The sequence below is a fragment of the Microbacterium sp. 10M-3C3 genome (assembly GCF_003931875.1).
In the GTDB taxonomy this organism is placed as follows: Bacteria; Actinomycetota; Actinomycetes; order Actinomycetales; family Microbacteriaceae; genus Microbacterium.
In genome coordinates, this window is sequence record NZ_CP034245.1 from 2,043,860 (window position 1) to 2,099,295 (window position 55,436).

A 55,436-nucleotide genomic window follows, 5' to 3' on the forward strand; every position below is an offset into this window, starting at 1 on the left:
CGACGGCGCCGTCTCGGCGCCGTACCCGGGGTCGCGCGACGGCTGGATCACCGTGCGCGTCCCGTCCGATGCGCTCACGGCGGCGATGGACGCGCTCGCCGACCTCGGCGAGGTGACGAGCACGTCGGTGTCGCGCCAGGACGTCACCGATCAGGCGGTCGACCTGCGCGCGCGCATCGCGGCCTCCGAGGCCTCCGTCGCGCGCCTCACGGAGCTCATGGCGCAGGCGGGAAGCGTCGCCGACCTGATCGCCGCCGAGAGCGCCCTGTCGGAGCGGCAGGCGAGCCTCGACGCCGACCGGCAGCAGCTGGCGCTGCTCGAGGGTCAGATCGACCTGTCCGCGCTGTCGGTGCAGCTGACACCGCGCACCGAGACCGTCGCCGCCGACCCGGCGGGCTTCGGCGACGGGGTCGTCGCGGGGTGGAACGGACTCGTCGCGGCTGTCAACGGGATCGTCGTCGCGATCGGGTTCCTGCTGCCGTGGGTCGCCGTCGTGGCGGCGGCCGCCGCCGTGGTGTGGAGCATCGTACGGCTGGTCCGCGTGGTGGGGATGCGGCGCCGGCGACGCGCGAGCGGCACGGAGTGAGTCAGGCGACCTGACGGCCGCACATGCCGCACGTGCCCGTCGCGGAGACCTCCACGAAGCAGTCCGGGCACATCGCCCGGACGACGTCGCTCGGCGCCGGCCGCCGCGGGGCGGCCTCGCGGCGCTCGACGGGAGCCCGGCGCGCGGGCCGCGACGCGGCGGCGCGTGTCGGGGCGGCGGGGGCTGCCACGGCGGGCGCCGGGCGATGGGCGGCGCAGGAGAAGCGCACGTACCCGCCGTGCTGCGTCGGGTGGCGGTGCTTGACCGCCCACAGCTCCGTGCGCTCGAGCGGCTCGGAGGCCGGGCCGCACGAGAAGCAGCGCGTCGGTTCACCGGGCGCGACCTCCGCGGCGAGCGTGGGGGTCTCGAACGGGATCCTGTCCCGCCAATCGGATGACTGCACGATGCGCATGGGATCTCCTCAGGTCCCTCCCACGGTACGCGACCTCGGCACCGACACGCCCGCCGGGGCGGCCCGCGCGCGGAAACGGAGAACGCCCCGACCATTCGGTCGAGGCGTTCTCCGTGTTGGTGACCCCAGCGGGATTCGAACCCGCGTTACCGCCGTGAGAGGGCGGCGTACTAGGCCGCTATACGATGGGGCCGTCAGGCAACCGTTCGATTATGCCATGGCCCGACGAGCCCCGCCAAATCGAGGCGGGCAGGCGCGTCGCCGTTGCTCGAGGCGCCGGTCGCGGAGTTGACTCACGGCTATGCGAGTCACGAAATTCGAGCATGCGGCGCTGCGCGTCGACATCGCCGGGTCGACCCTCCTCATCGATCCCGGCAGCTTCACGAGGCCCCTCGAAGACCTCGGGTCGGTCGTCGGCGTCGTCCTCACCCATGAGCACCCCGACCATTGGACGCCCGACCACCTCGACCGGATCCTGAAGGCGACCGGCGGCGTCCCGATCCTCGCCCCCGAGGGTGTCGCGCGCGCCGCCGCCGGCTACGACATCACGGTCGTCTCCCCCGGCGACACGGTCGAGCTCGAGCCGTTCCACTTGGAGTTCTTCGGGGGCCGTCACGAGGTCATCCACTCCTCGATCCCCGTCGTGGACAACGTCGGCGTGCTCGTGAACGACACGCTGTACTACCCCGGCGACTCCTACGCGGTGCCCAAGGGCTCCGACGTCCCGCTCCTGGCCGCCCCCGTCGGCGCCCCGTGGCTCAAGATCGGCGAGGCGATGGACTTCGTGCTCGCCGTGAAGCCCCGGCGCGTGTTCGGCACGCACGACATGACGCTGTCGGTCGCGGGCCGCGACATGGGGCGGGCGCGTCTGCAGTGGGCGGCCGAGCAGAACGGCGGCGAGCTGGTCGTCCTGGATCCGGGCGACGCGGTCGACCTGTGAGACGACGGATGCCGCGGACCTCTCGGGTCCGCGGCATCCGCGTGTCCGGCGCCGCCCGACGAGGGGGGCGCCGGGTCGATCACTGTGCGTCGAGGTCGGTCTCCAAGAGGGCCACGAGCTCGTCGAGCGCCTGCTCGGCGCCCTCGCCCTCCGCCTTGAGCGTGACGACCGTGCCGTGCCCTGCGCCGAGGCCCATGAGCGACAGGATGCTGCCGGCGTTCAGGTCCGGCCCTCCCGCGACGGCGATCGTGACGGGCACCTTCTTCTCCTGGACCGCCTGCACGAAGAGCTTCGCGGGACGGGCGTGCAGCCCGGAGGAGCTGGCGATGGTGGCCTGGCGTTCAGCCATGGGATTCCTTCCGTAGGTGACGGTCACGCCGGCACGGCGGCGACCGTGGCGGGCGCGGCTTCGGCGACCACCGGCTCACGCCGACGCGCGAAGCGCTTGAGGGCGATGACGAGCAGCGCCGTCACGACGGTACCCGCGACGATCGCGAGGACGAAACCCCACACCGGCGTGATCGCGAAGAAGACGAAGATGCCGCCGTGCGGCGCAAGCGACTGCACCTGGAACAGCATGCTCAGCGCGCCGGTGACCGCGCCCCCCACCATCGAGGCGGGGATGACGCGCAGCGGGTCGGCCGCGGCGAACGGGATCGCGCCCTCGCTGATGAACGATGCGCCCAGCAGCCACGCGGCCGCGCCGTTCTCCCGCTCCACCGGGGTGAAGGAGCGGCGGGCGAGGACCGTGGAGGCCAGCGCCATCGCGAGCGGCGGCACCATGCCCGCGGCCATCACGGCGGCCATGATGAGGTACGGCGCGGTGTTCGTCTGCGATGCGGCGGCGAGGCCGGTCGTGGCGAAGACGTAGGCGACCTTGTTCACGGGTCCGCCGAGGTCGAAGCACATCATGAGGCCGAGGATCACGCCGAGCAGGATGGCGCCGGCGCCGCTGGCCGCGAGACCCGTGAGCCAGTCGGTGAGGGCGGTCATGAGCGCGGCGATCGGCCGGCCGAGGAACAGGATCATGAGGCCCGACGCGATGATCGATCCGACGAACGGCACGATCACGACCGGCATGAGGCCGCGCAGCCAGCGCGGCGCGTTCAGGCGGCCGAGCCACCACGCGATGAAGCCGGCGAGCAGACCGCCGATGATGCCGCCGATGAAGCCGGCGTTCATGAGCACGGCGACCGCGCCGGCGACGAAGCCGGGGGCGATGCCGGGACGGTCGGCGATCGCGAAGGCGATGAAGCCGGCGAGCACGGCGACGATGAAGCCCATCGAGGTCGCGCCGATCATGAACGCCACCGAGCCCAGGTACTGACCGATCGGGCCGAGCGGCGACGTGATGTTCTCGGTGGGCAGGTTCCACAGCGAGTTGTCGACGATCACCTTCGAGGCGTCGGCGGTCACCTGGTACCCGCCGAGGAGGAACCCGAGGGCGATGAGCAGTCCGCCTCCTGCGACGAAGGGGATCATGTAGCTGACGCCGGTGAGGAGCCACCGCTGGATGCGGGCACCCACCGACTGCGTCGCGGCGGGGGCGGCGGCGCCCGCCGCGCCGTCGCCGGGCACGCGCGGTGCCGACGGGTTGTGGGAGGCCGCGACGGCCTCGGCGATGAGCTCGCGGGGGTGCTCGATGCCGCGCTTGACGCCCGAGCGCACGACGGGCTTGCCCGCGAAGCGCTGCGGCTCGCGCACGTCGACGTCCACCGCGAAGATGACGGCGTCGGCGCCGGCGATGACGTCCTGCGGGAGGGCCTGGTAGCCGCTCGAGCCCTGCGGCTCGACGACGAGGTCGACGCCGGCGTCCTTGCCCGCCGCCGTGAGCGCGTCGGCGGCCATGAAGGTGTGCGCGATACCCGTGGCACAGGCCGTGACGGCCACGATACGCGGCCGGGGGCCCTCGTCGGCGGTCGGCCCCGCGGCCACCGCCGGTGCGGCGGCGGGTGCTTCGGCCGGTGCCGGCTCGATCGCGTCCCCGATGATGCGGACCGCGTCCTGCGGGTCGGCCGCGGCGCGCAGATCGGCCGTGAACTCGGGCTTCATGAGGCTTCGGGCCAGCTGCGACAGGACCGCGAGGTGGGCCTCGTCGGCACCCTCGGGTGCGGCGATGAGGAACACGATGTCGGCGGGCCCGTCGGGCGCGCCGAAGTCGACGCCCGGGGAGAGCCGCGCGAAGGCGAGCGTCGGCTCTGTGACCGACGCGCTGCGGGCGTGCGGGATCGCGATGCCGCCGGGCAGGCCCGTCTCGTCCTTCTGCTCGCGCGCCCACGCGTCGGCGGAGAGGGCGTCGGCGTCGCGCGCGCGGCCCTGCGCGACGACGCGCGCCGCGAGCGAGCGGATGACCGCCTGCTTGTCGTCGCCGAGCGGCTGATCGAGCGAGACCAGCTCGGGAGTGATGATGCGTGTCATGGTGACCTCCGTGGTCAGGTGGTTCCGGACGGGATGAAGACGGATGCGGTCTCGACGACGCCGCTCGGCAGGTCGTCGGGGCCGGGGGCCTGGGTGCCGGGGAGCGACGCGGCGGCGGCGCCGTAGGCGACGCTGTGGGCGAGGCGATGCGCCGCATCCGCCCCTCGGATGGCGGCGAGGAGATAGCCGGCGAGGGAGCTGTCGCCGGCGCCGACCGTGCTGGCGACGCGGATGCGCGGCGGCCGCGCGCTCACGGCGCCGTCGGCGTCGACGAGCACCGCGCCGTCGCCCCCGAGCGTCACGAGCGCCGCCGCCGCCCCGCTCGGCACGACGGAACGCGCCTGGGCGACGGCCGAGGCGAGCGCGTCGCCCGACACCGGCGGCGCGCCGACGAGCGCGGCGAGCTCGGTCTCGTTGGGCTTGATGAGGTCGGGGCGCGCCTCGAGCGCGCCCCGCAGCGCCGGCCCGGCGGCGTCGACGGCGATGCGCGGCGCGCGCTCGGTCCATCGGGCGCGCACGGCGGTGATGACATCGGCGTAGAAGTCGTCGGGGATGCCGGGCGGCAGCGACCCGGCGAGCACGAGCCACTGCGCGCCCCCCGCGGCCTCGACGACCGCGTGCCGCAGCGCCGCGACCAGCTCGGGGGCGACGCGCGTCCCCGGGTGATTGAGCTTCGTCGTCACACCGGCGGGGTCGGTGATCGTGAGGTTCTCGCGTACCCGGGGCGCGTCCGGGACGGCGCGCACCGCGATGCCCGTCGCATCCAGGAGCGATCGGTAGGGGTCGTGGGCCGAGATGGGCACGATCGCGAGGGTGGCGACACCGGCGGCCGCGACGACGCGGGAGACGTTGACGCCCTTGCCGCCGGCGTCTTCGCGCACGCCCACGACGGGTTGCACGGCACCCGGCTCCAAGGGCCCCTCGAGGTCGATCGTGCGGTCGAGGGACGGATTCGCGGTGAGGGTGACGATCACGGCAGGACCACCTCGACGTCGGCGTCGGCGAGCGCCGCCGACAGGTCGGCCGCCGGCGCGTCGTCGGTGACGACGACATCGATCTCGTCGAGGCCCGCGAAGCGGACGAGCAGCTCCTCGCCGAACTTCGTGGCGTCGGCGACGACGACGACGCGCCGGGCGGCCCGCACGATCGCGCTCTTGACCGCGGCCTCTTCGGGATCGGGGGTGCTGAGCCCGAAGCCCGCGCTCACACCGTTGGTGCCGACGAAGGCGATGTCGGGGCGGAGGCCCTCGATCGTGCGGATCGCCTGCGCGCCGACCGCGGCGGCGGTGACGCCGCGCACACGGCCGCCCACGACCGACAGCGCGACGTCGGGCGCGCCGGCGAGGTCGGCGGCGATCGCCATGGAGTGGGTGACGAGCTCCGCTGCGCCGCCGGTGGCGGCCAGGTGTCCGGGGACGAGCGCCGCGACGGCGGCCGTGGTGGTGCCAGCGTCGAAGTAGACCGATCCGCGGAAGTCCGCGCCCAGCGCGCGCACCGCCCGGCCGGCGATCGCGAGCTTCGCGTCGCTGTGGCGCTGGAGGCGCTCGCCGAGGGTGGGCTCGGCGGTGCTCCCGCGCTCGAGCGCGACGGCTCCGCCGTGGACGCGTCGCAGGCGCCCGACCGACTCGAGGTGGTCGAGGTCGCGCCGCACGGTCTCCGTGGTGACGTCGAAGCGGCGGGCGAGATCCACGACGCTGACGCGGCCCTCGTCGCGCAGCAGGCGCTCGACGAGCTCTTGGCGCTCCATCGCGTACATGGCACCTCCTTGGTGATTGCCACACGTTACAACACAAAGCAACACGAACGCAAGCATTCACAGATCCCGATGCATAGGCGGCTCTCATATCCGCCACAGCGGCCGGCGAAGCCGGATGCCTACCGTCGCCGCATGACGACCGCCGCCTCGCCCGCCCCCGTGACCCTCGCCAGACGACTCCCCCGCCTCTCGCCGAGGCGGGCATGGCTCGTCGGGCTGATCGCCGTCGCGCTCGCGGCCGGGATCCTCACGACGTGGGAAGTCGCGCAGGCGTCACGCTCGGACTACTACGCGGCGATCGCGGTGTCGATGAGCCGGAGCTGGTCGAACTTCTTCTTCGGCGCCCTCGACCCCGCGGGCACCGTCACGCTCGACAAGATCCCCGGATCGTTCTGGATCCCCGCGCTGTTCGTCCGGGTCTTCGGGTTCTCGACGTGGGCCGTCGTCCTGCCCAACGCCCTGGCCGCGGTGGGCGCCACGGTCCTCACGGCCCTCACCGCCCGTCGCATCGCGGGGACGACCGCGGGCCTCGTCGCGGGCGCGATCGTCGCCACCACGCCGATCCTCGTGGCCGTCTCGCGCTCCAATCAGCCCGAGAGCTTCTTCGTCCTCGGGCTGGCGGCCGCCGCCTGGGCGTCGCTGCACGCCGTGCGACGCGCGAGCCCCGGCTGGCTCGTGGCCGCGGGGCTGTTCATCGCCGTCGCGTTCCAGACGTACATGCTCGAAGCCTGGGCGCTGTGGCCCGCGCTCGCCGCGGCGTGGCTGTGCACGCGCCAGCGGTGGTGGCGCAAGCTGTGGACCCTCGCGGTCGCGGGTATCGTCAGCGCCGCCGCGTCGGTGTGGTGGATCGCGATCGTGTCGCTCATCCCCGCCTCCGACCGGCCGTACATCGGCAGCACGCTCACGAACAGCCCGTGGGAGATGGTGTTCGGATACAACGGCCTCGGACGGTTCGGGGCGACCGCCGACAGCGACGCGTACCGCTCCTTCACGCCGCCGTTCTCGGGCGAGCCGAGCGTCGTGCGGCTCTTCAACGAGCAGCTCGCGGGTCAGATCGCGTGGCTCCTGCCCGCGGCCGCGCTCGCGATCGTCGTGCTGTGGGTGCTCCGCGCCCGCCGCAGCGTCACCGTCTTCCTCGCGGTGTGGCTCGTCACCTTCGCCGCGATGTTCTCGATCGTCGACGGGATGCACCAGTTCTACACGGCCGCCCTCGCCGGGCCGATCGCGCTGTCGGTGGGCATCGCGTTCGCGTGGGCGCGGCGCCGGCGTGCGCGCTGGGCGCAGATCGCGCTCGTTGCCACGGCCGCCGCATCCGCCCTCGCCATCGCCCTCGTCTACGGCGGCTTCTCGATCCCCGTCGCGCTCGCCCAGGTCGTCGTCGCGGCGGTCGTCATCGCGCTCATCGCGCGCGAGCGCGGCCGGCGCAGCCGGCGGGGCGTCATCGCCGTGCTCGCCGCGATCGCGCTCGTGCTGACACCGCTGTCGTGGTCGATCGTCACGATCGCGCACCCGAGCTCGCTCAACCCCGTCGCCGGCGGGGTGTCGGACTTCGGCGGCGGGCTGGGCGGTGGCCGTTCCGGCGGCGGGCCCGGCGCCGGGTTCGGCGCAGACGGGCGCGACGCGGGCATGGACGCAGGCGCGTCCGGCGGGATGGCCGCGCCGCCGGCGGGCATGAGCCCTCCCGCAGGGGCCTTCGGCGGCGCTCGCGACGACGGCGGATCGGGCGCAGCCGGGTTCGGCGGCGGTCTCGGCGGCTCGAGTGTCGACCAGGACGTGCTGGCGTATCTGACGGGGCACGCCGGCGACGACCGCTACCTCGCCGCGACGTTCGGCGCCCAGGAGGCCGCCGGCTACATCCTGGCGTCCGATGGCGGGTCCTTCCTGCCCATCGGCGGCTTCGACGGCGGCGACGACGTCCCGACGCTCGCGCGATTCGAGCAGCTCGTCGCCGACGGCGACCTCACGTACGTCCTGATGTCGCAGCAGGGCGGGCCGGGCCGCACATCGAGCGAGGGCACGAGCGCCGAGGAGATCCGCGCATGGGTGCAGGCGAACTGCGCCGTCCCCTCCGATTCGCCGTCGACGTCGATGTACGCGTGCACCGGATGACCGCCGTCACCCCGGCGCCGGCGTCGCGGGCTCCCGCACCCACACGTGCACGCGCCCGTCGTCGTACTCGAAGCGCAGGACCGAGCCGGTGGGCAGGTCGCCGAACACATCCCTGCGCATGCCGCGCCAGATGCGCACGTCGACGATCGGCGCGAGATCGCCCGGCGTGCAGCTGACCCCGACGACGCCGTAGTCGTCCGCGTCGACGACGAGGCAGCGCTCGCCGCTCGCGGCGGTCGCGACCCACGACTGCAGATTCCCGTACGGCTCGAAACGCTCGAGCGTCTTCACGTCGAAGTCGCGTGTGTCCAGGAAGCTCTTGCGCGCGAACGCCTGCGCCTCGGGTCCCGCGGGAACCGGGGCGAGGGTCAGGTCGGAGTGCGGACAGGCGAGCTGCCCCACCGCCCAGACTCCCGCGAGGACCGCGCCGATCGCGACCACGGCGATGACGACCTTCGCACGCCGACACGGCGCCGCGGGCCACCCCGTCCTGGCCGGTGGGGCGACCGACGGGGACGGCTCCGGCGGCTGCGAGTTCGCGGGCATCGTCCGGGGTGAGGGCCGGCGAGGCCATGCCTCATTATGCGCCCGCGCCGCTCCTGCGAGGCGACAAACCATAAGGCATCCGCGCCGGGACGTCAGCCCGCTTGCATCGGGCCGGCCGTTCACGATGAGGTGTCGGGATGGCGACCGACACGACGACGCCGCCGGAGAGCGGCACGAAACTCCATCGCGTGGTGGGCACGTGGCTCCTGTTCGCGTTCATCGTGGGCGACACGCTCGGGGCGGGCATCTACACGCTCGTGGGCTCGATGGCCACGGATGTCGGCGGCGTGATCTGGCTGCCGCTGCTCATCGCCCTCGCGATCGCGCTGGTGACGGCCGGCACGTACGCCGAGCTCATCACGAAGTACCCGCACGCCGGCGGGGCCGCCCGCTACGTCGACCGCGCCTTCGGAATCCCGTACCTGTCGTTCCTCGTCGGCTTCCTCATGATGGCCTCCGGCATCACGACCGCCGCGGCCCTGGCCAACGCGTTCGCGGGCGACTACCTCGCGGCGCTCATCGACATCCCGCCCGCCCCCACGGCCGCGCTCTTCCTGATCCTCCTGACCCTCATCAACCTCCGCGGCGTGCGCGAGTCGCTCGGCGCGAACCTCGTGGCCTCGATGATCGAGGTGAGCGGCCTCGTCATCGTCATCGTGTGCGCGGCGATCCTGTTCGGCTCCGGTGGCGGCGATCCGTCGCGGATCTTCGAGTTCGCGCCCGACGTGCCGCCCCTCGAGGGCGCGTTCGCGGCCTCGATCATCGCGTTCTTCTCATTCCTCGGATTCGAGGCCGCCGCCAACATGGCGGAGGAGGTGCGCAACCCGTCGAAGTCGTACCCGCGCGCCCTGTTCGGCGCGCTCGCGACCGCCGGTGTCGTGTACCTCCTGATCGCGTTGGGTGCCGTGATCGTCGTGCCCCCGGCGGAGCTCGCCGAATCGACGGGGCCGCTTCTGGAGGTCGTCAGTCGCAGCGGCGTCGCGGTGCCGTCGTGGCTGTTCAGCATCATCGCGCTCGTGGCGATCGCCAATGGCGCCCTGCTGTTCATGGTCATGGCCAGCCGCGTCGCGTACGGCCTTGCCGAGTCGAGCCTTCTGCCGCGTGCGTTCGCCCGGGTGCTCCCCCGCCGGCGCACGCCGTGGGTCGCGATCGTCGCGGTCGGCGCGGTCGCCATCCTGCTCACATTCGTCGGTGACATCACGACCCTCGCCGAGACGACCGTGCTGCTGCTTCTGCTCGTCTTCCTCTCGGCGAACGTCAGCGTGCTCGTGCTGAAGAAGGACAAGGTGGAGCACAAGCACTTCCGCGTGCCGTTCGTGCTGCCGATCCTCTCGATCATCGCGTGCGTCGCGCTGCTCACTCAGCAGACCGGCGCCGTGTGGCTCGGCACGCTGCTCTACGTCGTCGTGGGCTCGGCGCTCTTCGTGGTCGCGCGCTTCACGCGCAAGCGCCAGGACCGCAAGCTCGCCGAATCCGGAGCAGACGGGGAGAGCTGAGCGCCCGCGGGCGTGCCGTCAGCCGTCCGACGGCTCGTCAGCGCCCGGCGTGGCGCTCGGGATCTCGATCGACGCAACGGATGGCCCGGTCAGGCCGAGGAGCGCGTCGGGAGCCGCGGGCGGCGCACCCTCGTCGGGCAGCACCTCCGCCCGTGTGCGCGGCTTCAGCGGCTCGTCGGGCAGACCCGCCCACGACCCCTGCTCCTCCGGAAGCTCGGCGAACAATCCCATGACGCCATCCTCCCTCCGATCGGCGCCCGCAGGGCCGCTTGACATGCAAGCGCTCACGTGCCGATGTTCGCGGCATGAGACCTCATCTCCCAGGATCTCGCCGTCCTCGAGGATGCGGGGCTCGTGGCCGACGGCATCCCCGCCGCATCCTTCGCCGTCGACGACGTCGACGCGACGTATCGCGACCTGACCGTTGCGGGGTGCGCTTCACGCAGCCGCCGGCACCGATGGGGGCGGTTGTGACGGCGGTGCTGGACGACACGTGCGGCAACCTGATCCAGCTCTCGAGCCCGGCGTCCTAGCGGCGGCACAACGCCGCAACGCAAGAGCCCCGGTGGTCCGCATCTCGCGGAGGACCGGGGCTTTTCGTCTTGCTGGGGTACCTGGACTCGAACCAAGAACAACTGAACCAGAATCAGCCGTGTTGCCAATTACACCATACCCCACCGGTCACGACCGCAGCCGTGCCGACGATCCAGTCTAGACGACGCGCGCTCCCCCGGCCAAAACGGCCGCGTCCTCCGCGCGCGTCGCGGGACCGACACACGTCAGCCGAGGTGGGCGACGAGCGCTCCGAGCCGGCGGATCGTCTCGGCCTTGCCGAGCAGCTCCATCGACTCGAACAGCGGCGGCGACACGCGCCGGCCGGTCAGGGCGACCCGCGGCGGCCCGTACGCGACGCGCGGCTTGAGCCCCAGCTCGTCGACGAGGGCGCGCGCGAGCGCCTCCTGCACGGATGCGGCGGTGAACTCCGCCTCCGGAACGTCTTCGAGCGCCCCCACCGAGGCCACGAGCACCTCGCCGGCGTTCGCCGGGAGGCCCTTGAGCGCATCCTCCTCGTACGCGACGTCAGTCGTGAAGAGGAAGCCGAGCATGCCCGGCACCTGTCCCAGCAGCTGCACGCGCTCCTGCACGAGCGGCGCGGCGGCGACGATCGTCGCGGTCTGCTCCGGCGTGGGGATCGGCTGGACCAGGCCCGCGTCGGCCAGGTACGGCACGATGCGCTCCGCGAAGTCGGCGGACTCGAGCATCCGGATGTGGTCGCCGTTGATCGACTCGGCCTTGGTCTGGTCGAAACGGGCCGGGTTCGGGTTCACGTCGGCGATGTCGAACGCGGCGACGAGCTCGTCGAGCGAGAAGACGTCGCGATCGGGCGCCAGCGACCAGCCGAGGAGGGCGAGGTAGTTGAGCAGACCCTCATGGATGAAGCCCTTCTCGCGCTGGAGGAACAGGTCGGCCTTCGGGTCACGCTTGGACAGCTTCTTGTTGCCGGTCTCCCCGAGCACCAGCGGCATGTGGCCGAAGCGCGGCACGAAGTCGGTGACCCCCGCGTCGATGAGGGCGCGGTACAGCGCGAGCTGACGCGCCGTCGACGGCATGAGGTCTTCGCCGCGGATGACGTGCGTGATGCCCATGAGCGCGTCGTCGACGGGGTTCACGAACGTGTAGAGCGGCACTCCCCCGGCGCGCACGATGACGAAGTCGGGGAAGGTGCCGGCGGGGAAGGTGACCTCGCCCCGGATGAGGTCGACGTACGTCAGATCCTCGTCCGGCACACGCAGACGCCAGGCCGGCTCGCGGCCCTCGGCGCGGAAGGCGGCCTTCTGCTCGGCTGTGAGGTCGCGGTCGTGGTTGTCGTAGCCGAGCTGCTTCGCACGGCCGTTGGCCTCGTTGCGCGCGTCGATCTCCTCGGCCGTCGAGTAGCTCTCGTACACGGCACCGGATGCGACGAGCTTCTGCAGCACGTCCGCGTAGATGTCGTGACGCTGCGACTGGCGGTAGGGCGCGTGCGGGCCTCCGACCTCGACGCCCTCGTCCCAGTCGATCCGCAGCCACCGCAGCGCGTCGAGGAGCTGCCGGTAGCTCTCCTCGCTGTCGCGCGCGGCATCGGTGTCTTCGATCCGGAAGACGAGCGTGCCGCCGTTGTGGCGCGCGTACGCCCAGTTGAACAGCGCCGTGCGGACGAGGCCGACGTGCGGGAGTCCGGTGGGCGACGGGCAGAAGCGCACGCGGATGTCGGCGCCGGAAGCGGTCGTGGTGCGGGGATCGGGGGTGGCGGGCACCCGTCGAGTTTAGTCAGCCGCGGCGGCGCGCTCCGGCGCGGAGGCGCGCGTCACGGCGAGCGGCACGAGCGCGACCGCGGCCACGACGAGCACCATCGCGACGAGGGCGAGGCCGCCGTAGCCGATCCAGCCGAGCACCAGACCGGCGAGGATCGCCCCGACCGCCCCCACGAAGCTCATCGTGAAGTCGCTGAGGCCCTGGCGGCGGGTGCGGCGGGCCTCGGCGGACGACTCCGTGAGGAGCGCCGAGCCGGCCACCGTCGTCGCGCTCCACCCGAGTCCCAGGAGGATGAGCGCGATCGTGACGGCGGGCATGCTCCCGCTGAGGGTCGCGGCCACGACGAGCGCGGCCGCCAGGAGCGCCTGACCGAGCACGATCGTCGCGACGCGGCCCCACCGGTCGCTGAGGATGCCGAAGACCGGCGACAGCGCGTACATCCCCGCCACGTGGAGGCTGATCGTGAACCCGACGATCTGCAGCGACGCCCCGTGGTGCAGGAGGTGCACGGGCGTCATCGCCATGACCGCGACCATCACCGCGTGGGCGGCCGCGACGGCGAAGATGGCGTACCGCGCCGCGCGCGGCCGGTCGGCACGCCGGACGACCCCGGATGCGGCGGCCGCCCGCGCGGCGGTGACGCGCTGTGCGACGAGGAGCGGGTCCGGGCGCAGGCCGGCGAGGTACACGGTGATCGCGAGCAGCTGCCCGACGACCGTGAACACGTACGGACCGGTGAGCTCAGGCATTCCGAGCGCCCGCCCCACGGCCTCGCCCGGGCCGACGAGGTTCGGACCGAGCACGACGCCGATCGTCGTCGCCCACACCACGAGCGACAGCGCCCGCCCGCGTGTCGCGTCGGTCGCGAGATCGGTCGCGGCGAACCGGGACTGGAGGTTGGCCGCCTGGCCGCCCCCGACGAGCGCGAAGGCGACGAGGAGGAGCGGGAAGGCGCGCAGACTCGTCGCGGCGATGACCAGCAGCACGCCGACCAGCGCGATGACCGTGCCCGAGGTCAGGCCGAGCCGGCGCCCGCGCCGACGCGCGAGAGCTGCCAGCGGGATCGCCAGCAGCGCGGTCCCGAACGTCACCGCGGCGGTCGCGAGTCCCGCGAGCGCCTCATCGCCGGAGACCTCCGCCGCCAGCAGCACGCCGATCGACAGCGTCGCGCCGAAGGCGATGCCGCCGAGCACCTGCGCGAGCGCGAGCGTGGCGACCGTGCGCCGCTGGATGCCCGCGACGTCACGGTCGGGGAGCGCTGTGTCGTCAGGCATCGCGCGCCGTGTTGCGCAGCACGCCGATGCCCGACACCTCCACCTCGAGCGTGTCGCCGGCGTCGAACGGGCCGACGCCGGCGGGGGTGCCGGTGAGGATCACATCGCCGGGCAGCAGCGTGAACGCCGCGGACGCGTAGGCGATGATCGCTGGGATCGAGTGGATCATGTCGGTGATCGGCCCCTGCTGCTTCACCTCGCCGTTAAGGCGCGTGGTGACGACCGCGGCGGGGTCGAGCTCGGTCTCGATGACCGGGCCGAGCGGGCAGAACGTGTCGAAGCCCTTCGCGCGCGCCCACTGGCCGTCGCTGGCCTGCAGGTCGCGTGCGGTGACGTCGTTCGCCGCGGTGTAGCCGAACACGTACTCGAGCGCGCGCTCTGCGGGCACGTTCTTGGCGATGCGGCCGATGACGACGGCGAGCTCGCCCTCGAAGTGCGTGTTGTGCGACTGCGGCGGCCGCACGATGACGTCGCCCGGGCCGATCACGGCCGTGTTGGGCTTGAGGAAGAGCAACGGCTCGGCGGGCGCCTCGCCGCCCATCTCCGCGGCGTGGTCGGCGTAGTTCTTGCCGACGCACACGACCTTCGAGCGCGGGATCACGGGGGCGAGCAGCGCGATGTCGCCGAGCGGCACCCGCTCCCCCGTCGTGTCGAATCCGGCGAACATCGGGTCGCCCGCGAGCACGACGAGCTCGCCGTCATCGACGATGCCGTAGCGGATGGCGTCCTGGTGGCTGAAGCGCGCGATCTTCACCCGCTCAGCCTACCCAGGGCGCCCTCCGCACCGGCGCCCCCCGAGGCGCTCAGTCGTCTAGGCGCAGCATCCAGCCGTGGCGGTCTTCGATGCGACCGTACTGGATGTCGGTGAGCTCCTGGCGCAGCTCGAGCGCGAGCGTGCCGGTGGGCTGCGCGTCGAGGAAGTCGTGCCCCTTCAGCGTGCCGATGGGCGTGACGACTGCGGCGGTGCCGCACGCGAACACCTCGGTGATGTCGCCGGATGCGACGCCCTCGCGCCACTCGTCGATCGAGACCGCGCGGCCCTCGACCTTGTGGCCGCGGTCGCGCGCGAGCTGCAGGATCGAGTCGCGCGTGATGCCCTCGAGGATGCTGTCGGACTCGGGCGTGACGAGCGTGCCGTCCTTGAAGACGAACACGACGTTCATGCCGCCGAGCTCCTCGACGTTGCGCTTCTCGTCGAGGAAGACGACCTGGTCGCACTCGTGCTCGTACGCCTCCGACTGCGGCAGCAGGCTCGCGGCGTAGTTGCCGCCGGTCTTGGCGGCGCCCGTGCCGCCCTTGCCGGCGCGGGCGTACTCCTCGCTCAGCCAGATCGACACCGGCTGCACGCCGCCCTTGAAGTACGCGCCGGCCGGGCTCGCGATCAGGTAGTACGCGACCTTGTGCGCGGGGCGCACCCCTAGGAACGCCTCCTTCGCGAACATGAAGGGCCGGAGATACAGCGACTGGTCCTCGCCCGAGGGCACCCAGTCGCCGTCCACGGCGATGAGCTCGCGCAGCGACTGGATGAAGTAGGGCGCCGGCAGCTCCGGCAGCGCGAGCCGGCGGGCGCTGCGCTGCATCCGGCGCGCGTTCTGGTCGGGACGGAACGTGTGGATGGAGCCGTCGGCGTGGCGGTACGCCTTGATGCCCTCGAAGATCTCCTGCCCGTAGTGCAGCACCGCGGCGGCCGGGTCGAGCGAGATGGGGCCGTACGGCGACACGCGGGGCCGGTGCCAGCCGCCGCGGACCGACCAGCAGATGTCGACCATGTGGTCGGTGAAGCTCGTGCCGAAGCCCGGGTTGGCGAGGATCTCGGCGCGCTGGGCCGGGCTCTTCGCGGCGAGGTTGCGGGTGACGGCGAACTCGAGGGGCTCGAATCCGGTGTCGGGGTTGCTGTCGATGAGGGTCATGTTCGTCCTGCGTTCTGGGCTGCGGCGGGATCGGTGCGCTCAGACTACGCCCGGAGCCGGGCGGCGATGGCGTCGCCGATCTGCGACGTGGTGCGGGCGGCCTCGCCCCGCTCGGCGATGTCCTGTTCGACCGCACGGGTGATGCGCTCGGCGTCCGCCGGCATCCCGAGGTGATCGAGGAGGAGCGAGACGGACAGGATCGCGGCGGTGGGATCGGCCTTCTGCTGTCCTGCGATGTCGGGCGCCGATCCGTGCACGGGCTCGAACATCGAGGGGAACGCGCCGTCGGGGTTGATGTTGCCCGATGCGGCGAGGCCGATGCCACCGGTGACGGCGCCGGCCAGGTCTGTCAGGATGTCGCCGAAGAGGTTGTCGGTGACGATCACGTCGAAGCGGCCCGGGTTCGTGACCAGGAAGATCGTCGCCGCGTCGACGTGCAGATAGTCTACGGCCACCTCCGGATGCTCCGACGCCACCTCGTCGACGATGCGCTTCCACATGCCGCCCGCGTGCACGAGCACGTTCGTCTTGTGCACGAGCGTCAGCTTCTTGCGGCGCCGCTCGGCGAGGTCGAACGCGTAGCGGACGACGCGCTCGACGCCGAAGGCCGTGTTCACCGACGTCTCGTTCGCGACCTCGTGCGACGTGCCGGTGCGGATCGAGCCGCCGTTGCCGACGTAGGGGCCCTCGGTGCCCTCGCGCACCACGACGAAGTCGATCTCGCCGGGGTCCGCGAGGGGCCCGGACGCGCCGGGGTACAGCTTCGAGGGGCGGAGGTTCACGTAGTGGTCGAGCGCGAAGCGGAGCTTCAGCAGCAGGCCCCGCTCGATGTTCGCGTCCTTCAGGCGCGGGTCGCCGGGGGTGCCGCCCACGGCGCCGAGGAGGATCGCGTCGTGCCGCGCGATCGCGGCGAGATCGTCGTCGGTGAGGGTGTCGCCGGTCGCCAGGTAGCGGGCCGCGCCGAGGGAGAACTCGGTGCGCTCGAACGTCGTGTCGCCGTCGGCGGTCGCGGCGTCGAGCACCTTCAGGGCTTCGGCGACGACCTCGGGTCCGATGCCGTCGCCGGGGATGACGGCGAGCGTGACGACGCGCGACATGGCACTCCTTCGCGGGATGGGCGCGTCACTTCGTCGACGCGCCGCGTGACCCTCCCAGGCTAGTGGCCGCGATGACGGCGGCCAGCACGATGAGGGCGGCGCCGATGAGCGCGGTGACGACGACGCCGGAGTCGAACGCGTGCGCCGCCGCGTCCCGCAGAGCCGCGCCGACCGCGGCCGGCAGCGCATCGGAGACCGCCACGGCGCCGGCGAGCGTCTCGCGCGCGGCCTCGGCCGCCGCATCCGGCACGCCCGCGGGGAGCACGAGGTTCGCGCGGTACAGCGCCGTGAGGATGCCGCCGAGGATCGCGGTGCCCAGGACCGCGCCGAGCTCGTACGCGGTCTCGGACACGGCGCTGGCGGCGCCGGCCTTCGCCGCGGGGGCGCTGGAGAGGATGAGTTCGTTCGACACGGTCTCAGCCGCGCCGATGCCGACGCCCAGCGCCACGAACGCCGCGATCAGCAGCGGCAGCTCGGCGGTGGCGAACGCGACGAGCACGTAGGCGCCGATCGAGAAGACGAGGGCGACCGGCACGATCACGCGCGCCGGGAAGCGCCGCGCGAACCACACGACGACCAGGCCTGACACGATCATCGCCACGAGCCCCGGCACGAGCACGAGCCCGGCCTGCAGGGGCGTGAGCCCCACGACCAGCTGCAGGTGCTGCGCGACGAAGTACAGGAACCCGACGAGTCCGATGACGCTGAGGAGATTCACGGCGATCGCGCCGGAGAACGTGCCGCGGCGGAACAGCGACATGTCGAGCATGGGCGCATCCAGATGCAGCTGGCGCCGCACGAAGAGCGCCCCGAAGACGGCGCCGACGACGAAGAGCACGAGCGATGCGCCGGCCGGGCCGTTCACCGCGAGCTCCTTGATGCCATAGACGATCGGCACCATCGTCGCGAGCGAGAGCAGGATGCTCGTGAGGTCCACGCGCCCCGGCGCGGGGTCGCGGCTCTCGGGCACGAGGAGGGGCGCGAGGATGAGGAGCGGCACGAGCACCGGCACGGCGAGGAGGAACACCGAGCCCCACGCGAAGTGCTCGAGGAGCAGCCCGCCGACGATCGGGCCGAGGGCGGAGCCGGCGGAGAAGCCCGCCGCCCAGATCGCGATCGCGATTCGGCGCTGGTCGCGGTCGCGGAAGATCGCGCGCAGCGACGACAGGGTGGAGGGCATGAGCATCGCCCCGAACACGCCCATGAGCGCCCGTGCGGCGATGAGGAGACCCGCGGTGGGTGCGAAGGCGGCGAGGGCCGAGACGACGCCGAAGCCCGTCGCGCCGATCAGCAGCATCCGGCGACGCCCGAAGCGGTCGCCGAGGGTGCCCATCGTCACGAGGAGGCTCGCGAGGACGAGCGGGTAGGCGTCGATGATCCACAGCTGCTCGATGCTCGACGGTTCGAGGGCGAGCGCGATCTCCGGCAGCGCGAAGCTCAGCACGGTGTTGTCGACGGACACCAGGAGCACGGGCAGCATCAGGACGGCGAGCGCCGTCCACCCGCGCCAGTCCGCGCGCACGGTGGGCAGGGTCGCCGTCGGGGCCATCGTGTTCAACATCTCTCGCCGTGCCTTCTTTACTAAACCGTCCAGCCGGTATAGTAACACGGGCGGACAGTCCCCCGCCAGTACGATCGAGCCCATGAGCCGACCCCCGCGCGCCCGAGAGAGCGTGCTCGACGCGTTCGCTCGCATCCTCATCGACGACGGCGAACGCGCGGCGACGATGGAGGCGACGGCCCGCGCCGCGGGCGTGTCGAAGGGCGGCCTGCTCTACCACTTCGCCTCGAAGGACGCCCTCGTCGCAGGCCTCATCGAGCGCATGGAGACACTCGCCGTCGACGATGTCGCGCACCTCGCGGACGCGCCCGAGGGCCGCGTCGCCGCCTTCATGCGCACGTCGATGAACACCGGCTCGCCGCTCGACAACGCGATCGTCGCCGTCTCGCGTCTCGCGCAGAACGGCAGCGCTCCCGCCGTCGCGGCGCTGCGGCGCCTCCGCGAGCTGTGGGAGGACGCGGTCCGGCCCGACACGCGCGACGAGACCGCGCTGCAGCTCGTGATGCTCGTGAGCGACGGGCTCTACTTCAACAGCGCGCTGACGATCGGCTCCGTCCCGGGGCCGGAGCCCACGCCCGAGCGCCTGGACGCGCTCATCGCGCGGGTGCGCGAGGTGAGCCAGCCGGAGTGACGGCGGGTGCTGCGCCCGGTCAGTCCTCGGTGATCTCGATCTGACGGAACAGGTCGGCGCCCACGGCGTCGCGCATCTCCGCGAGCAGCGCGTCCGGCACGCGCGAGTCCACGGTGAGCACCGACAGTGCGCGGCCGGCGTCATCCGGCGCCACCTGGAGTCCCGCGATGTTGATGTCGGCGTCGCCGAGCTTCTGGCCGTAGATCGCCACGATGCCCGGGCGGTCGGCGTAGCGCATGACGACGTGGTGCTGCTCGAGCGGCACCTCGATGTCGTAGCCGTCGATCTCGACGACCTTCGGCACCATGCGGGTGCCGGCGAGCGTGCCGGCGACGGTGAGCACCGACCCGTCGGCGAGCGTGCCGCGCAGGATCGTGATGTTGCGGTAGAGGGGGCTCTCCGCCTCGACGATGAGGCGCGTCTCGACGCCGCGCTGCTCGGCGAACAGCGGCGCGTTGACGTACGAGACCGTCTCGCTCACGATGCGGCTGAAGATGCCCTTGAGCGCGGCGAGCTTGTAGACGCTCACGTCGTACGCGGCCAGCTCGCCGCGCACCTCGATGTCGAGGCTCGTCAGGGCGCTCGGGGCCAGGCCGCTGAAGAACTGCCCGAGCTTCTCGACGAGACCGATGCCGGGGCGCACGAACGGGTCGATGACGCCGCCGGCCACGTTGACCGCATCCGGCACCAGGTCGCCCTCGAGGGCAAGCTTGACGGACCGGGCGACGGACACGCCGGCCTTCTCCTGCGCCTCCTCGGTGCTCGCGCCCAGGTGCGGGGTCACGACGACGTTCGGCAGGTCGAGGAGGCGCCGAGCCGGGCCGCCCTCTGCGGGCGGCTCGGTGCTGAAGACATCGAGTCCGGCACCGGCGATCTCGCCGGTGGTGAGCGCCTTGTACAGCGCGTCCTCGTCGATGAGACCGCCGCGGGCGACGTTCACGACGAACGCCGTGCGCTTCATCCGGCGGAGCTGGTCGATGCCGATCATGCCCGTGGTCTCGGGCGTCTTCGGCATGTGGATCGTGAGGAAGTCGACCTGCGCGAGGAGGTCGTCGAGCGACAGGAGCGTCACGCCCAGCTGTTGCGCGCGCGTGGCCGTGACGTACGGGTCGTAGGCGACGACGCGCATGTCGAAGGCCTGCAGGCGCGCGGCGATGAGGGCGCCGATGCGGCCGAGGCCGACGATGCCCACCGTCTTCTCGAACAGCTCGGTGCCGGTGAAGGCGCTGCGCTTCCACTGCCCCGCCGCGAGCGACGCGTGCGCGGCCGGGATGTGCCGCGCGAGGCTCAGGATGTGGCCGATCGTGAGCTCGGCCGCCGACACGATGTTCGAGGTCGGCGCGTTGACGACCATGACGCCCGCAGCGGTCGCTGCCTTGATGTCGACATTGTCGAGTCCGACGCCCGCACGGGCGACGACCTTCAGCGACGGGGCCGCCGCGAGGGCTTCGGCGTCGATCTTCGTCGCCGAGCGCACGAGTACGGCGTGCGCGTCGGCGAGGGCGGCCAGCAGCGCCGGACGGTCGGTGCCGTCGACGGAACGGACGTCGAAGTCGGGGCCGAGGGCCTCGATCGTCGCGGGGGAGAGTTCTTCGGCGATGAGGACGACGGGCTTCGTCACGGATGGATCCTTCGGGCGGGCGCACGGGTGGTCGGATGCCCCGCCACACACCGAGGGGGCGGGCCTCGGCCAGCCTAGCGCGGCCCGCGAGGGCGTCCTGACCGTGTGACGCCGGGGGTCAGCCGCCGTACAGCGCGTACGACGTCAGCGCGTACGACAGGATGTTCACCCAGAACACGGCCGACAGGGCGAGCCCGGTCAGCAGGATCAGCGCGAACGCGCCGGTGGGCCGGCGCCACCCGAGCGCGAAGGCGATGCCGAACGCGACGAGCGGGAACAGGATCGGCAGCGCGTGCACGAACCAGCCGAGGGCGCTGAGGCCGAGCGGTCCGGAGGCCTGGCGCACGAGCAGGTCGACGGCGCTCCACACGACGAAGGCGTAGAACAGCCCGAAGCCGCCGGCGACGGCGACGGTCACCCACACGGGGCGCGCCGGCTGCCGGGCGGCGCGGGCGGATGCGGCGGCGGTCATGCGAACGACCCCGTTCCGAGGAACGGCCACGGCACGAGCAGCACGACTCCGACGACGAGCCACGCGAACCGCACCCACGTGCGGGAGCGGCGGGTCAGGGCGTAGACCGTGCCGAACCACACCAGCGGGGCCGCCGCGGCGGCCAGGGTCAGCGTGACGAGGATCGGTGCGGCGACCGGCAGGGCGTCGGCGACCGCCTGCAGCCGGACGCTCACGATGAGCCAGCCGACGGAGAACAGGATGAAGGCCGCCGCGATCATGCCGATGCCGACGAGCGCAGCGTTGCCGAGCGGCTCGGGCGCCGGCGACGGCGGCGCGACGCGCTCGCTCCCCTTGCCCACGGCCGTGAAGCCGGTCGGCAGCGGCCTTGCCGGGGCTGCGGCGTCGCGCTGCGCGGGGCGGCGGGGCGCCGCATCCGGTCGCGGTGCGTTCTCGGCCTTGCCCGGATCGAGCGTCGGGTCGTCGTCGCCGTCCCACGACAGCGCGTCGTCGTCCCGGGGAGTGCTCACTCCCCCACCCTAAACCGGCGCTCCCCGAAGGCCCATACCGCTCCCTCCCGTCCGTTTCTCTCGGACCGCGGCTGGGGGGACGACGCGTCGACTCCCGCCCCCGCGCATCCGTTTCTCAGGAGATCCCGCGCGGCCAGCGGGATCCTGCGGGTGAGGCGGAGGCCGACCCCGGATTCCTGAGAAACGAACCTGACCGTCGTGCGCGGACGGAGACGGCGGATGCCCCGGGCCGCAGGGGTCCGGGGCATCCGCCGTTCGACGCGAAGAAGTCAGCGCGCGGCCGAGCCCTCGACGTAGTCGGAGTCGGTCTGCTTCCACGCGAACAGGGCGCGCAGCTCCTTGCCCGTGGCCTCGATCGGGTGACCCTGCTCCTTCTCGCGCAGCGCGAGGAACTCGGGCGCACCGGCGTCCTGGTCGGCGATGAAGCGCTGCGCGAAGGCGCCGGACTGGATGTCGGCGAGCACGGCCTTCATGTTCTCCTTCACCTCGGGCGAGATCACGCGCGGGCCGGAGACGTAGTCGCCGTACTCGGCGGTGTCGGAGATCGACCAGCGCTGCTTGGCGATGCCGCCCTCCCACATGAGGTCGACGATGAGCTTGAGCTCGTGCAGCACCTCGAAGTACGCGATCTCGGGCTGGTAGCCGGCCTCGGTCAGCGTCTCGAAGCCGTACTGCACGAGGTGGCTCATGCCACCGCACAGCACCGCCTGCTCGCCGAAGAGGTCGGTCTCGGTCTCCTCGGTGAACGTCGTCTTGATGACGCCGGCGCGCGTGCCGCCGATCGCCTTCGCGTACGACAGCGCGGTCGCCCAGGCCTGGCCCGACGCGTCGCGTTCGACCGCGATGATGTCGGGGATGCCGCGGCCCGCGACGAACTCGCGGCGCACGGTGTGGCCGGGGGCCTTCGGGGCGACGAGGATCACGTCGACGCCCTCGGGCGCGTCGATGTAGCCGAAGCGGATGTTGAACCCGTGCGCGAACGCGAGCGTCTTGCCCGGGGTCAGGCGCTCCTTGATCGACTCGCTGTAGATGCCGCGCTGGTGCTGGTCGGGCGCGAGGATCATGATGAGGTCGGCCCACTCGGTGGCGTCGGCGACCGACTTCACCTCGAAGCCGTCCTCCTGCGCCTTGGCGGCCGACTTCGAGCCGTCCTTCAGCGCGATCGCCACCTCGACGCCGGAGTCGCGGAGGTTCTGCGCGTGCGCGTGACCCTGCGATCCATATCCGACGATCGCGACCTTCTTGCTCTGGATGATCGAGAGGTCGGCATCGTCGTCGTAGAAGATCTCTGCCATTTGGGTGTTTCTCCTTGTCAGGGTGATGATCAGCCGCGCAGGACGCGCTCGGTGATGCTCTTGCCGCCGCGACCGATCGCGACGAGGCCGGATTGGGCGAGTTCCCGGATGCCGAAGGGCTCCACGGCCTTCAGGAAGGCGTCGACCTTGCCCTTGTCGCCGGTGATCTCGACCACCAGCGCGTCGGGGGCGTAGTCCACGACCGACGCGCGGAACAGGTTCACGACCTCGAGCACGTGCGAGCGCGACGCGTTGTCGGCGCGCACCTTGACCAGCATGTGCTCGCGCTGCACGGATGCCGCGGGGTCGAGTTCGACGATCTTGATGACGTTGATCAGCTTGTTCAGCTGCTTCGTCACCTGCTCGAGCGGGAGGCCCTCGACGTCGACGACGACCGTGATGCGCGAGAGGCCGGGGACCTCGGTCACGCCCACGGCGAGGGACTCGATGTTGAAGCCGCGGCGGGCGAAGAGCCCCGCCACGCGGGTCAGCAGACCGGGTTTGTCCTCCACGAGGAGGCTCAGCACATGCCGGGACATGTCAGTCCTCCTGTTCGGCGAAGGCGGGCGCGTGGTCGCGGGCGTACTGGACGTAGCTGTTGCTGACGCCCTGGGGCACCATCGGCCACACCATGGCGTCGGCGCTCACGACGAAGTCGATCACGACGGGGCGGTCGTTGGTGTCGAGCGCGAGCTGGATGGCCGCGTCGACCTCCTCCTCCTTCTCCACGCGGATCGCGAGGCACCCGTACGCTTCGGCGAGCTTGACGAAGTCGGGGATGCGGCGCGTGCCGTGGCCCGTGTTCAGGTCGGTGTTCGAGTGGCGGCCGTCGAAGAACAGCGTCTGCCACTGGCGCACCATGCCGAGCGAGGAGTTGTTGATGATCGCGACCTTGATCGGGATGTCGTTGATGACGCAGGTGGCGAGCTCCTGGTTGGTCATCTGGAAGCAGCCGTCGCCGTCGATCGCCCACACCGTGCGCTCGGGCTGGGCGACCTTCGCCCCCATGGCCGCGGGCACGGCGTACCCCATCGTGCCGGCGCCGCCGGAGTTCAGCCACGAATTCGGCCGCTCGTACTTGATGAACTGCGCGGCCCACATCTGGTGCTGGCCGACGCCCGCGGCGTACACCGCCTCGGGGCCGCTCAGCTCGCCGATGCGCTGGATCACGGACTGCGGCGAGAGGAGGCCGTCGCTGGTCGGCGTGTAGCCGAGCGGGAACTCCTCGCGCAGGCCGTTGAGGAACGACCACCACTCGTCGATGTCGGGCGTGGTCTGCTTCACCGCATCCGCGAACGCGTCGCGCAGGTCGACGAGCACCTCGCGGAGGTCGCCCACGATCGGCACGTCGGCGGTGCGGATCTTGGAGATCTCCGCCGGATCGATGTCGACGTGCACGACCTGCGCGTTCGGCGCGAACAGCGACGCCTTGCCGGTCACGCGGTCGTCGAAGCGCGCGCCCAGCGACACGATGAGGTCGCTCTCCTGGAGCGCCAGCACGGCGGGCACGGTGCCGTGCATGCCGGGCATGCCGAGGTGCTGCGGGTGCGAGTCGGGGAACGCGCCGCGCGCCATGAGCGTCGTCACGAGCGGGGCGCCGGTGGCCTCGGCGAGCTCCTTGAGCTCCGCGGACGCGCGCGAGCGGATGACGCCGCCGCCGACGTAGAGGACGGGCTTCTTCGCCGCCGCGATGAGCTGCGCGGCGGCCTGGATCTGCTTGCCGTGCGCCTTCGTCACCGGCCGGTAGCCGGGCAGGTCGATCTTGGGCGGCCACACGAAGGGCGCCTCGTTCTGCTGCGCGTCCTTCGTGATGTCCACGAGCACGGGGCCGGGGCGGCCGGTCGAGGCGATCTCGAACGCCGCCGCGATCGCGCCGGGGATGTCCTCGGCGTTCTTCACGAGGAACGAGTGCTTCGTGATCGGCATCGTGATGCCGACGATGTCGGCCTCCTGGAACGCGTCGGTGCCCATGAGCGTCGAGAAGACCTGACCCGTGATGCACACGAGCGGCACGGAGTCCATGTAGGCGTCGGCGATCGCGGTGACGAGGTTGGTCGCCCCCGGGCCCGACGTCGCGATCGCCACGCCGGTGCGTCCGGATGCGGCGGCGTAGCCCTCGGCCGCATGGCCGGCTCCCTGCTCGTGGCGCACCAGGATGTGGCGGACGCGCTCATCGTCCATGAGCGGGTCGTAGACGGGCATGATCGCCCCGCCGGGCAGGCCGAAGACGTCGGTGACGCCGAGCAGATCGAGCGAGCGGACGACCGCTTCCGCGCCCGTGAGCACGGGCGTCGGCGCGGTGCGAGCGGGTGGCCGGGGGACGGCCGGAGCGGTGTCGGTGGACATGGTGGGACCTCGAGACGAGAGTGCGAAAAGGAGCGGCCGTCAGCCCGTGACTGCGCCCTCAGCGGCGGAGCGCACGAGCTTGGAGTACTTGGCCAGGACGCCACGGGTATAGCGCGGAGGAAGGGGCTCCCAGCCGTCGCGGCGGGAAGCCAGCTCGGCGTCGTCGACGATCAGGTCGAGAGTGCGAGCGGCGATATCGACCCGTATCAGATCACCATCGCGCACGAAGGCGATCGGACCGGCGTCCACCGCTTCGGGAGCTATGTGGCCGATGCACAGGCCGGTTGTGCCGCCGGAGAATCGACCGTCCGTCAAGAGTAGTACATCTTTTCCGAGCCCCGCGCCCTTGATGGCGGCGGTGATGGCGAGCATCTCGCGCATGCCGGGGCCGCCCTTGGGGCCCTCGTAGCGGATGACGACGACGTCGCCGGCGGCGATCTCCCCCGCCTCGAGGGCGTCCATCGCGGCGCGCTCGCGTTCGAACACGCGCGCGGGGCCTTCGAAGACGTTGCCGTCGAAGCCGGCCGACTTGACCACGGCTCCCTCGGGCGCCATCGAGCCGTGCAGGATGGTGATGCCGCCGGTGGCGTGGATCGGGTCGTCGAACGAGTGGATGACCTTGCCGTCGACCGGGTCCGGGTCGAGGTCGGCGAGGTTCTCGGCGAGCGTCTTGCCGGTGACGGTGAGCGCGTCGCCGTGGAGGAGCCCCTCGTCGAGCATGGCCTTCATGATCACGGGGATGCCGCCGTGACGGTCGACGTCGTTCATGACGTACTGGCCGAACGGCTTCATGTCGGCCACGTGCGGCGTGCGGTCGCCGATGCGGTTGAAGTCGTGCAGGTCGAGCTCGACCTCGGCCTCGTTCGCGATCGCGAGCAGGTGCAGGACGACGTTGGTCGAGCCGCCGAGGGCCATGGCCAGCGCGATGGCGTTCTCGAACGCCTCCTTCGTGAGGATGTCGCGGGTCGTGATCCCCAGGCGCAGGAGGTTCACGACGGCCTCGCCCGATCGGTGCGCGAAGTAGTCGCGGCGGCGGTCGGCCGACGGCGGCGCGGCGGAGCCGGGGAGGCTCAGCCCGAGCGCCTCGGCGACGGAGGCCATCGTGTTGGCGGTGTACATGCCGCCGCAGGCGCCCTCACCGGGGGCGATCGCGCATTCGATGCGCTTGAGGTCGGCCTCGCTCATCTTGCCGGCCAGGCACGCGCCGACCGCCTCGAACGAGTCGATGATGGTGACGTCCTTCTCGGTGCCGTCGCTGAGCTTGACCCAGCCGGGCGCGATCGATCCGGCGTACAGGAAGACGCTCGACAGGTCGAGGCGGGCGCTGGCCATGAGCATGCCCGGGATCGACTTGTCGCATCCGGCCAGCAGCACCGAGCCGTCGAGGCGCTCGGCCATCATGACGGTCTCGACCGAGTCAGCGATGACCTCGCGCGAGACGAGCGAGAAGTGCATGCCCTCGTGTCCCATGGAGATGCCGTCGGACACCGAGATCGTGCCGAACTGCAGCGGGTATCCGCCGCCGGCGTGCACGCCCTCCTTGGCGCCCTGCGCGAGCCGGTCGAGGCTCAGGTTGCACGGGGTGATCTCGTTCCAGCTCGACGCGATGCCGATCTGGGGCTTGTCCCAGTCCTCGTCGCCCATGCCGACCGCCCGAAGCATGCCGCGGGAGGTCGTGGCCTCGATGCCGTCGGTGACGACGCGGCTGCGCGGCTTGATGTCGGGCGTGGTGGTGTCGGTGGTGCGCTCGGCCTGGGACATGCTCGAAGTCTATTCCGGGCGCGCGCCCCTCATCTGCGCGAGGAGGGCGAGGAGGTCGGCCAGCGCCGGGATGTCGGCCACGGTGACGGATGCGGCGGTCTCCCCCGGCCCGACGCGCACCCCGAGGTCGCCTGCCCCGAGCGTGCGCATCGCGTCCTCGTCGGTGACGTCGTCGCCGGCGAAGAGCACGGCGGTCGCGCCGGTGCGTTCGCGGAGCGTGCGCACCGCCGTGTCCTTGCCTTCGTGCCGGAACGAGAACTCGAGGATGCTGTGGCCGGTGCGCCGGCGCCACGTCGGCGCCTCGCTCGTGACGAGCTCGTCGACGAGGCGGTTGGCCTCGGCGGCGACCGCGTCCGGCGTCCCCCGGGTGTGGACGCCGACGCCGAACGTCTTGGGCTCGATCCACACGCCATCGAGGTGCGCGACGGCGGCTTCGGCGCGACGGCGCAGGTCGTCGCGGAGGGCGACCTCCTCCGTGTCCTCGTCGGCCTCGATCTCACCCGCACCCGGCTCCCAGAACTCCACGCCGTGCGAGCCCGCGAGCCACAGGCGCGAGTCGTCGCCGTGCTCCGCGATGAGCCGCAGGTCGACGAGGCTGCGCCCCGACACGAGGGCGACCGTCGTGTCGGGCAGGGCGGCGAGCGCGTCGACCGCGCGGCGTGCGGCCGGGAGCATCCGTGCCGCCATCGCGTCCTTCTGCAGCGGCGAGAGCGTGCCGTCGAAGTCGAGGGCGACGAGCAGGTGGGGCGTGCGGGCCAGCGGCTCGAGGACGTCCTCGGCGACGGTCGTGGTGTCCTCGGCACTCATGCGGTCACCGCAGTCGCACCGCGGTGGAACACGGCCAGGGCGTCGAGGAAGTCCTGCGACCAGTCCTCCACGTCGTGCTCGCGGACGCGTCGGCGCAGCGCCCGCATCCGCCGGCCCTGCTCGCTGCCCGGCATCTCGATCGCGCGCATGATGGCGTCCTTCAGTCCGTCGATGTCATGGGGGTTCACGAGGATCGCGCTGCCGAGCTCGTCGGCCGCGCCGGCGAACTCGCTCAGGACCAGCACGCCGCGGTTGTCGACCCGGCTCGCGACGTACTCTTTCGCGACGAGGTTCATGCCGTCGCGCAGCGCGGTGACGAGCATGACGTCGGCGGCGAGGTACAGCGCCACCATCTCCTCGCGCGGGTAGGCCTGATGGAGGTAGCGGATCGCGGTGTGCCCCATCGTGTCGTAGTCGCCGTTGATGCGGCCGACGGTGAGCTCGATCTCGTCGCGCAGCTGCACGTACGCGTCGACCCGCTCGCGGGAGGGACTGGCGACCTGCACGAGGGTGACGTCGTCGACCGACACGCGGCCGTCTTGAAGCAGCTCCCCGAAGGCCTTCATGCGATGGCGGATGCCCTTGGTGTAGTCGAGACGGTCGACCCCGAGGAGGATCTTCGACGGGTTCCCGAGGCTCTCGCGGATCTCGGCCGCGCGGGCCTGGATCTCGGGGCGCTGGGCGAGCTCGATGTACGAGTCGGCGTCGATCGAGATGGGGAAGGCCTTCGCCAGGGCCGTGCGCGTGCCGCCCTCCCCGTCGGGGACGGCGATGCCCGACGCCTTCGTCTCGTACCGCAGCTGGCGCCGCACGGCGCGGGCGAAGTTGCCCGCGTCGGCCACGCGCTGGAAGCCGATGACGTCGGCGCCCAGGAGTCCCTCGAGCACCTGCCGGCGCCACGGCAGCTGCGAGTACAGGCCGTATGCCGGGAACGGGATGTGGTGGAAATAGCCGATCGTCAGGTCGGGGCGCGCCTGGCGCAGCATTCGCGGGACGAGCTGGAGCTGGTAGTCCTGCACCCACACGATCGCGTTGTCGGCCGCCGCCTTCGCCGCTGCATCCGCGAACCGCTGGTTCACCGCGACGTACGCGTCCCACCACTGCCGCTTGAAGCGGGGAGCCGCGATCACGTCGTGGTAGAGCGGCCAGATGGTGTCGTTGGAGAAGCCCTCGTAGTAGTCCTGCACCTCGTCGGCGCTCAGCGGCACCGGGACGAGGTGCATGCCGTCGAACTCGAACGGCTCGAGCTCGAGTCCGGGGCGCCCCGCCCACCCGACCCACGCCCCGTCGGCCTTGCGCATGACCGGCTCGAGAGCGGTGACGAGACCGCCCGGCGACCGGCGCCATGCGTCGTCGCCCTCGGCGTCCGCGACGCGATCGACGGGGAGGCGATTGGCGACGACCACGAACTCGGCCTGGGACACGGGGGCTCCTCGGATGGGGGTTCGTTTCAGGCTAACAGCGGCGTCGCGGCTCGTCGGGGCCGGTGCCGTGTCAAGCCCGACCGCGCTACCCTTGGCGCCCCGCTAGCGTGGGCACATGCGCAGATACCTCTTCGGCACGGGTCTCATCACGGCGATCTCGGGCGGCGCGACGCTGCTGCGCAGTCTGCGCAACCACGAGCCCTTCACGTGGCGCACGGCCCTCGCTTGGGCGAGCTGGGCGATCTCGCTGGCCCTGGCGATCGGCGCCGTGCGCGACACGCGTCGGGCCCGCCGCGGTCACACCGTGCCGGGAGACTCCCCGGTGTCGGGCAAGGAGAAGAAGCTCGTCCGCAGCCGCGTCCGCCGCCGCTGACGGCCGAAGGCGCCCTTCCCCCGCGGCGCATCACGTGTGCGCGCCGCCGACGGCGAGGACGCCGCCCAGACCGATCATCATGGCGCCGCCGGTTGCCGACAGCGCCGACACGCGACGCGGTGACCGCGCGAACCAGGCACGTGCGGTGCCCACGGCGAGCGCCCACACGCTGTCGCTGAGCAGCGCGAGCGCCTCGAAGACCATCCCGAGCACGAGCAGCTGCAGCCACACCGGGCCGGCGTCGGTGGCGACGAACTGCGGGAGCACGGCGACGAAGAAGGCGATGGTCTTGGGGTTCGTGAGGCCCACGAGGAATCCCTGACCGAGCAGCCGCCACGTCGAGCCCGGGGCGACGTCTCCGACGGATGCGGCGGCGTGGCGATGGCGGATCGCCTGCACGCCCAGCCACACCAGGTACAGCGCTCCGGCGATCTTGACGATGGTGAGGGCCACGATCGACGACGCCACGATCGCGCCCACGCCGAGGGCGACCGCGACGACGGCCGGGATCGTGCCGAGGGCATTGCCGACGACGCTCAGCACCCCCGCCCGGCGGCCGAGCGCGATCGAGCGGCCGATGACGAAGAGGACGCTCGGGCCCGGGATCACGATGATCACGAGCGACGTCGCGAGGAACGCGGCGAGCAGTTCGGGCGAGGGCACGACCGCATCATGCCGCATCCGGGCGCTCAGCGCCTCCCGGACGGAGCGCCGCACACCCATACCTTAGCTATATATCGCTGGTATGCTTTTCTCCATGACCCGTGAAGACGACCTCCTGCGGCTCGTGGTCGCGGCGCACGCGCTCACCCGCGTGGCCGCGAACGAGACGCGGAACGAAGCGCCCTCCGCGCAGTGGCGCACGCTGCGCATCCTCCGCGAGCACGGCCCGCAGCGCCTGGGCGAGCTCGCCACGATCAGCCGTGTGAGCCAGCCGGGCATGACCCGCCTCATCGGGCAGATGGTGAGCGCGGGGCTCGTCTCGCGCGACGCCGACCCGAGCGACGCCCGCGTGCAGATCGTCGGGATCACCGACGCCGGCATCGATGCGCTGGACGTATGGCTCGACCAGCTGCGCGGTGCGCTCGCCCCGCACTTCACCGACCTCGACGACGCCGGGTGGGCGGCCATCGCGACCGCCGCCGACGCCCTCGACGCGGCGACCCGCATTCCGGAGGTCGTGCGATGAGCGGCGCACCCACCGCGAGCGTCTGGCGTCAGCCCGCCCAGGTGTGGGCCGTGGCGTTCGCGTGCGTCGTGGCGTTCATGGGCATCGGTCTGGTCGATCCGATCCTCCCCGCGATCGCCGAGTCGCTGCAGGCCTCCCCCACCGAGACCGAGCTGCTCTTCACGAGCTACCTGCTCGTCACCGGCGCCGCGATGCTCGTGACGAGCTGGGTGTCCAGCCGCATCGGCGCCAAGGCCACGCTCATGGCGGGCCTCGCACTCGTGCTCGTGTTCTCCCTGCTGTGCGCCCTCAGCGGCTCGGTCGACGCCGTCATCGGCTTCCGCGCCGGATGGGGGCTCGGCAATGCGCTGTTCATCTCCACCGCGCTCGCGACGATCGTCGGCGCAGCCTCCGGCGGCAGCGCCGCGGCGATCATGCTGTACGAAGCCGCCCTGGGCCTCGGCATCGCGATCGGCCCGCTGCTCGGCGGCATCCTCGGCGAGGTCAGCTGGCGGGGGCCGTTCTTCGGCGTCGTCGCTCTCATGGCCATCGCATTCATCGGCGTCGCGGTGCTGCTGCGCGGCCCGCGCGAGGCCCGCGCGCGCTTCGCGTTCTCCGCGCCCTTCCGCGCGCTCGGCCGGCCGGCCCTGGCCGTGCTCGCCGTCGCCGCGCTGTTCTACAACATCGGCTTCTTCGTGCTGCTGGCGTTCTCCCCCTTCCCGCTCGGCTTCGGCGCCCTCGGCATCGGATTCACGTTCTTCGGCTGGGGCATCGCCCTGGCGATCACGAGCGTGTGGGGCGCGCCGCTGCTCCTGCGGCGCGTGAACCGCACGACCGCGATGCTCATCGTCCTGCCCGTGCTCGCCGTGGACCTCGTGGTGGCCGGTTTCGTCGCGGGCTCCCCCGCCGCGCTCGTCGTGTGCATCATCGTCGGCGGCCTGCTCCTCGGCCTCATGAACACGATCCTCACCGAGTCGGTCATGGAGGCCACCGACCTCCCGCGCTCGGTCGCGAGCTCAGCGTACTCCGCGGTCCGCTTCCTCGGCGGTGCCGCCGCGCCGCCGCTGGCGGCCCTGCTGTGGCACGCCTTCGACGTCACGGTGCCCTACGTCGTGGCCGCCGCATCCGTGCTGATCGCCGCCGCCGTGATCGCACTCGGCCGCCGCGCCCTGGGCCGCATCGACGGCCGCGACGCGGATGCAGCGGAAGAGGGCGCCGCGGTCCTCGTGGGCGACGCGGCCTGACTTCAGCGCGCTCGCCAGCGCTCGGCCAGGTGGGCGCGACGCTCCGCCGGCATCTGCGTCCAACGGATGCCGGCGAGCGCGCCTTCCAGGGCGAGATACGTGTGGGCGCAATCGCGTCGGCCTGCCGCCTCCAGCCGCCGCGCCGCATCCAGCGCACCCAGGCGGCGAAGGCCCTCCAGGTCGCCGATCCCCACACCCCTGAGGTCGGCGGCGAGGGCAGGTCCGATGTTCTCGGCATCCTCCAGGGCGGTCACGGTTCCTCCTCGGTCCGCGCGAGCGCCGGCGCTCGCGTGTCATCCGTCAGGCCGATCACGTTGCCCCACGCGTCGGCGTACTCCACCGCCCAGCCCGTGCGCACGGGGAACGGCGGCGCGAGGCTCGCGAGCGGGAGGCTCTCGGCGGCGCGTCGGAGCAGCTTGTCGAAGCCGAGAATCCTCATCACGATGCCCATTCCTCGAGTCCGAACAGGACGACGGCGTCGTCGAACGCATCCGCCAGGCGACGAAGACGCTCTGGCTCATGACGCTGAGCCCGCAGTGTTCCGGGTCCGGCATGGGGCGCCTGCGAGAGGACGGCCAGACCCTCCGCTCGCAACGCGATCGTCCTGCGACGCCGATCGGAGGTGTCCACGCTCACATCGACAAGTCCGCGCTCCTCCAGTCGCGCCAGCGACTGCCCCAAGGTGGCCGGATGCATGTCGAGCCGGCTTCGCAGCTGCGCGAGCGGCCACGCGTCGCGCTCGCCGATGATGCGCAGGAGCGCCAGCTGCTCACCCGTCAGCCCGAGCTGAGATCGGATGTGCGCCCCCAGCGCCTGGGTGGCCCGCTGCAGTCGATACCACGCTCGGATGGCGTCGACGGCTTCGGGCTGGGGTTCGTTCACGAATTTATTATGTGTCACATAATATTCCCGATGCACGCACGCTGACGAACGTCAGAGCCTGAATCTATGCTCGGGTCCCGGCCGGAGAGAGGAAGCGGTCTCCGTGCGCGTGATCCACGTGGCGACGCATTCGTGGCTCGTGCTGAGCGGTGCGATGCAGCCCCGGTTCCTCATCGTCTACGGTCCGGCGGTGCACCGCCCCACCGGCGAGACGCTCATGCGGTACCGCATCGACCGGCACGCGCTCGAGCGCGCGCACCGCCGTCCGCTCGCGTGGCTGGAGACGTACGCGGAGGCCGAGGACTGGTGCCACCGTCAGCTCGAGACTCCCGAGATGACGGCGCCGCTGCGTGCGGACTACGGCTCCACGGTCACGCCCGAGGAGCAGCGACGACGGTGGGAGGCGGGGCTGGACCCCCGCACGGGTCTCCCGAGACGTGAGTCGCCCGGCCGTCCGGGGTGACCTGATCCGACCATGCGAAACGCCCCGCGGATCATGTCCGGCCGGGGCGTTTCGGTGCTGGTGCACCCCCTGGGACTCGAACCCAGAACCCACTGATTAAGAGTCAGTTGCTCTGCCGATTGAGCTAGAGGTGCAGGCTTTCGGCTGGTCGGGACAGACCCGGCGAACCGAGGGTCCACGTTACCATCCTTGACGTCGCCGCCGCGAATCGGGCCGCGACGTCCCGGTATCCTGGACCCGTGCCCCCCGCAGACCCGTCGCGCGCCGCGTCCGAGAGCCGCTACGCCGACGATCTCGCGCTGGCACTGCGACTGGCAGATGCCGCGGACGCCGTCTCCATGGCGCGTTTCGATGCCGCCGACCTCGACGTCTCGGCCAAGCCCGACGCGTCCTTCGTCACCGAGGCCGACCTCGCCACCGAGCGCGCGATCCGCGCGATCCTGGACGCGGAGCGACCCGACGACGCCGTGCTCGGCGAGGAGTACGGATCATCCGGAGGCAGTGCTCGCCGTTGGGTGATCGATCCGATCGACGGCACCCACAACTATCTGCGCGGCATCCCGGTGTGGGCGACGCTCATCGCGCTCACCGTCGACGGCGCACCGGTCGTCGGGGTCGTGAGCCAGCCCGCGCTCGGGCGCCGATGGTGGGCGGCCGAGGGCGCCGGCGCGTGGACCGACTCCCCCGCGGGCCGCCGCCGCATCCGCGTGTCCGACGTGGCAGAGCTCGACCGGGCGAGCGTGAGCTTCCAGAGCATCGAGCAGTGGGAGGGCGCCGGCCACCTGCCCGCACTCCTGGAACTGTCACGACGCGTGTGGCGCGACCGGGGCTACGGCGACGCACTGCCGTACATGTGGCTCGCGGAAGGCCGCCTCGAACTCGTCGCCGAGTTCGACGTCAAGGAGTACGACATCGCGGCCATCGCGCCGATCGTGACGGAGGCTGGTGGGCGGTTCAGCGCCTACGACGGCAGCGCGAGCCTCACGGCGGGCTCATCGCTCGCGACCAACGGTCTGTTGCATGATGCCTTCCTCTCCCTGCTGCAGGAAGCCGACGCCCAGGAGGCCGCGCGATGAACCGCCGACACTCGACGCTGATCGCCGCGGCGGCCCTCGCGCCGGCGCTCGCGCTGACCCTCGCCGCGTGCGGTGCGGAGAACAAGCCGGATACGGTTCCGACGACACTCGCCCCGCCGACCGCGGTCGCGACGTCGCCGGCGCCCTCCCCCACGCGCACGACGGCGACGCCCGACGCCGACCCCGCGTGCGAGACGATCCTCCCCGAAGACACGGTCGCCGACTTCGAGCAGGTGGGCTGGACCGCGCAGGCAGACGTCTTCCGCATCGGTGGCACCGAGGTGCCCGGCGGCATCCAGTGCACGTGGGGCGACTACACGGTGGCGACCGACCATGTCCAGGTCTTCGGCTGGGCGCCGATCGACGATTCCGACGCCGAGGCCGCCGAGCAGCAGCTCGTCTCGGAGGGATGGCGCCGCGAAGAGGGTAACGGCGGGGTCTATGTCACCGAGAGCGCCGAGTCGGCGATCGCGACCGACGAGGACGGCTACGGCTTCACCTACTTCTTCGGCGACGGATTCGTGAAGGTCTCCGACACCAAGCAGGGTCTCATCCTCATCGAGTGGCCGCCGAAGTGAGCGACCTGTTCGGCGACTCGGTCGCGTACCGGGACTGGGAGCCGACCAAGGAGACCCTGCACCGCTTCGTCCAGGTGGTCGGGAAGCTCCGCCTCGCGCTGAGCGCACGGCGCAATCACTGGTGGAACGTCCCCTTCCACCTGACGGCGTCGGGGATCACGACGCGACCGATGGGCACGCATCCGACCTTCACCGTCGACTTCGATTACATCGACCACCGGCTGCACGTCGGCACGACCGGCGGTGCGCGTTCGTCCTTCTCCCTCGTCGGGCGCTCCGTCGCCGACTTCCACGCCGCACTCGTCCAGTCGCTGAGCGACGTGGGCGTCGATCCCGCACCGATCCTGGATGCGACGCCTTTCGACCTGCCGGATCGCGCGCGGCGCTTCGCCGACGATCACGAGCACGCCGCGTACGATCCCGCAGCGGCGACGACGGCCTTCCGGATGCTCAGCGACGCGAATCTCGTGCTCGAGGAGTTCTGCGGGCGCTTCTCGGGCAAGACCAGCCCGGTGCATCATTTCTGGCACACGTTCGATATCGCCGCGACACGGTTCTCCGACGTCGCGGTCGATCACACGCCCGCGGTCGACGGCGTCACGCGCGAGGCCTATTCGCGCGAGGTGATCAGCTTCGGGTTCTGGTTCGGCGACCAAAGCGTGCCCGAGCCCGCGTTCTACTCGTACACGTCGCCGGAGCCGGACCGGCTGGCGCAAGCGCCGCTTCCCGTGGGCGCGGCGTGGCTCGAGCGTGGATCGTCGCACCTCGCGGTGTACCCGCTCGCGGTGGCGCAGGCATCCGGCGACCCGCGCGTCGCGGTCCTCGACTTCTTCGAAGCGGCGTACCGCGCGGGCGCCGAGCGGGCAGGGTGGGACATCGACCGCTATGCGTGCGTGGACGGCGCCACCGATCCGCTGCGCGCGCCGACGGCCGGCGCGAAGTGACGGAATCTGCCGCGGCGCTGACGCGGGTTGCGGGAGTCGTCGTCCGCGACGCGACCTGGCGCGAGCGACGCGGACTCCCCCGCAGCGACCGGCACGCGGCGCTCGCGGTGAGCGTGCCGTCGGCAGGTCTGTTCATCCTGCCGGCCGCTACGCTGCGCCGCACGACGGCGGCGCCCGTGCGGATCGCCACCGACCCGAGCGGGACGGCGGCGCTGTGGCTCGTGGGCTACGAGGCGTACATCGTCACCGACCCCGCGATCGACGGCGTCGCACTGCTCGAGATGCGTGAGGTCATCGACCGCGACCGCCGCAGCAGGGCGTGACGCCGCTGCGTCGGCCCCTGGTCAGTCCGGCAGGGTGACCTGGCTGAGCACGAAGGTCGCACCCTGCGGGTCTGCGATCGTCGCCTCGCGGGTGTACTGCGACGAGGTGGTATCGCGCACCGCACCGCCGAGCTTCTCGGCGTCGGCGACGGATGCGTCGAGATCTGTCACGACGAAGCGCACACCCCAGCGGGCGGGTGTGGTGCCGTCTTCGGCCAGCGCGGCCACGACGTCGGCGAAGCCCTCGGGCGCCTTGCCGCGCTGTCTCTCGAAGATCTCGGGGTCGGCCGTGGCGGCGAGACGATCGCCGTAGCCGGGCAGCCGGATCATCCCGGCGCCCACGTCGGGGTCGACGACCCAGGCGAACACCTCCCCGTAGAAGCGCAGGGCGGCCTCGCCGTTGTGGGTGTGCAGATCGGTGAACGCCCACGCGTTGGGCTGGTTGACGATCTGCGCACCGAGTCGGCGCTTTGCCTGCCACAGCCGGAAGACCGCTCCCTGCGGATCGCGGACGGTCGCGAGGCGTCCGCCGGGACCGGCGTCTTCGGGACCTTCGACCACCTCGGCGCCCGCTTCGGCCACGATCCTCGCGCTCGCGTCGACGTCGTCGCACGCGATGTAGCTCATCCACGACGCGGTGGAGTCGGCGGCCGGCGCGATCGCGGCTGCATCCTGACCATCCAGCGTGGCGATGACGTACGAACCGGGCGCACCCGGCGGCATCGCGTCGTGGAACTGCCAGCCGAACAGTCCGCCGTAAAAGGACTGCGAGGCTTCGCTGTCGGGCGTGGCGAGGTCGACCCAGCACGGGACGCCCTCGGGGTAACGACGCGGTTCTGACATGTCGGTGAAGCTAGCGCCGCCCACCGACACGGAGAAGTCCCTTCACGTCGGCTCGGTGGTGCGCACGCGATCGGCTGAGGGATCCCATACGCTCGGGTGGCATGTGGCGGGACTTCGACATGCCCCTCGAGCGAGCGCACGAATACGCCGGCCAGTCGCAGGTGAGCATCGATGCGCTGCCATCCACCTTGAATTCATTCAGTCGTTCTGAGGCCGTCGAGATTGCCGAGGACTGGCTGGCGTTCTTTCGGACCGCGACCTCGATCACAGACCTGCAGATATCGAGTCGGGCAACCGACGAGACGCTCGCCGCGCTCTCGCTGCAGACTCAGTTGACGTCGCTACAGCTGCGATTCGGGCCATACACCGACCTGGCCCCGCTCGCACGTCTCGATCGGCTCGAGGAGCTCGTCCTTCAAGGTGCTACCGGAATTAGCGACCTCGGGCCGCTGCGACAGCTTCCGAGGCTTCGCCGACTCTGGATCGAGGATGCGCGCAGACTGAATGACTTTTCGCCTCTTGCCGGGCTGGATCTCGAAGAGCTGACGGTCACCTGCAGCATCAACGGGGCTCGGTGGGACGTCAAATCACTCGCATTCATCGTCGAACTCCCTCGCCTGCGCAAGTTTTTCTGGGTTCCACGCCTGGCAGATCTCGACTACTCCCCCGCACTGTCGTTGACGGATGCTGATTCTGTCTACATCGCGCCGGTCCGTAACATGCAACCTTCGGCCGTCGATCTGGAGTGGGCGCTACCCGGCATACGCGCTCGCCTGCATGAACGTGGAGTACATCGCATCCCGGTCGTCTCGAGTGACGGCCATGTCGCCATCCTCACAAACGACGTGACGGGCCGGACAGTCTGGGACGCGCCGACCGAAGACGAGGAGCGGGCCGCGCGAGAGCCTCGGCCCATCGGTCGGGCTCCGATCACAGGCATCGTCAGCGGGACGACGTATCGAACCGTCAGCACATCGGCCCGGATGCGCACCGAGCGCCTGCGGTGTCGTCTCGAAACGCCGCCGGGGCAGGCGCGATTCGGCATCCCTGATCGAGAGCAGACCATCGGGGAGTATCGCTTCACGGGTCCTGCTTCGGGCCCGCTGTTGGTGTGGGATGCGCCCGTCAACGACGGAGCCGACAGCGCCTCGCGAGAGGACTTCGCGGGCAATCTAGAGACCCGCCCGTTTCCACCGCCCGATCCCGACTGGTTCGCCGACAGCGCGTCGACGCCGCCGTTGCCGCCCGCCGAGATGTGGTCGATGCTGTCGGATATCGTCGCGTCGCTCGACCTCGACGACTTCTCGGCTGCGGTAGCTCGCCTGACCGCGTGCAGCCCGGACGCAGTTCTCGCGTGGGTCCACACCTTCGACGACCACGCAGCGCGCCTGAGACCGTCGATCGATGCGATCATCGCTGGGTTCGGCCTCCCACCCGAGGAGTCGTTCTCGTTGATCGGAGCGGTGATGGCTCAGGGTGAGACGGCATGGCAAGCCGTCGTCGACGATCGGGAGGCGTTTGCATTCGAGTGGCGCACCGCGACGGGAGACGCCTTGCTGGACGTCGGCGCCTCCGCGGTTCAGACACACTTTCCCGCGGCGCGCCGACTGGTCAGTCCACTCACGCCGTGGGCCGACGATCTCCGGCGCATCATCCCGGCGTGGGCGGAGGAAGAGATCGAGAGCAATCGGTGGTTTCTGCCCGTGCGCGCCCACGTTGAGGCCGAAGGGGTGATCCGCGAGCGGGTCGTGCTCGTCGACATGGAGGTCTACGACGCCGCGGACGCCGCGGTCCAGGCGATGCACTCCTTCGGCGGCACTGTCATCGCTGGTCCGGAGCTGTCTGCGGGTGTCGTGCCCGGGCTGGACAGACTGCACCTCGTGTACACAGTCAGAAAGTGGCGGGGGACGACGCGCGCTTAGGTCGGCTCGGTCGTCCGCACGAGCCCGCACGTGACGCACGACCACGCCACGAGGAAGCGCTCGTCGTCGAGGATCTCGAATCGCAGCGGATCGCCGCACGTCGGGCAGCTCCGCGGGTCGAACGCCGGCGTGCTCACCCGGAGAGCATAGGTCCTCCTCGTCCGCGGATGTCATCGTTCAGTCCCCCGGGGGTGTGATCGTCGGCGATCCCGCGTAGTTTGACGCGCAAGAAGAGGAGGTGCCATGGCGACGTTGAACATCGACGGGTTTGCCTCGTGAAGAGGGCTTCAGCGTCATGCGCGATCTCGCCGCGAGGGATTCCGTGCCGGACACGGTGTTCCCGGTCGACTCCTCGAAGCCGATCGCCTTCGCGATCCGTCATCAGCAGCTCGCCGACGTCGTCGTTACGAAGGTGCGGGCGGGCAACTACGCCGCCGTCCGCGGCGAGGGACTGGTTCGTCACTCGGAGCCCCGTGTCATCCTCCAGGTGCCGAAGCATCCGGTCGCGACGGAGCAACGTGGTCATCAGGTGCGCAGCGGAACAGGATCGGTCGGCTCGACGAGACGGAGTCCGAAGCCGTCGCCGGACCGACGGCGGAGTTCGCCCGCCTGCTGTTGGCCGCCGCATCCGGAGACGACGCCGCGACACGACGGCCGCTCGATGAGACGCTCGGCACGCGCATCATGCACGGCACGATACGGGCGCCGCACGGACGACGAAGGGCCCGGAGGCTGCGTGCGCACGCAGCATCCGGGCCCTTCGTCTATGACAGCGGCTCGTGGAGATGGGGGGAATCGAACCCCCGTCCATCGCTGGGATATCGCGGCTTCTCCGGGCGCAGTCTGCGAGTGCGTTCTGCTCGGCCCCGACCTTTGTCACAGACACCTAAGTCGACGGGCCCAGCCTGGGAAGAGTCCCGCGTGACGTCCAGGCGCCGTCACACAGCAAGATCCCTAGATGGCGCCAGGGTCCGTGTCGGGATCGACCACGGTCTGACGGACTATCGGGCTCGCTTAGGCAGCGAGGGCGAAGTCAGTGCGCTTGGATTCGGCACTTATTGGTTTACAGGGAGCGTTTACGAGATAACCCTGCATCCTCGGCCCGCTTCACGCGAATTCGCAGGCGATGTCGAAACCGATCATCCCCGTGGTCCTCCGTGGAGGCGGCCGCTGTCACGCTGTGGAGTTGTGTGTCCGGATGCTGCTGCATCCGAGCATCACAGACTACAACGGATGCGGCGTCCCTGCCATTCCGCGTCGGCCCACGTATCTGTGGCCTCCGTACGATGAGGGGGTGACCTCCCCCGCACCGCGCCGCCCGTCCGTTCAGATCACGCTCGAGGTGGTGGCGAAGACGTGGGTCACGCCGGGCCTCGTGCGCGTCACGCTCGGCGGCGACGGCTTCGACGACTTCCCCGACCGGCCCGAGACCGACAAGTACGTCAAGCTCTACTTCCCGCCGGCCGGCAGCGACCTGCGTCCGCCGTACGATCTCGCCGAGCTCCGCGCGACGCTGCCGATCGAGCAGCTCCCCTCGATGCGCACGTACACCGTCCGGCACGTGGATGCTGCGGCGCGGACGCTCGACATCGAGTTCGTCGTGCATGGTGACGAGGGCATCGCCGGTCCGTGGGCTGCTCGCGCCGTGGCCGGTGACACCCTCACGATGTCGTCGCCCGGGGGCGGCTACTCCCCCGCCTCCGACGTCGACGCGATCGTGCTGATCGGCGACGAGTCCGCGTTCCCGGCGATCGCCTCGGCACTGGAGGCGGCACCCGCCGACACACACATCGTCGCCGTCCTCGAGGCACGCTCGAGCGAGCACCGCATCGCCGTCCCCGCCACGGGCATGCACACCGTGTGGGTGGACGAGGATCACGCTGCCCCTGGCGCTCGCCTGGTCGACGCCGTGCGCGACCTCGAGTGGCCGCAGGGTCGTGTGCAGGTCTTCGCGCACGGTGAGCGCGAAGCGATGAAGGCGCTCCGCCCGCTCCTCCTCGAGCGCGGCGTCACTCGCGCCGACCTCTCGCTGTCGGCGTACTGGGCGGCCGGACGCACGGAAGACACGTTCCAGGCCGAGAAGCGCACGCCGATCGGGCAGATCTTCCCCGACTGACCCCAGCCGACCGACGCGCAACATTCCGGATGCGTCGCGCCCGCCGCATCCGTAGCCCTCGGATGCGGCGCCTGCGCGCCGGATCTCCGGAATGTTGTTCGCCACACGCCGTAGGCTCGGCGGCATGAGCGAGGTCATCGTCACGGTCCGCGGCGAGCAGGAGCGGCGGGTGCCGCCCGAGCTCGGCGTCGTGCGGCTCACCGTCCGCGCCGACGGTCCCGAGCGCGGGCCGGTGATCGAGCGCGTCACCGCGGCGGCGGAGCCGCTGCGCGACGACCTGATCGCGCACCGCCGGTCGGGCGAGGTCGTGGAGTGGTCGAGCGGCCGCATCTCGGCGTGGTCGGAGCGACCGTGGAACAGCGAGGGCCGTCAGCTGCCGCCCGTGCACCACGCGACGGTCGACGTGTCGGCCACGTTCGGCGACTTCGACGCCCTGTCGTGGTGGGTGGGCGAGATCGCCGACACCGACGAGGTGCAGGTCGCCGACATCCGGTGGGAGCTCTCCCCCGAGACCCGCGCCCGCGTCGAGCAGGAGGTCGCCGCCGAGGCGGTGAGCGTCGCGGTCGCCCGTGCGCACGCCTACGCCGAGGCGCTCGGGCTCGAGGCGGTGTCGCCGCTGGAGATCGCCGACGCCGGGCTGCTGCTGGCCAAGGCGGATGCCGCGCCCAGGATGATGCGCGCGATGGCGATGGACGCCGCATCCGGCGCCGTCGCCCTGCAGCCGGCCGACATCTCGGTCAGCGCCGCGGTCGAAGCCCGCTTCCTCGCCCGCTGAGCCTCACTCGCCGAGGCGGTTGCGGGTGCGCATGGCGCGCTCGGCCTCGCGCTTGTCTTCTCGCTCGCGGATCGTCTGCCGCTTCTCGTACTCGCGCATACCCTTCGCCACGGCGAGCTCGACCTTGGCGCGGCCGTCGGAGAAGTACAGCCGCAGCGGGATGAGCGTGTACCCGCCCGCCGAGACGGCGTGCGAGAGCTTCACGATCTCGTCCTTGTGCAGGAGGAGCTTGCGGGTGCGCTTGGCGGCGTGATTGGTCCAGTGCCCCTGCGAGTACTCCGGGATGTTAACGGCGTCGAGGAACACCTCGCCGCCCTGGATGTACGCGTAGCCGTCGCTGAGGTTGGCACGGCCCTGCCGGAGCGACTTGACCTCGGTGCCGGTGAGCACCATGCCCGCCTCGTACGTCTTCTCGATGGCGTAGTCGTGACGCGCGCGACGGTTGGTCGCGACGACCTTCTCGCCCTTCTCACGGGGCATGTCCCACCTCCTTCACCGTTCCTGGCCGCGCGCGGGCGCACGCAGCCCTTCAGTCTAACGGAGGCGACGGCGCGGCGAGTCGGTCAGGTGCGCAGCCAGCGACGGATCGCGAAGCCGGCCGACAGCGCCGACAGCACGACGCCGACGATGACGACGACGGGGATCACGAGCGCGACGTCGCCCTGCCCGACCCACGACGTGATGAAGGTCACGCGATTGCGCAGGTAGTCCTCGACGCCGAAGTTGACCATCGCCCAGATCGCGCCGCTCGCGAGCGCCGAGCCGATGAGCGCCGCGAGCACGCCCTCGAGCACGAACGGCGTCTGGATGAACCGGTTGGACGCCCCCACGAGCCTCATGATGCCGATCTCCCGTCTTCGCGCGAACGCCGACAGGCGGATGGTCGTGGCGATGAGCAGCACGGCCGCGATGAGCATGAGGGCGGCGATGCCGACGGCGATGTAGGTCGCGACGGTGAGGGCGTTGAAGAGCGGCTCGAGGTACTGGAGCTGATCCTTCACCTGTTCGACGCCGTCCATGTTGTTGAACGCCTCGGCGATGACGTTCGACTGGCTCTGATCGACGAGGTTGATCGAGAACGTCGCGTTGATCTGGTCGGGCGTGAGCAGGTCGGCGTACTCCTCGCCGAGCTGCTCGGTGGCCGCCTCGTACGCCTGCTGGTTGTCGAGGAACGTGAAATCGCGGATGAGCGGCGCGAGCGCCGGCCCCTCGAGCTTCTCGCGCACGGCCGTGATCTGGTCCTCGGAGGCGACGCCGGTCGTGCAGGACGCGGCATCCGACACGCTCGTGCACATGTAGACCGAGACCTGCGCGCGGTCCGACCAGAACTGCTGCATCTTGCCGATCTGCATCTGCATGAGGATCGCGGCGCCCACGAACGTGAGCGAGACGAACGTCACGAGAACCACGGAGATGACCATCGAGGCGTTGCGCCGCAGGCCCGTGAACGCCTCGGAGAGGATGAGTCCGATCCTCATGACGTAGGCCCCACTTCGTCGTCGCGGTCGCCGAGACCGAGCCGATCGGCGAGTCCCAGCTCGTCGAGGTCGACGGGCGGCAGGTCGACGGCGACCGGTCGCGTGTGCGTCGAGGGCTCGGCGGATGCAGCGGCGGCAGTGGATGCGGCGGCGCCGGCGTGCACGGGTGCGTCGGCGTGCGCGGCGGCATCGGCGGGCGCCGGTCTGCTCGACGCGGAGGCGGGCTCGGGCAGGCGCTGCCCCGCGTGCTCGGTGCGGGGCGCCGCATCCGGGACAGCGTCCGGCGCGACGACGTCGGGGCCGAGTGCCTCCGCCACGGCGGGAGCGAGCTCGTCTGCCACCTCGTCGAGCGCGGGGGCGGCGCCGGGCGCGACCTGGGCGACCTCGCGCTGCACTTCGAGGACGGCGGTGAGGGCGGCGACCGCGGCCGCACCCTTCTCCACCTCGGGCTTGAGGCGCGGGAGCGCGGACGTGTCGCCGTAGCCGCCGTGGCGCTCGTCGCGCACCATCCGACCGTTCTGCAGCTCGATCACGCGGCGCTGCATCTGGTCGACGAACGCCGCCTCGTGCGTGGCCATGACGACCGTCGTGCCGCCGGCGTTGATGCGCGCGAGCAGCTGCATGATGTCGATCGAGGTGGCGGGGTCGAGGTTTCCCGTGGGCTCGTCGGCGAGGAGCACCTGGGGGCGGTTGACGAGGGCGCGGGCGATCGCGACGCGCTGCTGCTCACCGCCGGAGAGCTCGTGCGGCAGGCGCTTCTCCTTGCCGCTCAGGCCGACGAGCGCGAGCACCTCGGGCACGGCCTGCATGATGAACCCGCGCGACGAACCCGTCACCTGGAGCGTGAACGCGACGTTCTGGAAGACGGTCTTGGTCGGCAGCAGCCGGAAGTCCTGGAAGACCGTGCCGACGTGCCGACGGAAGTAGGGAACCTTGCGGTTCGAGAGCGTGCGGAGGTCGCGGCCGAGCACGACCACGCGACCCTTCGAGGGCGTCTCCTCCCGCATGATGAGACGGAGGCACGACGACTTCCCCGAACCGGAAGCTCCGACGAGGAAGACGAACTCGCCGCGCTGCACCTCGAAGTCCACATCGTCCAGAGCGGGTTTGGAGGTGCCGCGATACCGTTTGCTGACGTTCTCGAACCGGATCATGGCTCGACGAGCCTAAGCGCGGGGCTTACTGCATCCGCCAGGACGCGCCGCGCACGCCGATCCTGTGAGCTTGACCCCCGGCCGTTGCCCGCGGTGCACTTCGTCTCGCTGCGCTCGCTCAGCGTCCGGTGTGGGTCCGCTTCGTCTCGCTGCGCTCGCTCAGCGTCCGGCGGCGCGCCTCGGACCCTGAGCGAGGGAGCGGAGCGACCGAGACGAAGGGCATCCGACGGACGGATCGATGTCGGAGGTTGGTGCTTGAGTATGCCTATGGAAAGCTCCGCGAGTCTCGGTCGTCGTGACGACGATGACGCGGTTCTCGCGCGCCTGATCGAGAGCATCGTGGACGACGACGCGGTGATCGCGGAGCGTGAGGCCAGCAAGATCGTGAGCATGGCCGCGGCGCTTCGAATCGCGAAGAAGCGCGCCGCCACCCAGGCGATCACGTCGCAGATGCGCGAACTGGAAGAACGCTCCCTCGCCGCGGAGATCGGACTGGCCATCCGGGTGAACGATCGGGCGGTGCAGAACCGGATGCACGACGCGCTCGAACTGTGCGACCACTACCCCACCACCCTCGACGCCCTCGCCGACGGGGGGATCTCCGCACGGCACGCGACGATCATCGTAGAAGTCGGGCGGGCGCTGCAGGACCCGAACGCCCGGGCGGTGTACGAGGCGACGGTGCTCGAGCGGGCGCTGCGGGACACGGCGCCGCGGACGAGGGCGTTCGCCGAACAGGTCGTCGAAGAACTCCACCCCCGCTCCATCACCGAACGCCACCGCGACGCCGTGAAAACCCGGAAGGTGTGGAAGCAGCGCCTCGGCGACGGAATGTCCGAACTCGGCATCATCGGCCCCGACGTCCTCGTCGGGGGCATCTGGGACCGGCTCACGCAACAGGGCAATAGCTCGAAGCAGGCCCAGGTCACTGAACCCGCGGACGAGGCGGACGCCGACCCGGACGCGATCTACGACGAACGGAACCTGGACCAGCTCCGCGCGGACATCGCCATCGACCTGCTCCTGACCGGAGGACCCACCATCGACCCCACCACCGGCGCGATCACCGGACCCGCCGGCGGGCTCGCCGCGATCCACGCGCGCGCGTCGATCGTCATCCCCGCCCTCACCGCCGCCGGGCTCGCCGACCGCGGCGCGACGCTGGACGGCGCGATCCCCGTGGATGCGGACACGGCACGGTGCCTGCTCGCCGGCGCGCCGTCGTGGGAGCGGATCTTCACCCACCCCATCCACGGACACGTGCTCGCCACCGACACCTACCGGCGACCCGTGAACCTCGACCGCTACCTCGCCGCGAGAGACGTGCACTGCCGGTTCCCCGGCTGCCGCAGGCCCGCGAGAGTGTGCGACCGCGACCACAACTTCGACTGGGCCCTCGGCGGCACCACCGACGCCTGCAACCTCGCCTGCCTCTGCAAACGACACCACACCCTCAAAACCGAGAAACCCTGGAAACCCGTCCAACAGCGCGACGGCAGCATCCACTGGACCAGCCCCCTCGGACGCAGCAGCACCGACCCACCCGAGCGATACGTCATCTTCCGCGAAGACCCCGACCCCCCACCCGGCGCCCCACCGTTCTAGGGGTTACTCGTCGTCTTTGCGCTTGCGCCAGCGGATGCCCGCGGAGATGAAGCCGTCGAGGTCGCCGTCGAAGACGGTCGCGGGGTTGCCGACCTCGTAGCCGGTGCGCAGGTCTTTCACGAGCTGCTGCCCGTACAGGAAGTAGGAGCGCATCTGGTCGCCCCAGCTCGCGGTGATCGTGCCCGCGAGCTCCTTCTTCTTCGCCGCTTCCTCCTCGCGCTGCAGCAGCATGAGCCGGGTCTGCAGCACGCGCATCGCGGCGGCGCGGTTCTGGATCTGCGACTTCTCGTTCTGCATCGACACGACGATGCCGGTCGGCAGGTGCGTGATGCGCACGGCGGAGTCCGTCGTGTTGACCGACTGACCGCCCGGGCCCGACGAGCGGAACACGTCGACGCGGATGTCGCCCTCGGGAACCTCGACCTCCTGGGCCTCCTCCATCACGGGGATGACCTCGACGGCGGCGAAGCTGGTCTGCCGCTTGTCCGCGCCGCCGAAGGGGCTGATGCGGGCCAGGCGGTGCGTGCCGGCCTCGACCGAGAGCGTGCCATAGGCGTAGGGCGCGTCGACTTCGAACGTCGCCGACTTGATCCCCGCGCCCTCCGCGTAGGAGGTGTCCATCACCTTCACGGGGTACTTGTGACGCTCCGCCCAGCGCAGGTACATGCGCATGAGCATCTCGGCGAAGTCGGTGGCGTCGTCGCCGCCGGCACCTGAGCGGATCGTGACGACCGCCGAACGCGAGTCGTACTCGCCGTCGAGGAGCGTCTGCACCTCGAGCTGCCCGACGACGTCCTCGAGCTCGGCGATCTCCTTGCGCGCCTCGTCGGCCGACTCCTCGTCGTCCATCTCCTTGGCGAGCTCCACGAGCACTTCGACGTCGTCGAGCCGCTGCTCGACGTCGGTGACGCGCTTGAGCTCGGCCTGACGGTGGCTCAGCGCACTCGTGACCTTCTGCGCCTTGTCGACGTCGTCCCACAGGTCGGGTGCGCCGGCCTCCTCGCTCAGCCGGTCGATCTCGGCGCGCAGCGCGTCGACGTCGACGACCGCCTTGATGTCGGCGAAGGTGGAGCGCAGGGCCTGGATGTCGGCGGACGGATCGAAATCGAGCATGACAGTTCAGCCTACCGTCGTCGGCGCCGCTCCTCCTCGCCGGATGACTACGCTCGAAGGGATGACGGATTCTCCGCGGGGCGTGCTGGTGCGGTTCGCACCGATGATCTACGGCCCGACCCTCCTGTTCGCGCTCGGCGAGGGCGCCGTCATCCCGCTCATCCCCATCATCGCGTCGCAGCTCGGCGCCGATGTAGCCGTCGCCGCCCTCGTCGCCGCCGCCCTCGTCGTGGGCCAGCTGTGCGGCAACATCCCCGCCGGCTGGGCCGTCGCCCGCTTCGGCGAGCGGGTCACGATGGGGGTCGCCGGCGTCATCGCCCTCGTCGGTACCGCCGCCCTCGCGATCGCCCCGAGCCTGCCGCTGTTCGCGGCGTGCGTGTTCGTCATCGGGCTCTGCGCTGCCGCGTTCGGGCTCGCGCGCCACTCCTTCATGACCACACGCGTGCCGCTGGCTTTCCGTGCGCGAGCGCTGTCGCTCCTCGGCGGCACCTTCCGCCTCGGCATGTTCGTCGGGCCGTTCATCTCCGCCGCGCTCCTGGCGATCTTCGGTGACGAGCACGCGTCGATCTGGTTCTTCGGCGTCACCCTCGTCGGCGTCGTCCTGCTGATCGTGTTCGGCCGCGACCCCGAGCAGGCGCTCGCAGCCGAGGAACGTGCGGCGCGGCGCGGCACGGCCGACTCCCGCGAGGCCGACGACTCGGGCGAACCCGTCACCGGATCCATTCCCACGACCGAGCGCGCCGGCGTCTTCCGCACGATGTGGCGCTTCCGCGGCGTGCTCGCGCGCCTGGGCCTCGCCGCCGCATCCCTGTCGGCCCTGCGCTCCGCGCGTCAGGCGGTGCTGCCCCTGTGGGGCGTCACGATCGGTCTCGACGCGTCGACGATCGCGCTCGTGGTCGGCGTCTCCGGGGCGATCGACTTCGCCCTCTTCTACGCGAGCGGCCAGGTCATGGACCGCTTCGGCCGCCTGTGGGCCGCCCTGCCCGCCATGCTCCTCATGGGCGCGGGCTTCATCGCGCTGGCGATCAGCGCCGGATCCGCCCAGCCCGCGATGTGGTTCGCGATGTTCGGCGCCGTCCTCGGCGTCGGCAACGGACTGTCCAGCGGCATCCTCCTCACCCTCGGCGCCGACGTCGCCCCGCCCGCCGACCCCGCGCCGTTCCTCGGGTCGTGGCGCACGCTCACGGATGCCGGCGGCGCCGTCGCTCCGCTCATCGTCTCCGTCGTCGCCGCCGTCGCGTCGCTGCCGATCGCCGTCGCCGTCATCGGCGTGATCGGCCTCGTCGGTGCGGGCGGCTTCGCCCGTTGGGTGCCGCGCTTCGTCCCCCGCCAGCGCTGAATCGCCGCCCACGCCGTCAGCGCAGCGCGTTCCGGCTCGTCGCCGTCGCTTCGAGCGGCAGCCCGTCGGGCACGAAGAGCGTGATCACGGGCGGATGCCACGCCCCCGCGACCGTCACGCGCGCCGAGACGCCGTCCGGGGTCGACGCCGACACGAGCGTCGCCTCCCCCATCGTCGCGACGATCTCCTCGGCCTGCGCGCGCAGGTCGGCGTCGCTCAGATCCGTGCGGACGCCGTCGTCCGACACCGTGAGCGTGAAGCCGTCCGCCGCTGCGAGCGCCGCCGCATCCGCCACAGCATCCAGCCGCTTCTGCGCGAGGTACAGGCTCGTCGCATTCGCGCACACCAGCACGAGCACGATCGCGAGCACCGCGTAGCCGATCGTGAGGATCAGCACGCTGCCCTGGTCGTCGCCCCGCAGCTTCATCCGTCTCTCCAGAACCGCGACACCTTCTGCACCGCCGACGCCTCGACCGGCACGACGGCGAGGCGGTCGAGTCCGAGCACGGGCGGCACGAGCGGCAGCGACACGGCCGTCCGCACCGTGACCGTGAGCGTCGCGCCCGCGGCCGGGCAGCTCGCCGCGGTCTCCGCGCACGCGATCGACAACTCGACGCGCGACCGATCGAGCCCGTACTCCTCGACGACCGTGTCGAGCACCGCGTCCGCCCGCGCGTCGGCGTCAGCAGTGCCGGATGCGGCGGCCACGGTGCGCGCGATGTGCCGAGCGCCCGCCTCCACCCCGAGCGCCTGCCCCTGAATCTGACCGAGCGCGACGACGAGGTAGACGACGGGCACGAGGAGGATTAGCCCGGCGAAGATGAACTCGATCGCCGCCGACCCCGCGTCGTCGGCGAGACGCCACCGGTCAGTCGAGCGATTCCGCCGGCGCATCGGCCGACACCTCCATCACGCGGGGAGCTCCGAGCAGGCCCACCAGCGGCAGAGTCGTCCGCACCGTGACACGCACGCCGGGCGCGCCGGCCTCCGACGTTGCGGCGACCGAGACGTCGGACGCGTAGTCGGCACCCACCGTCCGCGTCACGATGTCGCGCGTGCGCTCTTCGCCGTCCTCGAGCGACGTGTCGGCGAGGGCGGCGTGGAACGCCCCCTCCACGGCGGCGTCGTGCACGACGTTTCTCACGTAGACGGCGAGCCCGAGCTGGATCACCCCGAGCGTCAACAGCGTGAGCACCCCGCCGACGAGCACGAACTCGACGGGGCTCGAGCCCCGCTCATCCGTGAGCGCAGCGGCGACGCGTCGCATGCTCAGAACCCGGACACCCGCGCGATCGCCTGCTCGAACAGCTGGGCCAGCGCGGGCCCCGCGAGCGCCCAGATGACGACGACCAAGCCGGCCGTCATGAGGGTGATGAGCACCCACCCCGGCACGTCGCCGCGCTCGTCGGCGAGGACATCGCCCCAGCGCGTGCGCAGCCGCTGCATCCGTTCGGTCCACATGTGCGTGCCTCCTTTCCTTTCGGCGTCAGCCGATTCCGAGTCGAAGCAGGAAGATGCCGGGGAAGACCGCGTAGAGCACGCTGAGCGGCAGGATCAGGAACACCAGCGGCAGCAGCATCAGGATCTCCTTGCGCCCGGCCTGCTCGATGAGCCCGCGCTTGGCGTCCTCGCGCGCATCGCCGGCCTGCGCGTGCAGCACCGCCGCAAGCGGCGCCCCGCGCTCGAGCGCCGCGACGAGATGGTCGAGCGCCCGCGTGAGCGGGACGACATCGAGGCGCCGCCCGAGGTCGGTGAGCGCCTCGGCGAGCGGCTGGCCGGTGCCCGTAGCGATGACGGCGGCGCGGATCTCGGCGGTCAGCTCGCCCGATCCGATCGCCCCGACGCGCCGCAGTGAGTCGAGGATCCCCTCGCCGGCCGACATGCACAGCGCGACGAAGTCGAGCACGGTCGGCAGCTCCTCCTCGATGCGCCGAGTGCGGGCGCGGGCGGCATGCGTGAGCCGCGCATCCAAGACGAGCGCGCCCGCCGCGGCGAAGACCGGCGCCACGACCACCGTTGCGGGCGAGAAGGCGCCGAGAACAACGGATGCGACGACCACGAGCGCGCCGCACGCGAGGCCCGCGAGCGCCCACAGCAGCTGGCGCGCACGGAAGGTCGGGGCATCCATGTCCCATCCGGCTTGCGAAAGCCGGCGCGTCAGGGCATCGGAGGCGCCGAAGAGCCGCGCGACGCGGGCGATCGTCGCGTGCGCCGCCTCGCGGAGCGTCGGCAGCGGCGACGCCACCGGACCGAGGCCCTGCGGGTCGGCGATGTCGCGCACGTACGGCGCGATCCGGCGCACGAGCGGCGGCGCGCTCACGCGCGGCGCGAGCGACGCGAGGAGGCACACGCCGATGCCGAGCGCGGTCCCGAGCAGCACCGCGACGGCCGACTGAGTCAGCAGCGATGCGCTCACCCGAACCACCGCCGCGGCTCGGGCAGGCGGCCGATGCGCACCATGAGACGGAACGCGACGACCGAGACCGCGGCACCGAAGACGATGAGCGCCATGCCCTCGGGGCTCGTGTACGCCGCTGCGCCCTCGGGACGCAACGACAGCAGCACGAGGATCACCCACGGCGCGACGACGCCGAGCACGGCGGCGCCGCGGATCCACGACTGCCGCGCCTCGACCTCGCCGCGCAGCGTCGCGTCGGCCCGCACCGACGCCGCCAGCGCCCGCAGCACCGTCGTGAGCTCCGTGCCGCCCACCTGACGCGCCATCCGCAGCGTCTCGATGATGCGGTCGGCGACGGGATCCGCGAGAGCGGCCTTCACGCGTTCGATGCTCGAGTCGAAGTGCCCCGACGCCTCGACGTCGCGCGCGAACGCCGCAAACGGCGGCCGAAGCGCCGCAGGCGCCGACACCGCGAGACTCGCGACCGCGTCGGGCAGCGACATGCCGGCGCGCACCGACGCGATGAGGAGGTCGCACACGTCCGGCCACAGCGCGCGCCGCGACCGCAGCAGCCGGCTCCGGCGCGCGCGCAGCCACCCGAACGGCGCGAGCGCTCCGGCCGCCGCGGCCACGAGCGCGAAGGCGGCGACCCCGGTCACGAGCCACGCGATGGAGGCGGCGACGACGCCGCATCCGGCCGCGATGATGACGATCACCCGCGGATGCACCGTGCCGAACCCGGCCGATTCGAGCAGGCGCACGAGCGGCCCGGTGCGCACGGTCGCGGCCGCGCGTCCGGCGCCGGCGGGCCACGCCCACGGCGCGACGGCGAGGAGGATCCCCGCCGCGAGCAGCGCGCCGAGAACGAGTGTCATCGTCCGCTCCGGAACAGCAGCCGCACCTCGGGGGCATCACCGAGCACCCGGCCGGTGGGCTGCACGATCTCGGTGACGCGCCGGTGGCCGGACGCGTCGCGTTCGCAGTGCACGACGAGGTCGACCGAGCGCGCGACGGCCGCCGTGACGAAGGCCGGGTCGATGTTGCGACCGGCCAGCAGCGGCAGCGACGACAGCTTCACGAGCGCCTCGGGCGCGGAGTTGGCGTGGATGGTCGCCGCGCACGGCACACCCGTGTTGAGCGCGAGCACGAGGTCGAGCGCCTCGGCGTCGCGCACCTCGCCCACGACGAGACGGTCGGGCCGCATGCGGAGCGCCTCCTTCACCAGTCGGCGCAGCGTCACCTCGCCCGTCCCCTCGAGGCTCGGCTGGCGGCCCTGCATCGCGACGACGTCGGCCGCGTCGACGGCGAGCTCGAACGTCTCCTCGACGGTGACGATCCGCTGCGTCTCGGCGGCGGCCGTCACGAGGGCGCCCAGCAGCGTCGTCTTCCCCGCGTGGGTCGCACCCGACACGAGGACGCTCCGGCCCTCGCGCATCGCCGTCGCGAGCATCGTGCCCGCCTCGGGCGCGAGGGAGCCGGCCCGCACGAGCGCGTCGAGGGTGCGGTGCGTCGGCAGGAACTTGCGGATGTTCACCGCCCAGTGCCGCCGCGTGATGTCGGGGATCACGACGTGCAGCCGCGAACCGTCCGGCAGCGACGCGTCGACGAAGGGCTGGCTGACGTCCACGCGGCGACCGGAGGTGTGCAGCATCCGCTCGACGAGGTCGCGTACCGCGGCGTCGGTGAGCGTGAGCGGGACGCGCTCCGTGACGCCGCCTCGGGCGACGAACACGCGGTCGGGACCGTTCAGCCAGATCTCTTCGACGGTCGGGTCGTCGAGATACGGCTGCAGCGGCCCGAAGCCCGACAGCTGCGCGAGCACGTCGCGCACCCACGCCGCCTCGTCGTCGACCGGCGCGAGCCCGCGCGCGAGCGCGAAGTCGTTGTGACGGCGCACCTCGCTGTGCACGATGCGCGCCGCCGCATCCGGGTCCCGCGTCGGATCGGTCTGCTCGGCCCGCAGCCGCTCGCGCACGCGCTCGGTCACCGCGGCGGAGGCGGCGACGAGCGGCGAACGGGCGGGATTCACGCGGGAATCCTCGCAAAAGGCCTCATCGCGCCGCGGAAGTTCTCCACAGCGCGCGATCCGCAGGAGGACGACGGATGCGGCGGCTCAGAACGGCAGCAGCGGGTCGACCGCGATCGCCACGAACAGCAGCGTGAGGTACGTGATCGACGCGTGGAACACGCGCATGGGCCGCGGCTCGGTGCCGCGCACGGCGCGGTTGTACAGGCGGTGCGACTCGTAGATGAACCAGCCGCCGAACACGAGCGCGGACACGATGTAGACGACGCCCATACCCGCGACCGGGATGAGCAGCAGCGAGCACGCGACGGTCGCCCACGCGTAGAGGATGACCTGCAGGCCCACCTGCGAGCCGCTGCGGGTGGCGCCGAGCATCGGCACGTCGACCTCGTCGTACTGCGCGGCGTACTTCATCGACAGCGGCCAGTAGTGCGGCGGCGTCCACAGGAACACCAGCGCGAAGAGGATGAACGCCGACCAGCTGAGCGAGCCCGTGACGGCCGACCAGCCGATGAGCACCGGGAAGCATCCGGCGATGCCGCCCCACACGATGTTCTGCTCGGTGCGGCGCTTGAGGATCATCGTGTAGATGACGACGTAGAAGAAGATCGCCGCCGCCGACAGCGCCGCGGCCACCCAGTTGGTCGTCAGCCACAGCCACACCGTCGAGACGACCGCGAGCGTCCACGCGAACACGAGCGCGCCGCGCGGCGAGACCTCGCCGGTCACGAGCGGGCGGTTCTCGGTGCGCTGCATGTGCGCGTCGATGTCGCGGTCGAGGTACATGTTGAACGCGGCGGCGGAGCCGGCGCTCATCGAGCCGCCCACGACGGTCGCGAGCACGAGCCACAGGTTCGGCAGGCCGTTCTGGGCGAGGATCATGACCGGAACCGTGGTCACCAGCAGCAGCTCGAGCACGCGCGGCTTGGTGAGGGCGACGTACGCGCGCACCGTGCGGCCGAGGGAGGAACCCGTCGAAGGCGCAGAGGCGGCCGACGTCGTCGAGATGTCCATCGTCCCCCGCTGTCGTGCCCGTTCCGGTCCGTCCCAGTCTAGGCCATCGCCCGCGGCGGGCCTGCCGGGGCAGAGATGTCCGCGGCCCATGCGACACCGTGTGACGCACGGGCGTCAAGGCCGGTCCGTGCGTATGGGCTGCTTCGCTATGCTCGAGATACACGCGCCCCCAGCGCATTTCCCCTGACCTTCGTGGGTTCGAGCCCGCGTCCCGAAGTGCGGCTGGGCGCAGGGATCGAGAAAGGCGACCGGGTGTCGGACTTGCAGTGGGATGAGATCGATCGGCGAGCGGTGGACACCGCCCGCATCCTCGCGGCGGATGCCGTGGAGAAGGTGGGCAACGGCCATCCCGGCACGGCCATGAGCCTCGCGCCGGCCGCCTACCTCCTCTACCAGCGCGTGCTGCGGCACGATCCGGCCGACCCGCACTGGCCGGGCCGCGACCGCTTCATCCTGTCGGCCGGCCACTCGTCGCTCACGCAGTACGTGCAGCTGTACCTCGGCGGCTTCGGTCTCGAGCTGAAGGACCTCGAGGAGCTGCGCACGTGGGGCTCGCTCACCCCAGGCCACCCCGAGTACGGCCACACCAAGGGCGTCGAGATCACGACCGGCCCGCTCGGCCAGGGTCTCGCCTCCTCGGTCGGCTTCGCGTACGCGGCACGCTACGAGCGCGGCCTGTTCGACCCGGAGGCGCCGGAGGGCGAGAGCCCCTTCGACCACCACATCTACGTCATCGCGTCCGACGGCGACCTGGAAGAGGGCGTCACGAGCGAGGCCTCGTCGCTCGCGGGACACCAGAACCTCGGCAACCTCGTCGTCATCTACGACTCGAACCAGATCTCGATCGAGGACGACACCAACGTCGCCTTCACCGAGGACGTCGCAAAGCGCTACGAGGCGTACGGCTGGCACGTCCAGACCGTCGACTGGAAGAAGACCGGTCAGTACGTCGAGGACGTGCAGGAGCTGTACTCGGCGATCGAGGCCGCGAAGGGCGAGACCTCGCGTCCGTCGATCATCATCCTCAAGACGATCATCGGCTGGCCCTCCCCCGGCAAGCAGAACACCGGCAAGATCCACGGATCGGCCCTCGGCGCCGACGAGCTGCGCGCGGTCAAGGAGGTGCTCGGCTTCGACCCGGAGAAGAACTTCGCCGTCGCCGACGATGTGATCGCGCACACGCGTGCGCTCGTCGAGCGCGGCGAGGCCGAGAAGGCCGCGTGGCAGGAGAAGTTCGACGCGTGGGCCGCCGCGAACCCCGAGCGCAAGGCGCTGTGGGACCGCCTGCAGGCGCGCGAGCTCCCGGCCGACGTCGCCGACGCGCTGCCCGCGTTCGAGT

General features: G+C 71.4%; 59 protein-coding genes, 3 tRNA genes and 1 other RNA gene (2 of these 63 running past the window's edge). 19 read left to right on the forward strand and 44 right to left on the reverse strand.

The genetic code is table 11. The annotated features are described in order from the left end of the window. Positions 1–586, forward strand: partial view of a DUF4349 domain-containing protein gene (locus EI169_RS09840; RefSeq protein WP_125132163.1) — the 3' portion only. 485 nt of this gene lie to the left of the window's left edge; 586 of the gene's 1,071 nt are visible here — the last part of the coding sequence; its start codon lies beyond the left edge, outside the window; it ends in the stop codon at positions 584–586. A 1-nt stretch (position 587) separates the two neighbouring features. Here the strand turns inward: EI169_RS09840 and EI169_RS09845 are convergent, their stop codons facing one another. Both EI169_RS09845 and EI169_RS09850 read right to left on the reverse strand, forming a co-directional pair. Then, entirely contained in the window at positions 588–998 is a 411-nt protein-coding gene (locus EI169_RS09845; protein WP_125132164.1) for a glucose-6-phosphate dehydrogenase, read from the reverse strand. 117 nt (positions 999–1,115) lie between these two features. Beyond that, a tRNA-Glu gene (locus EI169_RS09850) sits at positions 1,116–1,191 on the reverse strand. A 108-nt stretch (positions 1,192–1,299) separates the two neighbouring features. On the opposite strand from EI169_RS09850, the gene EI169_RS09855 reads away from it, so the two are divergent. Further along, positions 1,300–1,938 carry an MBL fold metallo-hydrolase gene (locus EI169_RS09855; protein WP_125132165.1) on the forward strand — a complete coding sequence of 213 codons (639 nt, stop codon included), beginning with the start codon at positions 1,300–1,302 and terminating at the stop codon, positions 1,936–1,938. Between the two features lie 79 nt (positions 1,939–2,017). On the opposite strand, the gene EI169_RS09860 is transcribed toward EI169_RS09855, so the two are convergent. From EI169_RS09860 to EI169_RS09875, 4 genes are read right to left on the reverse strand one after another with little or no spacing between them, the layout of a single operon-like run. After that, on the reverse strand, positions 2,018–2,287 hold the full coding sequence (locus EI169_RS09860) for an HPr family phosphocarrier protein (RefSeq protein WP_125132166.1): 270 nt from the start codon (positions 2,285–2,287) through the stop codon (positions 2,018–2,020). Between the two features lie 23 nt (positions 2,288–2,310). After that, a complete protein-coding gene (locus EI169_RS09865) occupies positions 2,311–4,356 on the reverse strand; it encodes a fructose-specific PTS transporter subunit EIIC (protein ID WP_125132167.1) in 2,046 nt (681 codons plus the stop codon). Between the two features lie 14 nt (positions 4,357–4,370). Next, the gene (locus EI169_RS09870) at positions 4,371–5,330 is read right to left on the reverse strand and encodes a 1-phosphofructokinase (protein WP_125132168.1); all 960 of its coding nucleotides are present in this window, start codon (positions 5,328–5,330) and stop codon (positions 4,371–4,373) included. Continuing rightward, complete coding sequence (locus EI169_RS09875) at positions 5,327–6,112, reverse strand: DeoR/GlpR family DNA-binding transcription regulator (protein ID WP_125132169.1); 786 nt, start codon at positions 6,110–6,112, stop codon at positions 5,327–5,329. Before EI169_RS09875 ends, EI169_RS09870 begins: the two co-directional genes overlap by 4 nt. A gap of 132 nt (positions 6,113–6,244) precedes the next feature. On the opposite strand from EI169_RS09875, the gene EI169_RS16925 reads away from it, so the two are divergent. Beyond that, complete coding sequence (locus EI169_RS16925) at positions 6,245–8,221, forward strand: glycosyltransferase family 39 protein (protein WP_125132170.1); 1,977 nt, start codon at positions 6,245–6,247, stop codon at positions 8,219–8,221. Between the two features lie 6 nt (positions 8,222–8,227). Here the strand turns inward: EI169_RS16925 and EI169_RS09885 are convergent, their stop codons facing one another. Further along, positions 8,228–8,662, reverse strand: a complete 435-nt coding sequence (locus EI169_RS09885) for a hypothetical protein (protein ID WP_164515480.1) — start codon at positions 8,660–8,662, stop codon at positions 8,228–8,230. Between the two features lie 242 nt (positions 8,663–8,904). On the opposite strand from EI169_RS09885, the gene EI169_RS09890 reads away from it, so the two are divergent. After that, on the forward strand, positions 8,905–10,263 hold the full coding sequence (locus EI169_RS09890) for an APC family permease (RefSeq protein WP_125132172.1): 1,359 nt from the start codon (positions 8,905–8,907) through the stop codon (positions 10,261–10,263). A gap of 18 nt (positions 10,264–10,281) precedes the next feature. Here EI169_RS09890 and EI169_RS09895 read toward each other — a convergent pair whose 3' ends face one another. The 8 genes from EI169_RS09895 to EI169_RS09935 form a co-directional block, all read right to left on the reverse strand. Beyond that, complete coding sequence (locus EI169_RS09895; RefSeq protein ID WP_125132173.1) at positions 10,282–10,494, reverse strand: hypothetical protein; 213 nt, start codon at positions 10,492–10,494, stop codon at positions 10,282–10,284. Between the two features lie 374 nt (positions 10,495–10,868). Next, positions 10,869–10,940: transfer RNA gene (locus EI169_RS09905), tRNA-Gln, on the reverse strand. Positions 10,941–11,042: 102 nt separating this feature from the next. Next, on the reverse strand, positions 11,043–12,557 hold the full coding sequence (gene gltX, locus EI169_RS09910) for a glutamate--tRNA ligase (protein ID WP_125132174.1): 1,515 nt from the start codon (positions 12,555–12,557) through the stop codon (positions 11,043–11,045). Positions 12,558–12,566: 9 nt separating this feature from the next. Beyond that, on the reverse strand, positions 12,567–13,829 hold the full coding sequence (locus EI169_RS09915) for an MFS transporter (protein WP_125132175.1): 1,263 nt from the start codon (positions 13,827–13,829) through the stop codon (positions 12,567–12,569). Continuing rightward, positions 13,822–14,583, reverse strand: coding sequence for a fumarylacetoacetate hydrolase family protein (locus EI169_RS09920; protein WP_125132176.1), 762 nt, complete (start codon positions 14,581–14,583; stop codon positions 13,822–13,824). Before EI169_RS09920 ends, EI169_RS09915 begins: the two co-directional genes overlap by 8 nt. Before the next feature lie 49 nt (positions 14,584–14,632). Then, positions 14,633–15,739, reverse strand: coding sequence for a branched-chain amino acid aminotransferase (locus EI169_RS09925; protein WP_125132177.1), 1,107 nt, complete (start codon positions 15,737–15,739; stop codon positions 14,633–14,635). A gap of 44 nt (positions 15,740–15,783) precedes the next feature. Further along, complete coding sequence (locus tag EI169_RS09930; RefSeq protein WP_125132178.1) at positions 15,784–16,836, reverse strand: 3-isopropylmalate dehydrogenase; 1,053 nt, start codon at positions 16,834–16,836, stop codon at positions 15,784–15,786. Between the two features lie 25 nt (positions 16,837–16,861). Further along, positions 16,862–18,385 (reverse strand): MFS transporter, encoded by a 1,524-nt coding sequence (locus EI169_RS09935; protein WP_164515531.1) that lies wholly within the window; start codon positions 18,383–18,385, stop codon positions 16,862–16,864. Between the two features lie 94 nt (positions 18,386–18,479). Between EI169_RS09935 and EI169_RS09940 the strand changes: the two genes are divergently transcribed. Next, entirely contained in the window at positions 18,480–19,028 is a 549-nt protein-coding gene (locus EI169_RS09940; RefSeq protein ID WP_125132180.1) for a TetR/AcrR family transcriptional regulator, read from the forward strand. A 19-nt stretch (positions 19,029–19,047) separates the two neighbouring features. Here EI169_RS09940 and serA read toward each other — a convergent pair whose 3' ends face one another. From serA to otsA, 9 genes are all read right to left on the reverse strand, one after another. After that, positions 19,048–20,649 carry a phosphoglycerate dehydrogenase gene (gene serA, locus EI169_RS09945; RefSeq protein WP_125132181.1) on the reverse strand — a complete coding sequence of 534 codons (1,602 nt, stop codon included), beginning with the start codon at positions 20,647–20,649 and terminating at the stop codon, positions 19,048–19,050. Positions 20,650–20,767: 118 nt separating this feature from the next. Beyond that, positions 20,768–21,121 (reverse strand): bacitracin resistance protein, encoded by a 354-nt coding sequence (locus EI169_RS09950; RefSeq protein ID WP_125132182.1) that lies wholly within the window; start codon positions 21,119–21,121, stop codon positions 20,768–20,770. After that, a complete protein-coding gene (locus EI169_RS09955) occupies positions 21,118–21,630 on the reverse strand; it encodes a DNA polymerase III subunit gamma/tau (RefSeq protein ID WP_125132183.1) in 513 nt (170 codons plus the stop codon). Before EI169_RS09955 ends, EI169_RS09950 begins: the two co-directional genes overlap by 4 nt. A 269-nt stretch (positions 21,631–21,899) precedes the next feature. Further along, positions 21,900–22,925, reverse strand: coding sequence for a ketol-acid reductoisomerase (ilvC, locus tag EI169_RS09960; RefSeq protein WP_125132184.1), 1,026 nt, complete (start codon positions 22,923–22,925; stop codon positions 21,900–21,902). A 29-nt stretch (positions 22,926–22,954) separates the two neighbouring features. Beyond that, the gene (gene ilvN, locus EI169_RS09965) at positions 22,955–23,464 is read right to left on the reverse strand and encodes an acetolactate synthase small subunit (protein WP_125132185.1); all 510 of its coding nucleotides are present in this window, start codon (positions 23,462–23,464) and stop codon (positions 22,955–22,957) included. 1 nt (position 23,465) lies between these two features. Further along, positions 23,466–25,271: an acetolactate synthase large subunit gene (locus EI169_RS09970; RefSeq protein WP_125132186.1), complete on the reverse strand. Its 1,806-nt coding sequence runs from the start codon at positions 25,269–25,271 to the stop codon at positions 23,466–23,468. 39 nt (positions 25,272–25,310) lie between these two features. Further along, positions 25,311–27,032, reverse strand: a complete 1,722-nt coding sequence (gene ilvD, locus EI169_RS09975) for a dihydroxy-acid dehydratase (RefSeq protein WP_125132187.1) — start codon at positions 27,030–27,032, stop codon at positions 25,311–25,313. A gap of 9 nt (positions 27,033–27,041) precedes the next feature. Then, complete coding sequence (gene otsB, locus EI169_RS09980) at positions 27,042–27,839, reverse strand: trehalose-phosphatase (RefSeq protein ID WP_125132188.1); 798 nt, start codon at positions 27,837–27,839, stop codon at positions 27,042–27,044. Next, entirely contained in the window at positions 27,836–29,263 is a 1,428-nt protein-coding gene (gene otsA / locus EI169_RS09985; protein WP_125132189.1) for an alpha,alpha-trehalose-phosphate synthase (UDP-forming), read from the reverse strand. The genes otsB and otsA overlap by 4 nt, the downstream gene beginning before the upstream one ends. A 115-nt stretch (positions 29,264–29,378) precedes the next feature. Between otsA and EI169_RS09990 the strand changes: the two genes are divergently transcribed. Next, complete coding sequence (locus EI169_RS09990) at positions 29,379–29,636, forward strand: hypothetical protein (RefSeq protein ID WP_125132190.1); 258 nt, start codon at positions 29,379–29,381, stop codon at positions 29,634–29,636. Positions 29,637–29,666: 30 nt separating this feature from the next. Here the strand turns inward: EI169_RS09990 and EI169_RS09995 are convergent, their stop codons facing one another. Further along, positions 29,667–30,317, reverse strand: coding sequence for a LysE family translocator (locus EI169_RS09995; protein ID WP_125133419.1), 651 nt, complete (start codon positions 30,315–30,317; stop codon positions 29,667–29,669). A gap of 76 nt (positions 30,318–30,393) precedes the next feature. Here EI169_RS09995 and EI169_RS10000 point away from each other — a divergent pair, with 76 nt between their 5' ends. Then, the gene (locus tag EI169_RS10000) at positions 30,394–30,825 is read left to right on the forward strand and encodes a MarR family transcriptional regulator (protein ID WP_125132191.1); all 432 of its coding nucleotides are present in this window, start codon (positions 30,394–30,396) and stop codon (positions 30,823–30,825) included. Then, positions 30,822–32,048: an MFS transporter gene (locus tag EI169_RS10005; protein WP_125132192.1), complete on the forward strand. Its 1,227-nt coding sequence runs from the start codon at positions 30,822–30,824 to the stop codon at positions 32,046–32,048. Before EI169_RS10000 ends, EI169_RS10005 begins: the two co-directional genes overlap by 4 nt. A 2-nt stretch (positions 32,049–32,050) precedes the next feature. Here the strand turns inward: EI169_RS10005 and EI169_RS10010 are convergent, their stop codons facing one another. Genes EI169_RS10010 through EI169_RS10020 form a run of 3 tightly spaced genes read right to left on the reverse strand, consistent with a single transcriptional unit; the run spans position 32,051 to position 32,930 of the window. Beyond that, positions 32,051–32,302: a TfoX/Sxy family DNA transformation protein gene (locus EI169_RS10010; protein ID WP_125132193.1), complete on the reverse strand. Its 252-nt coding sequence runs from the start codon at positions 32,300–32,302 to the stop codon at positions 32,051–32,053. Beyond that, positions 32,299–32,490 carry a hypothetical protein gene (locus EI169_RS10015; protein WP_125132194.1) on the reverse strand — a complete coding sequence of 64 codons (192 nt, stop codon included), beginning with the start codon at positions 32,488–32,490 and terminating at the stop codon, positions 32,299–32,301. The genes EI169_RS10010 and EI169_RS10015 overlap by 4 nt, the downstream gene beginning before the upstream one ends. Further along, positions 32,487–32,930 carry a MarR family transcriptional regulator gene (locus EI169_RS10020; protein WP_164515481.1) on the reverse strand — a complete coding sequence of 148 codons (444 nt, stop codon included), beginning with the start codon at positions 32,928–32,930 and terminating at the stop codon, positions 32,487–32,489. Before EI169_RS10020 ends, EI169_RS10015 begins: the two co-directional genes overlap by 4 nt. A gap of 103 nt (positions 32,931–33,033) precedes the next feature. Here EI169_RS10020 and EI169_RS10025 point away from each other — a divergent pair, with 103 nt between their 5' ends. Continuing rightward, positions 33,034–33,393 (forward strand): hypothetical protein, encoded by a 360-nt coding sequence (locus tag EI169_RS10025; protein ID WP_125132196.1) that lies wholly within the window; start codon positions 33,034–33,036, stop codon positions 33,391–33,393. Between the two features lie 58 nt (positions 33,394–33,451). On the opposite strand, the gene EI169_RS10030 is transcribed toward EI169_RS10025, so the two are convergent. Next, a tRNA-Lys gene (locus EI169_RS10030) sits at positions 33,452–33,527 on the reverse strand. Between the two features lie 105 nt (positions 33,528–33,632). On the opposite strand from EI169_RS10030, the gene EI169_RS10035 reads away from it, so the two are divergent. From EI169_RS10035 to EI169_RS10050, 4 genes are read left to right on the forward strand one after another with little or no spacing between them, the layout of a single operon-like run. Beyond that, positions 33,633–34,469: an inositol monophosphatase family protein gene (locus tag EI169_RS10035; protein ID WP_240640397.1), complete on the forward strand. Its 837-nt coding sequence runs from the start codon at positions 33,633–33,635 to the stop codon at positions 34,467–34,469. Continuing rightward, entirely contained in the window at positions 34,466–35,047 is a 582-nt protein-coding gene (locus EI169_RS10040; RefSeq protein ID WP_125132197.1) for a hypothetical protein, read from the forward strand. The genes EI169_RS10035 and EI169_RS10040 overlap by 4 nt, the downstream gene beginning before the upstream one ends. Continuing rightward, positions 35,032–35,991 (forward strand): DUF5996 family protein, encoded by a 960-nt coding sequence (locus tag EI169_RS10045; protein WP_240640398.1) that lies wholly within the window; start codon positions 35,032–35,034, stop codon positions 35,989–35,991. Before EI169_RS10040 ends, EI169_RS10045 begins: the two co-directional genes overlap by 16 nt. Beyond that, positions 35,988–36,314: a hypothetical protein gene (locus tag EI169_RS10050; RefSeq protein ID WP_125132198.1), complete on the forward strand. Its 327-nt coding sequence runs from the start codon at positions 35,988–35,990 to the stop codon at positions 36,312–36,314. Before EI169_RS10045 ends, EI169_RS10050 begins: the two co-directional genes overlap by 4 nt. Before the next feature lie 21 nt (positions 36,315–36,335). On the opposite strand, the gene EI169_RS10055 is transcribed toward EI169_RS10050, so the two are convergent. Beyond that, positions 36,336–37,157 (reverse strand): VOC family protein, encoded by an 822-nt coding sequence (locus EI169_RS10055; protein WP_125132199.1) that lies wholly within the window; start codon positions 37,155–37,157, stop codon positions 36,336–36,338. A 101-nt stretch (positions 37,158–37,258) separates the two neighbouring features. On the opposite strand from EI169_RS10055, the gene EI169_RS10060 reads away from it, so the two are divergent. Beyond that, the gene (locus EI169_RS10060) at positions 37,259–39,079 is read left to right on the forward strand and encodes a hypothetical protein (RefSeq protein WP_125132200.1); all 1,821 of its coding nucleotides are present in this window, start codon (positions 37,259–37,261) and stop codon (positions 39,077–39,079) included. Here EI169_RS10060 and EI169_RS16595 read toward each other — a convergent pair. Together EI169_RS16595 and ssrA are read right to left on the reverse strand one after the other, a co-directional pair. Further along, entirely contained in the window at positions 39,076–39,216 is a 141-nt protein-coding gene (locus tag EI169_RS16595; RefSeq protein WP_164515482.1) for a hypothetical protein, read from the reverse strand. The genes EI169_RS10060 and EI169_RS16595 overlap by 4 nt on opposite strands. Before the next feature lie 640 nt (positions 39,217–39,856). Beyond that, positions 39,857–40,226: a transfer-messenger RNA gene (ssrA, locus tag EI169_RS10065) on the reverse strand. A 147-nt stretch (positions 40,227–40,373) separates the two neighbouring features. Between ssrA and EI169_RS10070 the strand changes: the two genes are divergently transcribed. Beyond that, complete coding sequence (locus EI169_RS10070; protein WP_240640399.1) at positions 40,374–41,195, forward strand: siderophore-interacting protein; 822 nt, start codon at positions 40,374–40,376, stop codon at positions 41,193–41,195. A gap of 124 nt (positions 41,196–41,319) precedes the next feature. Further along, on the forward strand, positions 41,320–41,970 hold the full coding sequence (locus EI169_RS10075; protein ID WP_125132202.1) for an SIMPL domain-containing protein: 651 nt from the start codon (positions 41,320–41,322) through the stop codon (positions 41,968–41,970). 3 nt (positions 41,971–41,973) lie between these two features. Here the strand turns inward: EI169_RS10075 and smpB are convergent, their stop codons facing one another. The 3 genes from smpB to ftsE all read right to left on the reverse strand — a co-directional run bounded on the left by smpB (position 41,974) and on the right by ftsE (position 44,602). After that, positions 41,974–42,450, reverse strand: coding sequence for an SsrA-binding protein SmpB (gene smpB, locus EI169_RS10080; protein ID WP_125132203.1), 477 nt, complete (start codon positions 42,448–42,450; stop codon positions 41,974–41,976). Between the two features lie 83 nt (positions 42,451–42,533). Continuing rightward, positions 42,534–43,448, reverse strand: a complete 915-nt coding sequence (ftsX, locus tag EI169_RS10085; protein ID WP_125132204.1) for a permease-like cell division protein FtsX — start codon at positions 43,446–43,448, stop codon at positions 42,534–42,536. Continuing rightward, on the reverse strand, positions 43,445–44,602 hold the full coding sequence (gene ftsE, locus EI169_RS10090; protein ID WP_125132205.1) for a cell division ATP-binding protein FtsE: 1,158 nt from the start codon (positions 44,600–44,602) through the stop codon (positions 43,445–43,447). Before ftsE ends, ftsX begins: the two co-directional genes overlap by 4 nt. A 267-nt stretch (positions 44,603–44,869) precedes the next feature. Between ftsE and EI169_RS10095 the strand changes: the two genes are divergently transcribed. Next, positions 44,870–46,207, forward strand: coding sequence for an HNH endonuclease signature motif containing protein (locus EI169_RS10095; protein WP_164515483.1), 1,338 nt, complete (start codon positions 44,870–44,872; stop codon positions 46,205–46,207). A gap of 3 nt (positions 46,208–46,210) precedes the next feature. Here EI169_RS10095 and prfB read toward each other — a convergent pair whose 3' ends face one another. Continuing rightward, entirely contained in the window at positions 46,211–47,320 is a 1,110-nt protein-coding gene (gene prfB / locus EI169_RS10100; RefSeq protein ID WP_125132207.1) for a peptide chain release factor 2, read from the reverse strand. Positions 47,321–47,381: 61 nt separating this feature from the next. Between prfB and EI169_RS10105 the strand changes: the two genes are divergently transcribed. Further along, a complete protein-coding gene (locus tag EI169_RS10105; RefSeq protein ID WP_125132208.1) occupies positions 47,382–48,659 on the forward strand; it encodes an MFS transporter in 1,278 nt (425 codons plus the stop codon). Positions 48,660–48,675: 16 nt separating this feature from the next. Here the strand turns inward: EI169_RS10105 and EI169_RS10110 are convergent, their stop codons facing one another. From EI169_RS10110 to EI169_RS10145, 8 genes are all read right to left on the reverse strand, one after another. Next, positions 48,676–49,086, reverse strand: coding sequence for a pilus assembly protein TadG-related protein (locus EI169_RS10110; protein ID WP_125132209.1), 411 nt, complete (start codon positions 49,084–49,086; stop codon positions 48,676–48,678). Next, positions 49,083–49,553 carry a TadE family protein gene (locus EI169_RS10115; protein ID WP_125132210.1) on the reverse strand — a complete coding sequence of 157 codons (471 nt, stop codon included), beginning with the start codon at positions 49,551–49,553 and terminating at the stop codon, positions 49,083–49,085. Before EI169_RS10115 ends, EI169_RS10110 begins: the two co-directional genes overlap by 4 nt. Further along, positions 49,528–49,926 (reverse strand): TadE family protein, encoded by a 399-nt coding sequence (locus EI169_RS10120; RefSeq protein ID WP_125132211.1) that lies wholly within the window; start codon positions 49,924–49,926, stop codon positions 49,528–49,530. Before EI169_RS10120 ends, EI169_RS10115 begins: the two co-directional genes overlap by 26 nt. 2 nt (positions 49,927–49,928) lie before the next feature. Next, positions 49,929–50,120, reverse strand: coding sequence for a hypothetical protein (locus tag EI169_RS10125; protein WP_125132212.1), 192 nt, complete (start codon positions 50,118–50,120; stop codon positions 49,929–49,931). Between the two features lie 25 nt (positions 50,121–50,145). Next, positions 50,146–51,075 carry a type II secretion system F family protein gene (locus EI169_RS10130; protein ID WP_125132213.1) on the reverse strand — a complete coding sequence of 310 codons (930 nt, stop codon included), beginning with the start codon at positions 51,073–51,075 and terminating at the stop codon, positions 50,146–50,148. After that, a complete protein-coding gene (locus EI169_RS10135; protein WP_125132214.1) occupies positions 51,072–51,932 on the reverse strand; it encodes a type II secretion system F family protein in 861 nt (286 codons plus the stop codon). The genes EI169_RS10130 and EI169_RS10135 overlap by 4 nt, the downstream gene beginning before the upstream one ends. Then, positions 51,929–53,086, reverse strand: a complete 1,158-nt coding sequence (locus EI169_RS10140) for an ATPase, T2SS/T4P/T4SS family (RefSeq protein WP_240640400.1) — start codon at positions 53,084–53,086, stop codon at positions 51,929–51,931. Before EI169_RS10140 ends, EI169_RS10135 begins: the two co-directional genes overlap by 4 nt. 84 nt (positions 53,087–53,170) lie before the next feature. After that, positions 53,171–54,097, reverse strand: coding sequence for a heme o synthase (locus EI169_RS10145; RefSeq protein WP_125132215.1), 927 nt, complete (start codon positions 54,095–54,097; stop codon positions 53,171–53,173). Positions 54,098–54,349: 252 nt separating this feature from the next. Here EI169_RS10145 and tkt point away from each other — a divergent pair, with 252 nt between their 5' ends. Then, on the forward strand, positions 54,350–55,436 hold the 5' portion of the coding sequence (gene tkt / locus EI169_RS10150) for a transketolase (RefSeq protein WP_125132216.1). The gene runs 1,010 nt beyond the window's last position; 1,087 of the gene's 2,097 nt are visible here — the first part of the coding sequence; its start codon is at positions 54,350–54,352; the stop codon falls past the right edge of the window.

Coding starts and splice junctions, on each gene's coding strand:
- EI169_RS09845 (WP_125132164.1), bottom strand. CDS start 998: ATGCGCATCGTGCAGTCATCCGATTGGCGGGACAGGATCCCGTTCGAG.
- EI169_RS09855 (WP_125132165.1), top strand. CDS start 1,300: ATGCGAGTCACGAAATTCGAGCATGCGGCGCTGCGCGTCGACATCGCC.
- EI169_RS09860 (WP_125132166.1), bottom strand. CDS start 2,287: ATGGCTGAACGCCAGGCCACCATCGCCAGCTCCTCCGGGCTGCACGCC.
- EI169_RS09865 (WP_125132167.1), bottom strand. CDS start 4,356: ATGACACGCATCATCACTCCCGAGCTGGTCTCGCTCGATCAGCCGCTC.
- EI169_RS09875 (WP_125132169.1), bottom strand. CDS start 6,112: ATGTACGCGATGGAGCGCCAAGAGCTCGTCGAGCGCCTGCTGCGCGAC.
- EI169_RS16925 (WP_125132170.1), top strand. CDS start 6,245: ATGACGACCGCCGCCTCGCCCGCCCCCGTGACCCTCGCCAGACGACTC.
- EI169_RS09890 (WP_125132172.1), top strand. CDS start 8,905: ATGGCGACCGACACGACGACGCCGCCGGAGAGCGGCACGAAACTCCAT.
- EI169_RS09895 (WP_125132173.1), bottom strand. CDS start 10,494: ATGGGATTGTTCGCCGAGCTTCCGGAGGAGCAGGGGTCGTGGGCGGGT.
- EI169_RS09915 (WP_125132175.1), bottom strand. CDS start 13,829: ATGCCTGACGACACAGCGCTCCCCGACCGTGACGTCGCGGGCATCCAG.
- EI169_RS09925 (WP_125132177.1), bottom strand. CDS start 15,739: ATGACCCTCATCGACAGCAACCCCGACACCGGATTCGAGCCCCTCGAG.
- EI169_RS09930 (WP_125132178.1), bottom strand. CDS start 16,836: ATGTCGCGCGTCGTCACGCTCGCCGTCATCCCCGGCGACGGCATCGGA.
- EI169_RS09935 (WP_164515531.1), bottom strand. CDS start 18,385: ATGGCCCCGACGGCGACCCTGCCCACCGTGCGCGCGGACTGGCGCGGG.
- EI169_RS09940 (WP_125132180.1), top strand. CDS start 18,480: ATGAGCCGACCCCCGCGCGCCCGAGAGAGCGTGCTCGACGCGTTCGCT.
- EI169_RS09950 (WP_125132182.1), bottom strand. CDS start 21,121: ATGACCGCCGCCGCATCCGCCCGCGCCGCCCGGCAGCCGGCGCGCCCC.
- ilvC (WP_125132184.1), bottom strand. CDS start 22,925: ATGGCAGAGATCTTCTACGACGACGATGCCGACCTCTCGATCATCCAG.
- ilvN (WP_125132185.1), bottom strand. CDS start 23,464: ATGTCCCGGCATGTGCTGAGCCTCCTCGTGGAGGACAAACCCGGTCTG.
- EI169_RS09970 (WP_125132186.1), bottom strand. CDS start 25,271: ATGTCCACCGACACCGCTCCGGCCGTCCCCCGGCCACCCGCTCGCACC.
- ilvD (WP_125132187.1), bottom strand. CDS start 27,032: ATGTCCCAGGCCGAGCGCACCACCGACACCACCACGCCCGACATCAAG.
- otsB (WP_125132188.1), bottom strand. CDS start 27,839: ATGAGTGCCGAGGACACCACGACCGTCGCCGAGGACGTCCTCGAGCCG.
- EI169_RS09990 (WP_125132190.1), top strand. CDS start 29,379: ATGCGCAGATACCTCTTCGGCACGGGTCTCATCACGGCGATCTCGGGC.
- EI169_RS09995 (WP_125133419.1), bottom strand. CDS start 30,317: ATGCGGCATGATGCGGTCGTGCCCTCGCCCGAACTGCTCGCCGCGTTC.
- EI169_RS10000 (WP_125132191.1), top strand. CDS start 30,394: ATGACCCGTGAAGACGACCTCCTGCGGCTCGTGGTCGCGGCGCACGCG.
- EI169_RS10005 (WP_125132192.1), top strand. CDS start 30,822: ATGAGCGGCGCACCCACCGCGAGCGTCTGGCGTCAGCCCGCCCAGGTG.
- EI169_RS10040 (WP_125132197.1), top strand. CDS start 34,466: ATGAACCGCCGACACTCGACGCTGATCGCCGCGGCGGCCCTCGCGCCG.
- EI169_RS10055 (WP_125132199.1), bottom strand. CDS start 37,157: ATGTCAGAACCGCGTCGTTACCCCGAGGGCGTCCCGTGCTGGGTCGAC.
- EI169_RS10060 (WP_125132200.1), top strand. CDS start 37,259: ATGTGGCGGGACTTCGACATGCCCCTCGAGCGAGCGCACGAATACGCC.
- EI169_RS10075 (WP_125132202.1), top strand. CDS start 41,320: ATGAGCGAGGTCATCGTCACGGTCCGCGGCGAGCAGGAGCGGCGGGTG.
- smpB (WP_125132203.1), bottom strand. CDS start 42,450: ATGCCCCGTGAGAAGGGCGAGAAGGTCGTCGCGACCAACCGTCGCGCG.
- ftsX (WP_125132204.1), bottom strand. CDS start 43,448: ATGAGGATCGGACTCATCCTCTCCGAGGCGTTCACGGGCCTGCGGCGC.
- ftsE (WP_125132205.1), bottom strand. CDS start 44,602: ATGATCCGGTTCGAGAACGTCAGCAAACGGTATCGCGGCACCTCCAAA.
- EI169_RS10095 (WP_164515483.1), top strand. CDS start 44,870: ATGGAAAGCTCCGCGAGTCTCGGTCGTCGTGACGACGATGACGCGGTT.
- prfB (WP_125132207.1), bottom strand. CDS start 47,320: ATGCTCGATTTCGATCCGTCCGCCGACATCCAGGCCCTGCGCTCCACC.
- EI169_RS10105 (WP_125132208.1), top strand. CDS start 47,382: ATGACGGATTCTCCGCGGGGCGTGCTGGTGCGGTTCGCACCGATGATC.
- EI169_RS10110 (WP_125132209.1), bottom strand. CDS start 49,086: ATGAAGCTGCGGGGCGACGACCAGGGCAGCGTGCTGATCCTCACGATC.
- EI169_RS10115 (WP_125132210.1), bottom strand. CDS start 49,553: ATGCGCCGGCGGAATCGCTCGACTGACCGGTGGCGTCTCGCCGACGAC.
- EI169_RS10120 (WP_125132211.1), bottom strand. CDS start 49,926: ATGCGACGCGTCGCCGCTGCGCTCACGGATGAGCGGGGCTCGAGCCCC.
- EI169_RS10125 (WP_125132212.1), bottom strand. CDS start 50,120: ATGTGGACCGAACGGATGCAGCGGCTGCGCACGCGCTGGGGCGATGTC.
- EI169_RS10135 (WP_125132214.1), bottom strand. CDS start 51,932: ATGACACTCGTTCTCGGCGCGCTGCTCGCGGCGGGGATCCTCCTCGCC.
- EI169_RS10145 (WP_125132215.1), bottom strand. CDS start 54,097: ATGGACATCTCGACGACGTCGGCCGCCTCTGCGCCTTCGACGGGTTCC.